At 35.8% G+C, this 57,671-nt stretch carries 50 protein-coding genes and 1 pseudogene (1 of these 51 running past the window's edge); 4 read left to right on the forward strand and 47 right to left on the reverse strand.

Features of this window, described 5'->3' with window-relative positions:
* Positions 1-591: 591 nt before the first annotated feature.
* The 8 genes from EVI01_RS04725 to dnaE all read right to left on the reverse strand — a co-directional run bounded on the left by EVI01_RS04725 (position 592) and on the right by dnaE (position 12,218).
* Positions 592-2,091: a HAMP domain-containing sensor histidine kinase gene (locus tag EVI01_RS04725; RefSeq protein ID WP_010751342.1), complete on the reverse strand. Its 1,500-nt coding sequence runs from the start codon at positions 2,089-2,091 to the stop codon at positions 592-594.
* A complete protein-coding gene (locus tag EVI01_RS04730; RefSeq protein ID WP_005875038.1) occupies positions 2,088-2,774 on the reverse strand; it encodes a response regulator transcription factor in 687 nt (228 codons plus the stop codon). Before EVI01_RS04730 ends, EVI01_RS04725 begins: the two co-directional genes overlap by 4 nt.
* Before the next feature lie 187 nt (positions 2,775-2,961).
* The gene (gnd, locus tag EVI01_RS04735) at positions 2,962-4,383 is read right to left on the reverse strand and encodes an NADP-dependent phosphogluconate dehydrogenase (protein ID WP_010751343.1); all 1,422 of its coding nucleotides are present in this window, start codon (positions 4,381-4,383) and stop codon (positions 2,962-2,964) included.
* A gap of 220 nt (positions 4,384-4,603) precedes the next feature.
* The gene (gene rpmF / locus EVI01_RS04740) at positions 4,604-4,783 is read right to left on the reverse strand and encodes a 50S ribosomal protein L32 (protein ID WP_010751344.1); all 180 of its coding nucleotides are present in this window, start codon (positions 4,781-4,783) and stop codon (positions 4,604-4,606) included.
* A 56-nt stretch (positions 4,784-4,839) separates the two neighbouring features.
* Positions 4,840-5,406, reverse strand: a complete 567-nt coding sequence (locus EVI01_RS04745) for a YceD family protein (protein ID WP_010751345.1) — start codon at positions 5,404-5,406, stop codon at positions 4,840-4,842.
* A 462-nt stretch (positions 5,407-5,868) separates the two neighbouring features.
* Positions 5,869-7,653, reverse strand: coding sequence for a pyruvate kinase (gene pyk, locus EVI01_RS04750; RefSeq protein ID WP_010751346.1), 1,785 nt, complete (start codon positions 7,651-7,653; stop codon positions 5,869-5,871).
* Between the two features lie 120 nt (positions 7,654-7,773).
* Positions 7,774-8,736, reverse strand: coding sequence for a 6-phosphofructokinase (pfkA, locus tag EVI01_RS04755; protein WP_010751347.1), 963 nt, complete (start codon positions 8,734-8,736; stop codon positions 7,774-7,776).
* A 167-nt stretch (positions 8,737-8,903) separates the two neighbouring features.
* Entirely contained in the window at positions 8,904-12,218 is a 3,315-nt protein-coding gene (gene dnaE, locus EVI01_RS04760) for a DNA polymerase III subunit alpha (protein WP_010751348.1), read from the reverse strand.
* Positions 12,219-12,440: 222 nt separating this feature from the next.
* On the opposite strand from dnaE, the gene EVI01_RS04765 reads away from it, so the two are divergent.
* A complete protein-coding gene (locus EVI01_RS04765; protein WP_010751349.1) occupies positions 12,441-12,629 on the forward strand; it encodes a YjzD family protein in 189 nt (62 codons plus the stop codon).
* Positions 12,630-12,760: 131 nt separating this feature from the next.
* Here the strand turns inward: EVI01_RS04765 and EVI01_RS04770 are convergent, their stop codons facing one another.
* Complete coding sequence (locus tag EVI01_RS04770; protein ID WP_010751350.1) at positions 12,761-13,957, reverse strand: multidrug efflux MFS transporter; 1,197 nt, start codon at positions 13,955-13,957, stop codon at positions 12,761-12,763.
* Between the two features lie 246 nt (positions 13,958-14,203).
* Positions 14,204-15,640 (reverse strand): NCS2 family permease, encoded by a 1,437-nt coding sequence (locus tag EVI01_RS04775; protein WP_010751351.1) that lies wholly within the window; start codon positions 15,638-15,640, stop codon positions 14,204-14,206.
* A gap of 311 nt (positions 15,641-15,951) precedes the next feature.
* Here EVI01_RS04775 and EVI01_RS04780 point away from each other — a divergent pair, with 311 nt between their 5' ends.
* Complete coding sequence (locus EVI01_RS04780; RefSeq protein ID WP_010751352.1) at positions 15,952-16,761, forward strand: Cof-type HAD-IIB family hydrolase; 810 nt, start codon at positions 15,952-15,954, stop codon at positions 16,759-16,761.
* A gap of 370 nt (positions 16,762-17,131) precedes the next feature.
* Here the strand turns inward: EVI01_RS04780 and EVI01_RS04785 are convergent, their stop codons facing one another.
* The 9 genes from EVI01_RS04785 to EVI01_RS04830 form a co-directional block, all read right to left on the reverse strand.
* Positions 17,132-19,285, reverse strand: coding sequence for a peptidoglycan D,D-transpeptidase FtsI family protein (locus EVI01_RS04785; RefSeq protein ID WP_010751353.1), 2,154 nt, complete (start codon positions 19,283-19,285; stop codon positions 17,132-17,134).
* A gap of 269 nt (positions 19,286-19,554) precedes the next feature.
* A complete protein-coding gene (locus EVI01_RS04790) occupies positions 19,555-20,403 on the reverse strand; it encodes a MurR/RpiR family transcriptional regulator (RefSeq protein WP_010751354.1) in 849 nt (282 codons plus the stop codon).
* A gap of 205 nt (positions 20,404-20,608) precedes the next feature.
* A complete protein-coding gene (thrS, locus tag EVI01_RS04795; RefSeq protein ID WP_010751355.1) occupies positions 20,609-22,543 on the reverse strand; it encodes a threonine--tRNA ligase in 1,935 nt (644 codons plus the stop codon).
* 328 nt (positions 22,544-22,871) lie between these two features.
* A complete protein-coding gene (thmT, locus tag EVI01_RS04805; RefSeq protein ID WP_002287649.1) occupies positions 22,872-23,051 on the reverse strand; it encodes a 2-hydroxymuconate tautomerase in 180 nt (59 codons plus the stop codon).
* 91 nt (positions 23,052-23,142) lie between these two features.
* Positions 23,143-24,936, reverse strand: coding sequence for a heavy metal translocating P-type ATPase (locus tag EVI01_RS04810; protein ID WP_010751356.1), 1,794 nt, complete (start codon positions 24,934-24,936; stop codon positions 23,143-23,145).
* Between the two features lie 327 nt (positions 24,937-25,263).
* On the reverse strand, positions 25,264-25,875 hold the full coding sequence (locus EVI01_RS04815; RefSeq protein ID WP_010751357.1) for a hypothetical protein: 612 nt from the start codon (positions 25,873-25,875) through the stop codon (positions 25,264-25,266).
* Positions 25,872-26,105 carry a hypothetical protein gene (locus tag EVI01_RS04820; protein WP_010751358.1) on the reverse strand — a complete coding sequence of 78 codons (234 nt, stop codon included), beginning with the start codon at positions 26,103-26,105 and terminating at the stop codon, positions 25,872-25,874. The genes EVI01_RS04815 and EVI01_RS04820 overlap by 4 nt, the downstream gene beginning before the upstream one ends.
* Before the next feature lie 2 nt (positions 26,106-26,107).
* Positions 26,108-26,629, reverse strand: coding sequence for a hypothetical protein (locus EVI01_RS04825; protein WP_010751359.1), 522 nt, complete (start codon positions 26,627-26,629; stop codon positions 26,108-26,110).
* Positions 26,610-29,549, reverse strand: coding sequence for a leucine-rich repeat domain-containing protein (locus EVI01_RS04830; protein WP_010751360.1), 2,940 nt, complete (start codon positions 29,547-29,549; stop codon positions 26,610-26,612). The genes EVI01_RS04825 and EVI01_RS04830 overlap by 20 nt, the downstream gene beginning before the upstream one ends.
* A 1,492-nt stretch (positions 29,550-31,041) precedes the next feature.
* Between EVI01_RS04830 and helD the strand changes: the two genes are divergently transcribed.
* On the forward strand, positions 31,042-33,321 hold the full coding sequence (helD, locus tag EVI01_RS04835) for an RNA polymerase recycling motor HelD (protein ID WP_010751361.1): 2,280 nt from the start codon (positions 31,042-31,044) through the stop codon (positions 33,319-33,321).
* 78 nt (positions 33,322-33,399) lie between these two features.
* Here the strand turns inward: helD and EVI01_RS04840 are convergent, their stop codons facing one another.
* The 25 genes from EVI01_RS04840 to fabT all read right to left on the reverse strand — a co-directional run bounded on the left by EVI01_RS04840 (position 33,400) and on the right by fabT (position 54,357).
* Positions 33,400-34,038, reverse strand: coding sequence for a hypothetical protein (locus EVI01_RS04840; protein ID WP_010751362.1), 639 nt, complete (start codon positions 34,036-34,038; stop codon positions 33,400-33,402).
* 491 nt (positions 34,039-34,529) lie between these two features.
* Positions 34,530-35,681, reverse strand: coding sequence for a GH25 family lysozyme (locus EVI01_RS04845; protein ID WP_010751363.1), 1,152 nt, complete (start codon positions 35,679-35,681; stop codon positions 34,530-34,532).
* Between the two features lie 591 nt (positions 35,682-36,272).
* Positions 36,273-36,992 (reverse strand): YebC/PmpR family DNA-binding transcriptional regulator, encoded by a 720-nt coding sequence (locus tag EVI01_RS04850; RefSeq protein ID WP_010751364.1) that lies wholly within the window; start codon positions 36,990-36,992, stop codon positions 36,273-36,275.
* A gap of 125 nt (positions 36,993-37,117) precedes the next feature.
* Positions 37,118-38,269, reverse strand: coding sequence for a nucleotidyltransferase (locus EVI01_RS04855; protein WP_010751365.1), 1,152 nt, complete (start codon positions 38,267-38,269; stop codon positions 37,118-37,120).
* Positions 38,270-38,548: 279 nt separating this feature from the next.
* Positions 38,549-39,289: a class I SAM-dependent DNA methyltransferase gene (locus EVI01_RS04860; protein WP_010751366.1), complete on the reverse strand. Its 741-nt coding sequence runs from the start codon at positions 39,287-39,289 to the stop codon at positions 38,549-38,551.
* A gap of 1 nt (position 39,290) precedes the next feature.
* On the reverse strand, positions 39,291-39,644 hold the full coding sequence (gene rsfS / locus EVI01_RS04865) for a ribosome silencing factor (RefSeq protein ID WP_035007931.1): 354 nt from the start codon (positions 39,642-39,644) through the stop codon (positions 39,291-39,293).
* 26 nt (positions 39,645-39,670) lie between these two features.
* Entirely contained in the window at positions 39,671-40,258 is a 588-nt protein-coding gene (gene yqeK / locus EVI01_RS04870) for a bis(5'-nucleosyl)-tetraphosphatase (symmetrical) YqeK (RefSeq protein WP_010751368.1), read from the reverse strand.
* Positions 40,248-40,898 carry a nicotinate-nucleotide adenylyltransferase gene (locus tag EVI01_RS04875; protein ID WP_025480664.1) on the reverse strand — a complete coding sequence of 217 codons (651 nt, stop codon included), beginning with the start codon at positions 40,896-40,898 and terminating at the stop codon, positions 40,248-40,250. The genes yqeK and EVI01_RS04875 overlap by 11 nt, the downstream gene beginning before the upstream one ends.
* A 9-nt stretch (positions 40,899-40,907) precedes the next feature.
* Positions 40,908-41,219, reverse strand: coding sequence for a ribosome assembly RNA-binding protein YhbY (gene yhbY, locus EVI01_RS04880; RefSeq protein WP_010751370.1), 312 nt, complete (start codon positions 41,217-41,219; stop codon positions 40,908-40,910).
* A 15-nt stretch (positions 41,220-41,234) separates the two neighbouring features.
* Positions 41,235-42,344: a ribosome biogenesis GTPase YqeH gene (yqeH, locus tag EVI01_RS04885; protein WP_010751371.1), complete on the reverse strand. Its 1,110-nt coding sequence runs from the start codon at positions 42,342-42,344 to the stop codon at positions 41,235-41,237.
* Positions 42,341-42,868 (reverse strand): YqeG family HAD IIIA-type phosphatase, encoded by a 528-nt coding sequence (locus EVI01_RS04890; protein WP_010751372.1) that lies wholly within the window; start codon positions 42,866-42,868, stop codon positions 42,341-42,343. Before EVI01_RS04890 ends, yqeH begins: the two co-directional genes overlap by 4 nt.
* Before the next feature lie 190 nt (positions 42,869-43,058).
* Entirely contained in the window at positions 43,059-43,793 is a 735-nt protein-coding gene (locus EVI01_RS04895; protein WP_010751373.1) for an amino acid ABC transporter ATP-binding protein, read from the reverse strand.
* 12 nt (positions 43,794-43,805) lie between these two features.
* Entirely contained in the window at positions 43,806-44,495 is a 690-nt protein-coding gene (locus EVI01_RS04900) for an amino acid ABC transporter permease (RefSeq protein ID WP_010751374.1), read from the reverse strand.
* Between the two features lie 12 nt (positions 44,496-44,507).
* Complete coding sequence (locus tag EVI01_RS04905; RefSeq protein WP_010751375.1) at positions 44,508-45,332, reverse strand: transporter substrate-binding domain-containing protein; 825 nt, start codon at positions 45,330-45,332, stop codon at positions 44,508-44,510.
* Between the two features lie 346 nt (positions 45,333-45,678).
* Complete coding sequence (locus EVI01_RS04910; protein WP_010751377.1) at positions 45,679-46,464, reverse strand: acetyl-CoA carboxylase carboxyl transferase subunit alpha; 786 nt, start codon at positions 46,462-46,464, stop codon at positions 45,679-45,681.
* On the reverse strand, positions 46,457-47,326 hold the full coding sequence (gene accD, locus EVI01_RS04915) for an acetyl-CoA carboxylase, carboxyltransferase subunit beta (protein ID WP_010751378.1): 870 nt from the start codon (positions 47,324-47,326) through the stop codon (positions 46,457-46,459). The genes EVI01_RS04910 and accD overlap by 8 nt, the downstream gene beginning before the upstream one ends.
* A complete protein-coding gene (locus tag EVI01_RS04920) occupies positions 47,327-48,706 on the reverse strand; it encodes an acetyl-CoA carboxylase biotin carboxylase subunit (protein ID WP_010751379.1) in 1,380 nt (459 codons plus the stop codon).
* Between the two features lie 7 nt (positions 48,707-48,713).
* Entirely contained in the window at positions 48,714-49,133 is a 420-nt protein-coding gene (gene fabZ, locus EVI01_RS04925) for a 3-hydroxyacyl-ACP dehydratase FabZ (protein WP_010751380.1), read from the reverse strand.
* Between the two features lie 21 nt (positions 49,134-49,154).
* Positions 49,155-49,652 (reverse strand): acetyl-CoA carboxylase biotin carboxyl carrier protein, encoded by a 498-nt coding sequence (accB, locus tag EVI01_RS04930; protein WP_010751381.1) that lies wholly within the window; start codon positions 49,650-49,652, stop codon positions 49,155-49,157.
* 2 nt (positions 49,653-49,654) lie between these two features.
* Entirely contained in the window at positions 49,655-50,890 is a 1,236-nt protein-coding gene (gene fabF, locus EVI01_RS04935) for a beta-ketoacyl-ACP synthase II (RefSeq protein WP_010751382.1), read from the reverse strand.
* A gap of 17 nt (positions 50,891-50,907) precedes the next feature.
* A complete protein-coding gene (gene fabG / locus EVI01_RS04940; RefSeq protein WP_010751383.1) occupies positions 50,908-51,645 on the reverse strand; it encodes a 3-oxoacyl-[acyl-carrier-protein] reductase in 738 nt (245 codons plus the stop codon).
* Positions 51,636-52,571 carry an ACP S-malonyltransferase gene (gene fabD / locus EVI01_RS04945; RefSeq protein WP_010751384.1) on the reverse strand — a complete coding sequence of 312 codons (936 nt, stop codon included), beginning with the start codon at positions 52,569-52,571 and terminating at the stop codon, positions 51,636-51,638. The genes fabG and fabD overlap by 10 nt, the downstream gene beginning before the upstream one ends.
* Positions 52,572-52,670: 99 nt before the next feature.
* A complete protein-coding gene (locus tag EVI01_RS04950) occupies positions 52,671-52,895 on the reverse strand; it encodes an acyl carrier protein (RefSeq protein ID WP_005876288.1) in 225 nt (74 codons plus the stop codon).
* Positions 52,896-52,944: 49 nt separating this feature from the next.
* On the reverse strand, positions 52,945-53,907 hold the full coding sequence (locus EVI01_RS04955) for a beta-ketoacyl-ACP synthase III (protein WP_010751385.1): 963 nt from the start codon (positions 53,905-53,907) through the stop codon (positions 52,945-52,947).
* A gap of 9 nt (positions 53,908-53,916) precedes the next feature.
* Positions 53,917-54,357 (reverse strand): fatty acid biosynthesis transcriptional regulator FabT, encoded by a 441-nt coding sequence (gene fabT, locus EVI01_RS04960; protein ID WP_010751386.1) that lies wholly within the window; start codon positions 54,355-54,357, stop codon positions 53,917-53,919.
* Between the two features lie 323 nt (positions 54,358-54,680).
* Between fabT and EVI01_RS04965 the strand changes: the two are divergent.
* A pseudogene (locus EVI01_RS04965) lies at positions 54,681-55,585 on the forward strand (GIY-YIG nuclease family protein).
* 253 nt (positions 55,586-55,838) lie between these two features.
* Here EVI01_RS04965 and EVI01_RS04970 read toward each other — a convergent pair.
* The 3 genes from EVI01_RS04970 to EVI01_RS04980 all read right to left on the reverse strand — a co-directional run.
* Entirely contained in the window at positions 55,839-56,069 is a 231-nt protein-coding gene (locus tag EVI01_RS04970) for a YkuJ family protein (protein WP_010719680.1), read from the reverse strand.
* Between the two features lie 85 nt (positions 56,070-56,154).
* Positions 56,155-57,042, reverse strand: a complete 888-nt coding sequence (locus tag EVI01_RS04975) for an NAD(P)-dependent oxidoreductase (RefSeq protein ID WP_010751388.1) — start codon at positions 57,040-57,042, stop codon at positions 56,155-56,157.
* Between the two features lie 87 nt (positions 57,043-57,129).
* Positions 57,130-57,671, reverse strand: partial view of a glycosyltransferase family 4 protein gene (locus EVI01_RS04980; protein ID WP_010751389.1) — the end only. It continues 682 nt past the right edge of the window; 542 of the gene's 1,224 nt are visible here — the last part of the coding sequence; the start codon falls outside the window, past its right edge; its stop codon occupies positions 57,130-57,132.

Genomic DNA, 57,671 nt, shown 5'->3' on the forward strand with positions numbered 1-57,671 from the left:
AAAACGCCCTACACATTTGGTTTGTCTTTGCTTTGTTCAGTTTTCAAAGGTCTCATTCTTTTTGTTTCAACAACTCTTATATCTTAACATTCCCTTAAGATTATGTCAAGAACTTTTTTCAAAAGTTTTTTCACCGAGTTGTTTTTCCGTCCTTAGCGACTTGATAAGTTTATCATCTCTCTAGTTATTTGTCAACAACTTTTCCGTTGATATTTCAATGCTTCAAGTGCGATTTCATTCAAGCGACTTCGTTATTATAACATGTTCGTTTTTCAACGTCAACCTGTTTTTTACAAAAGTTTATGTGAATTACAATCACACTTTATTAGAACAAATAATAATATATCAAGGACTCAAGAAAAATGCAATAGTAAAAAACATATTTTTCGCTATTATTTCAAAAGGCGAATATTAATTGATATAATAGCCTTTTTTACGTTTTTTTATTATTTTTATGATGCTTTTTGTTTTATTTATCACTAGATAGTTCGGTTATTTACATCTCGTTTTTCAACTATGCACCAGGAGGTTAAATGCCGATTGGTCTTTTTAAGAAAAAATGGCATAAAAAAACAAGTAAAGTCGTCTTCTTTACTTGTTTTCTTCCTTCACGATGGGAATAAAAATCCTAAAAATGGTTCCTTGTCCCACAACACTCTCTGCATTGATTCGCCCTTTGTAATTTTCAACGAGCTGTTTTGCTATCGATAACCCTAAGCCATTCCCACCTTTAGTTCGTGCTCTTGCTTTGTCTACACGGTAAAAACGATTGAAAATTTTATTGAGGTCTTCTTGTGGAATGCCTTCACCAAAATCTTGAATGGCTATCTCAAATTCACTCAATGTAGAAGAAATAGAGATATGCACTTCTTTTCTATTGGTCGAGTATTTCACCGCATTGTCCAAGATAATAATGATCAGCTGTTCAAAATGATTGCGATAAATCTGCAGTGTCACTTCCTTGGTTAAATCATCATCCAAGGTAATGATGTAATCGGGGTACAGTATTTTAAAATTATTATATACTTGATAAGTGACTTCTTTAGCCAGTGTCGTTTCATTTGTATAATGCATATCTACTTGTTCTGCTCTAGATAAATCAAGCATTTCTTGTACTAAACTTTTCATTCGACTAATTTCTTGCATGCTAGCGGTCAGTGATTCTTCTAATATTTCTGGATCGTCTTTTCCCCAGCGATTCAATAAACTCAGATGACCTTCGATAATAGCTACAGGTGTCCTTAATTCATGTGAGACATCTTCAACAAATTGCTCTTGTTGTTCAATATAAAGGCGCATCCGATCAAGCATCTCATTAAATATTTCTGCAAGGTCTGCCAACTCATCATCTGTATCGATTTTCGGCATATGGATATCTGATTGTGGATCTTTACGAATGGTATCCATTGTGTCTCTTAGTACTTTTAATGGCTTCAAGAAATAAGAAGATAAAAAGAAACCTAGGATACTACTTAAAATCAGTGAAACAACTTCTAATACAATTAATGTCAGTAATAATTTATTCCGAATATCATAAAAAGAGGATAATTCATAGAAGCTTTGTGCATAGCCTATTTTTTCTCTTGTCTCTTTTGAATAAATCGGTTGAACAGAAAGAAAACCTGTTTTCCCATCTAAAGTAACGATCGTCGGAACTTTTCTAGCTGTTTGAATTAAGGAACGGTCTGTCTCATGTGTTTTAAATATCAATTTTTCATCTAGGTTATAAACGTATAAATCCATTGATGATTGGCCTAATTCAGAAATAAAAGAATCTATTTTCATCAAGTTACCTTCAATGATGGAGGTATCACTTATGCTAGTATTATTTTTGGCATTGGTCAAATTTCGATACGTATTGACTAGTGTCAATTCTTCATTTGAATTAGCTAAACGAGAAGCGACTTTAGAAATCGTTCGTTCGTCATTGTTTCTTTCTTTTGCGACAATTAAATTGATGGATGACTTATACGTAATGACTGCAAAAATAGTAAAAACTACGAATATAAAGAAAGAACTTGCAAAGGCCCACTTGATTGTCAAGGAGGGACCTTTAAGTTCTCTTTTTTCAGATTTTTTCGGTTTTATCACGAGCGCATCACGTACCCTGTTCCACGGACTGTCTGGATATAGCTTTCTTCTCCTGGAACATCAATTTTATTGCGAAGGTAACGAATGTACACATCTACAACGTTTGTTTCAACTTCTGTTTCATATCCCCATACTTTATTTAGTAAAACGTCACGTGCTAATACTACATTGACATTTTCCATCAAAGTAAGTAACAATTCGTATTCACGTTTTGTTAATTCGATCACTTCACTTCCACGCCGTACCACGCGGTTTTCTTTTTCGATTGTTAAATCACGATAAGTAATCGTTGTTTGTTTTGCAACGTTCTTGTCGCCTTCAATGTCAATTCGACGTAACAAGGCGCGTAAACGAGCTAATAATTCTTCAATAGCAAAGGGCTTAACGATGTAGTCATCTGCTCCATGATCTAATCCTGAAACACGATCGATCACTGAATCTCTTGCAGTCATCATAATAATTGGTGTATTTTTCACTTGACGTACACGTCTGCATACTTCTAAACCATTTAATTCTGGTAGCATCAAGTCTAGTAAAATAGCATCCCATTCATTGTTTAATGCTGCATCTAATCCGGTACGACCATTATAATGGACTTCAGCGTTATAACCTTCGTGCTTTAATTCCAACTCGACAAAGCGAGCTAAGTTTTTTTCATCTTCAATGATTAGAATATTACTCATCAATCTTTTTCCTTTCTGTCTACGGGCTTTTTAAACTCTATCATTATACCGATAATCTGCTTAAAAATCTATAACCATTTTATCATGGATAACTATTTTTAAAAAGAGCTGAAGTCTTCTTGCATCAGTTGACCCCAGCTCTTTTGTCATCTTTTCATTTTAATCGTTATCTTATTAATCTGAACATTTATTCTTCATGGTACCATGAATAATGGAAAATACCTTCTTTGTCAACACGTTCATACGTATGCGCACCGAAATAATCGCGTTGCGCTTGGATAATGTTTGCCGGCAAACGTTTTGCTCTATACGAATCGAAATAAGCAATAGCAGAAGAAAATGTTGGAACGGGCACACCCGCTTGTACAGCTAAAGCTACTACATCTCTTACTGCTTGTTGGTACTTATTCGTGATATCAACAAAATAGTCATCCAACAAAAGATTTTCAATATCAGGATTTTTATCGTAAGCATCCGTAATCTTTTGTAAGAAACGAGCACGGATGATACAGCCAGCACGCCAAATTTTTGCAATTTCTCCAAAAGGTAGTGCCCAATCATACTCTTTTGAAGCAACACGTAATTGAGCGAATCCTTGTGCATAACTCATAATTTTGCTGAAGTACAATGCTTCACGGATTTTTTCAATTAGTTCTTTTTTATCTCCAGTAAAAGTGAAGTCATTTGTATGAGACAAGATTTTGCTTGCTTGTACCCGTTCTTCTTTATAAGCAGAAATGTAGCGAGCAAATACAGATTCAGTGATCAAAGGAAGAGGCACACCTAAGTCTAACGCACTTTGACTGGTCCATTTTCCAGTTCCTTTGTTACCAGCGGCATCCATGATAACATCCACAATTGGTTGTCCAGTGCCTTCATCATCTTTTCTTGTCAAAATATCTGCAGTAATTTCAATTAAATAACTGTCTAATTCCCCTTGATTCCATTCATTAAAGATCTCTGCCATTTCTTCAACTGACAAACCTAAAATATTTTTCATCAAGTCATAAGATTCAGCAATTAATTGCATATCACCGTATTCAATTCCATTATGCACCATTTTTACATAATGTCCAGCTCCATTTGGCCCAATATATGCTACACATGGGGCGCCGTCTTCTGCTTTAGCAGAGATTTGTTCTAAGATTGGCGCAACCAACTCATATGCTTCTTTTTGACCACCAGGCATAATAGATGGCCCTTTTAATGCGCCTTCTTCCCCACCAGACACACCAGTGCCGATAAAGTTGATACCAGAGTTAGCCAGCTCTTCATTACGACGAATCGTATCTTTGAAGAATGTGTTTCCACCGTCAATCAAAATATCTCCTTTATCTAAATGAGGAAGTAATTCTTGGATGGTTGCATCCGTAGCAGGACCAGCCTTGACCATCAAAAGGATGCGACGTGGTTTTTCGATTGAATCCACAAACTCTTCGATGGTATAGGTTGCTTTGAAATTTTTGTCTGGGTGTTCTTCCACCACATCCGTTGTCTTTGAACCAGTACGGTTGAATAAGGCAACTGAATAGCCTCGGCTTTCAATATTTAGGGCTAAATTTTTACCCATCACGGCCATACCGACAACGCCGATTTGTTGTTTTGACATATGAACTCCTCCTACATTTGGGATGTTCTCCCTAATCTCTCTCATTATAGCTTAACATGGCTTTATTGCAAACCAAAGAAGTACATCTTTTTTTGTTTGCTTCAAAATAGTCCTTCTTATCAACCTATAATATAAGCTAATTAATCAATTTATGTGAAAAAAATAAACCTCAAGGCTCCATGGTTAGCCTTGAGGTTTTACATTTCCTAATTAAAATGTATTAAGCTTCTTTAGACATGACGTCCTTGCCATCGTAGTGACCACAATTTGCACATACGTGATGGCTTTTTTTCATTTCACCACAGTTTGAGCATTCGTTTAGTCCTTTGATTGTCAATTTGTAGTGTGTACGACGTTTTGCTTTTTTAGCTTTTGATGTTCTTCTAGCTGGTACTGCCATTTTGCTACACCTCCTTGTAAAGTCTTGCATCATAAATGATACAATATATTCCAATCTTACGCTTTATCGTCTTCATTTGATGAATCAAAAAGTTCCGATAATTTTGCAAGACGAGGATCTACTTTTGTCTCGGCATCTTCTTTTTTTCTGCGTTCGTATTCTTCTTCAGAAATAACTTCCCAATCTGTTCCTTTTGGTAGCTCAGTAGCTTGTTCTTCTTCCGCTGTTAATACACGCATTGGAATTGCCAATAAAATGTTGTCTTCAATTGACGCTGTCAGATCAAGTTTTGCCTCTTCGATCAACAAAATCTCTTCTGTAGCCAATTGGTCGTCTCTGAGTTGGTACTGTTCTTTTGTCATAAACAGTTCATCTACAGTAAAATCCATTGGTAATTCAACAGGTTCTAGTGAACGAGTAGATGGAACAGTCAGAGTCGTCTGCACAGTGTAATGAACGAGATAGCCTTTTTTATCAACTGAGACTAACCCTTTGACTACAACAGGCATAACATCTAATATCAAATTGTCTCGCTTCATAAGATCCGCTTTAAGATCAAGGGTCTCATGAAAAGTTAACGGTGTCTCTTGGTATTTTCTCAATTCTAGTAAAGACCATTTCATTTTTCATCACTCCTAAGCAACAAAAGCAATTATACAGGGCAAAAACGTCATTGTCAATGAAATTTTCTTGACACCTTCCACTTCATAAAAAAACAATAAGACATTTATTAGCAGATGCCATTTTTATTATACTTTGTATTTTCCAATTTTTTCTTTCATTCAATTATTTTTTCGATTTTACTAGCAAGTTTTCCAACATTACACAAGAAATACTTCTGGTTTACTAGCAGTCTTTCTTTTTTATTTCTGCTTTTAAACTGTCAATCATGTGATTATTTTCCATTCATTTGTTATTGTAACGCAAGGAATGAATTACTATAAAAAACAAGAACCAACTAAAGCGATTCATTAAAACCTTTCATGAGTCCTTTGACATAAAATGAATGTTTCTTTTTTCTATAAAGCAAAAAACGGATAAGACAGATGTCCTACCCGTTTTCTTTATTATTAGCTAAATATGAATTAGATAGCTGTTGTTTCGCCACGGTATACAATACCACGACGTGAATCAACAGTGATTAATTCACCATCAATAATTGTTGAAGTTGCTTCTTTTGCACCAACGATAACAGGAATATCTTGAGCAATCCCTACAACAGCTGCATGTGAAGTTAATCCACCTTCTTCAACGATTACTGCTGCTGCTTTTTCAATTGCAGGCATATATTCTTTATCTGTTGTTGGAACGACTAAAATCATGCCGTCTTTTGCTTTTTTGATTGCCTCTTCAGCTGATGATGCAACAACTGCATTAGCAACCACTGATTTTTGTCCAACACCTTGAGCTTCTAATAATTTTGAACCAATCATTTGAATTTTCATCACGTTTGTTGTTCCGCGTTCACCAACTGGTACACCAGCTGTGATCAAGATCAAATCACCATCTGAAGCAAAGCCTAATTCAACTGCTTTTTGTGCAGCTAATTCAAACATTTCGTCAGTAGTTGATGGTTTGTCAGCAACAGTTGGGTAAACACCCCAGTTAAGCATCAAACCACGTTTTGTACGTTCGTCAAATGTTACAGCCAAGATATCAGCATCTGGACGGTATTTAGAGATCATTTTAGCTGTGTAACCAGACTCAGTGGCAGCAACGATTGTTTTCACGCCTAAGTTTTTAGCAGCACGAGCAACAGATAAACCGATTGTTTCTGTTACATCAGTTTTATCAAATTCATTTAATTGGAAAGTTCCTAATTCTGACAATGCATTTTCAGCTTGTTGGTCGATACGAGCCATTGTTGCAACAGCTTCAACTGGGTAGTCACCATTTGCTGATTCACCTGATAGCATAGTTGCATCTGTTCCATCAAATACAGCATTAGCAACGTCAGATGCTTCTGCACGTGTTGGACGTGGATTTTCTTGCATAGATTCCAACATTTGTGTTGCTGTAATTACTGGGATACCCGCTGCATTACATTTTTTGATGATACGTTTTTGAACCATTGGTACTAATTCAGCTGGAATTTCAACACCCATGTCACCACGAGCGATCATAACACCGTCTGAAACTTTAATAATTTCATCAATGTTATCAATACCTTCTTGTGATTCAATTTTAGGGAAGATTTGAACATGTGTCATGTTTTTCTCTTCTAAAATTTCACGGATATCTAAAACGTCTTGTGCTTTACGAACAAAACTTGCAGCGATAAAGTCAATATCATTGTCCAAGCCAAAACGGATATCATCTGCATCTTTTGGTGTAATACCTGGTAAGCTGATTGAAACACCAGGTGCATTTACACCTTTACGTGACCCTAGCATACCTGCATTTTTCACTTCTACAACTAATTCACGAGTTGCTTCATCTTTTTCAATGATTTGCATATCAATCAAACCATCATCAAATAAAATATGTCCACCTACATGAACATCTTCAAATAATCCTGGGTAAGTAACAGCAATTTTTTCTTTTGAACCCACGTGTTCAGGATCCATTGAGATACGAGTTTTGTCGCCTACTTCAAATTTGATGTAGCCTGCGCGACCAAAATCAGCTTCTGTTGTTCCTTGAACAGTCGTACGAATTTCAGCACCTTTTGTATCTAAAAGAATACCTACATCTTTACCTGTTTTTTTAACCGCTTCACGAACCATTGTCATACGTGATAATTGTTCTTCATGATCACCATGTGAAAAGTTGAAACGGAAGACATTTGCCCCAGATTCAATTAATTGAGAAATAATTTCTACTGAATTACTTGCTGGTCCTAATGTACTAACGATTTTAGTTTTTTTCATTTTACAAAACTCTCCCATTCAATTTTGTTTATTTAAAGCCATTTAAAGCCTAAATACCGAAGATAACAAGCTATATCTGCTTTAGATATAGTTTTTATTTTAAATAACATCCTTCCAATCTTAGAATGAAAGTGAGTTATTCAAATCATAAAGTGATAAATCTGGTTTATGTTTATTGTTTTCTAATGTATCAATGATGTCTGCAGCCACGATTTCATTGTCATGGATACCTACACACAATCCACCTTTTCCAGCTTGAAGTAATTCAACAGCATAAGCACCGAATTTACTTGCCAATACACGGTCACGTGCACTTGGAGCGCCACCACGTACTACGTGTCCTAAGATAGATACACGTGTATGATAATCACCATACTCAGAAAGTTTTTCAGCAAATTCATTTCCGCCCATTACACCTTCTGCTAAAATGATTAAGCAATGTTTTTTCCCACGATCGCGGCCTTCTTGGATTTTTTTAGCAACAGATGCCATATCAAAATCATGTTCAGGAATAATAATTTCATCTGCCCCGCCGGCAACACCTGACCATAATGCGATATCGCCTGCATTACGTCCCATTACTTCAATGACGAAAGTACGTACATGTGAAGTCGCTGTGTCACGGATACGGTCGATTGATTCTAGTACTGTATTGATTGCTGTATCAAAACCAATAGTGAAATCTGTTCCTGGAATGTCATTGTCGATTGTTCCTGGAACCCCAACAGCAGGGAAGCCACGTCTTGTCAATGCCATTGCTCCATGGTAAGAGCCGTCTCCACCGATAACAACTAGACCTTCGATACCGAATTTTTTCAATTGTTCAATACCTTTTAATTGTCCTTCTTCAGTTGCAAATTCTGGGTAGCGTGCAGAATACAAGAATGTACCACCACGTTGGATCTTATCACCTACATCAGCAACGTCTAAACGACGAATGTCACCTGCAACTAAACCAGCAAACCCATAATTGATTCCGTATACTTCTAATCCTTCATAAATTCCTTTACGAACAACAGCGCGAACAGCTGCATTCATCCCCGGTGCATCCCCACCACTGGTCAAAATTCCGATGCGTTTCATAATAATCATTCACCTCATTAAATTACTTTATCCTAAGCAGTACTTAGGTTTATAACCTTCTTTACGTTAACCACGACTAACATTCTAACATTATTTTTCTCAATTGTCTTGATTTACTGATAAAAAAATGAAAAAAAATGAAAGCAAATAGTATTTTTTACCGTAAGTTATTTGAAAACAACATTACCTTCATCTAATAAGCTAGTTAACTGTTTCTTTAAATTTTCACTACCATCTACCCAATAATTTTGTGCTAATACAACTTTACGCTGATTTTTTTCATGATACATCACTACTGGAATATACCCTGTATAGTTTTGAATGATTCCTTGAAGTTGCTGCATCGTTTTAGGGTCGTCAAACTCTTCTTTTATCCGTAAATAGCATGTTTGATCTGGATATTTTTTTTCCATTTCATCTGGATCAGAAAAGTTTTCTCCGATCAATTGTAACTCTTGATTATATTTACTAATTTCGGGTTTTCCTTGAATAAAAATAACTTTATTTATTGTAAATAATTGACGAAATTGACGATAAAATTTAGGAAAAACAGTGATGGCGATTTCGCCACTGCTATCTGTTCCTTCAATAAAGGCCATCCGTTCTCCTTTTTTTGTTCTGATTTCACGGATATCCTTGATCATCACTAAGATACTGGTCATCTGTTTAGGAATGATTTCGGTAATTAATTGAATTTTTTTGGCTAACTTCAATCGTTCGTAACCTTCTGTCGGGTGACCGGATAAGTAAACGCCTAGATATTCTTCTTCCAGTTGTAATTTTTCTTCTAGTGTGTAATCGGCTACCTCTTCTTCTTTTAATGCCATAATTCCTAACAATTCCAAGCTGCCACCACTATAAATAATATTTTGGATTTTACCTTCTAAGTCAAGCATTAGTTGCTTACGGTTCGGTGTTAATTCATCGAATACACCAACAGCTACTAAAGATTGTAGCAATTCTAATTTCAACCAACGTTTATCTAAGCGAATCAAAAACTGATCAACTGATTGATAGGCTCCATTTTCTTTTCTTTCTTTTAAAATATCCTCAATAAAGTCTTTTCTAACTCCTTTTATTGCCGTTAAACCAAAACGAATTTCTGTCTTATTAATCAATTCAAATCCATAATAACTCTGGTTGATCGAAGGTGCTGATAATTTTAATTTTTTCTTGCGGGCTTCTGCGATATATTCTTTTAATTTTGTCGTGTTATGACGAACGGCATTCATCAAACTGACAAAAAATGCCCCAGGATGATGTTCTTTGAGGTACCCCATTTGGAATCCGACAAAAGAATAAGCAAATGCATGGGAACGATTAAAACCATAATTAGCAAAACGCTCAATGTAATCATAAACTTCAATTGCTTTTTCTTTTGAATACCCTTGTTTTAACGCCCCATTTACAAAATGTTCTCGTTCTTTATCAATCACTTCTTTTTTCTTCTTACTGATTGCTCTTCTCAATATATCAGATTGTCCCAGAGAAAAACCTGCCATAGTCGCAGCAATCTGCATGATTTGTTCTTGATAAACGATAACACCATACGTATTTTTTAAAATGGGTCTTAAAGAATCATCCGGATAGTGGATTTTTTCTTTTCCTTTTTTACGAGAAATAAACGTATCAATATTTTGCATAGGACCAGGACGATATAACGCGTTCACTGCCGCAATATCTTCAATTGTCTCTGGTCCTAATCGTCTTAGCACATTCCGAATACCCGCCGATTCAAATTGAAAGACGCCAGTCGTATCTCCTTGCTGAAAAAGTAGTAGTGTTTTAGGATCGTTCAATGGAATTTTCTTTAATTGAATCTCTTTTCTTTCTACTTTCTTGATGGCTTTCAATGCATAATCAATAATCGAAAGGTTTCGCAAACCTAAAAAGTCCATTTTTAAAAGACCGATCGCTTCGACATCATTCATTGTATATTGTGTCAAAAAAGCTTCGTCTGATCCTTTCTGCAGTGGAACAAGTTCTAAAAGATTTTTATCGCTGATCACGACTCCTGCCGCATGGGTGGAAACATGTCTTGGCAATCCTTCTAAAATCAAAGCTGTTTTGAATAACAATTGATTTTTTTCATTTGCATTGACTAATTCCACTAGTAGTTTAGATGTGCGATAAGCTTCTTGTAAAGTCATCTTTAATTGGTTTGGAATCGCTTTTGACCATCGATTGGCTTCACTTTGTGACAATCCAAATACACGGGCAACATCTCGCAAAACCATTTTAGCAGCCATTGTTCCAAATGTCGCAATTTGCGCCATATGATATTGTCCATATTTTTCTCTTACATAATCCAATACTTCTTCACGACGATTATCAGGAATATCTAAATCAATATCTGGCATCGTGTAACGCTCCGGATTTAAAAAACGTTCGAATAACAAATGATATTGCAAAGGATCAACATCTGTGATCTCTAGAAGGTACGCTACCAATGATCCCGCAGCTGATCCACGACCTGCCCCTGTAACAATTTTTTTGCGGTGAGCAAAAGCCATCACATCCCATACAATTAAGAAGTAATCATCAAACCCCATTTGGTGAATGATTGATAATTCATAAGTAAGACGTTCTTGGTATTCAGGTGTGATTTTTGCTACTCGTTCTTTCAGTTTTGAATGACACAATTCATCAAGATAAGGTCCTGCCTTTTTTTGATCTGGAATTGGATAATGCGGCAATAATTTTTGATGAAATTGAAATTCAAAAGAAATAGATTGGGCTAAATGTTGGGCACCTTTTAATGCCTGATTAAGTTTTGCTTCATTAAATTTATGAATCATTGCTTGTTCCGAAAGCAAAAAATTGGTAGTTTCTTCTGTTTGCTGTTGATTGATTTCTTCTAATGAAAGTTGACTGCCCTCTCTAAGATGCCTCATCGTATCAAGTGCAAATAGTTCTTCTTTTCTTAAGGCCTCAACAGGATGCAAAGCACACAGAGAATACCTATTTTCTGTTAAGAAAGTTTGCCATCCATCGGGCTGTTCAAAAATTGTTTCAGTCACACCAACATAAAAATCTTGGGATGCCACTTTTCTTTTTAAAGACTCCCAATGGTTTGTAAAAGAATCTTTATGTTCAAATTCATCAACCACAGAATGATGAGGCGGAATGACGAATATCAAATGGTCTGTTTCATCAAACTCGGTGAGCGATAGCTTTTCTTGGAGCATTTTTTTGCTAGACAACTTCATTAATTGTTGGTAACCAATGCCATCTTTTGCGTACACCAACAAATCAAAGAGTTGAGTTTCATATGTATACGTAAGCAGGAGACCAACAATGGGCTTTATTCCTTCTTTGATACATATTTGATAAAATTCCGGTACGCCATACAACACATCTCGGTCGGTGATGCCTAAGACGGTGTAGCCTAAGTTTTTCGCTTCTTGCACATACTCTTGAATTTTGATTGTACTTTGCAATAACGAATAAGAAGTTTTTGTATAAAGTTGTGGGAAAAACATGTCCATTCCACCTTTTATATAATTAGACAACTGTTCAATTAAATTGATTGCTTTGTATAAATATCAACTACTATTCATTTGCAAAAATTCGCTTCTATTTATATTATATTTCTTTATTTTACCACAATGAACTGTTAATGCATAAAACTTGTTTTTTATAGCCAGCTTTCTTTACATTCACAAAAAATCTGGTAAACTAATCTTAGAAAAGAGGTGTTCTTTATGCGATATATCGTAACATTATTTTGGTCATTTGTTTTAGGGCAAGTTGTAGGTTACATTGGTGGTGCACTGACTAGCGGTGCGTATGATTTTACTTTAACAACAATTATTTCCTTGGTTGCAGGCGTTATTGTCATTTTACTTGGTGCATTAGCATCTCCTAAAAAAGAAGCCTCATCACATTCATAAAAAACCAAGCGAGGGAGAGATTCGTCTCACCCTCTTTTTTTGTGCCTTTTGATAAAAATCGACCCTTTCGACAAAATCAAACGTTTGACAAAAAATTCGCTATTATTTCGTCTTTGAACAGCTTTAGCCATTTATAATCGTTGTTGAAGTACTTTTCTGAAGTTAAATAATGACAAGAGGATATTTGATAAAACAAATAAACTGGTCGCGATAAATACTGCTCGATAATTAAACGCATGAGCAACCGTTGAACCTACCATTGGTCCAAATACTTGTCCAAAGTTACTACACATTTGGTTATAACTATAAATTCGGCTAACTCCTTCTGGTGGTGTGATTTTACTAATAAGTGTGTTGATAGATGGCATTAATGCGCCAGTTGAAAAACCAAGAATAAATCGCAAGATCCCTAATTCTAGTGGGGTAGTCACAAACGCCATTGGAAAATAACAGCAAAAAGATAAGATCAAACCTGCCAATAAAACTTTTTGATTGCCAATTTTGTCGCCTAATTTCCCTAATTTTGGTGAGGAAAAAACCGCTGATACACCTGATACAGACACAATCAAACCACTAACGAATAAAATATTTCCTGCATTCCCACTTAATTGTCTAATATACAATGTTAAAATGGGACTAATTGTTGTAATACCAATTTGAAGAATTAAAGTAGTAATAAATAAACCAATCAAGATTGATAAATGTTTCATTTTTGAAAAAATTTCTTTCGTACTGATCATATCATTTTTTTCTACGGGATGAAAATCTTCTTTTACTAAAAAGATCGTCAAAAGAGTTGTTATAAGTAGCAATGCCCCAGTAATCAAAAACACTTTTTCCATGCCAAACCATTGAGCAAGAGCTCCCCCCATGGATGGACCAATTAAACTACCAGCAATCGCACCAGTTGACAATGTTCCTAAAGCCCAACCGCTTTTTTCTTTAGGTGCTTGTGAAGCAATCATGGCAGTCGCATTCGGTATGTAGCCAGATAAAATACCGTTTAAAAAACGCATAACAAGTAACCAATACGCATTGGGCACAAAAGCCAAAGAACCCATTGTTAGTGTCATGCCAGCTGCCGCTCGGATCATCATCAGTTTGCGACCTTTGCGATCCGCTAAATTTCCCCAGATAGGAGCCACAATGGCAGAAGCAAACGCTGTCACAGAAATGGCTAATCCTGAAAATAATTCCACTTGGTCACGTGGAGTACCTAATTGCTCAACATAAACAGGGATAAATGGCATGACTAAACTAAAACTAGCACCCGTGAAAAAACAGCCAATCCAAGCAACAAATAGGTTTTTCTTCCATTGTATCTTCATTGATCATCCTCCTCTCTTTTTGCCTTTTTTAGAATACCCTCTTTTTGAAATAGTAGGCAATTAGTGTCAAGAAACGAAGAAATTTTGTTCTATGTACTAGTAGCAACGCTTCTTTCAAGGGCCTATTTCAATTTTATCAATGAATCGCTTTTGTGACAAAAAAACACCCTCAACGATCAACATCGAAGAGAGTGAAAAACATTATATAGGATAGGAAATGACTGCTAGCCTTTTTTTATCTAAAATTTATATTGTTGCTAAAATGATGAAGTTAAGAATAAACAAAATAACGACAATCCATAGTGGAATAGACACTTCTTTTACTTTACCTTTGATTACTTTTACGATTGTGTAGAAAATGAACCCTGCAGCAATCCCGTAAGAAATACTATAACATAAACCCATAAAGATTGAAGCAAAGAATGCTGGTAACGCTTCTTCTAAATCAAGCCAATTGATATCAGCAAATGAAGCCATCATCATAACCCCAACTAAAATTAACGCTGGAGCAGTTGCTTGGTTAGGAACAATTGAAATAAGCGGTGAAAAGAAACTACTTAAAGCAAAAAGAATAGCGACTACAACAGAAGTCAAGCCTGTACGACCACCAGCACCAATTCCAGCAGCTGATTCCACATAAGTTGTCGTATTTGATGTACCAAAGACAGCCCCTACTGAAGTAGCGATTGCATCAGCAAAAAGTGCTTTATCCATTTTTGTTTTGAATCCTTTACCATCTTCTAATGCTTCTTCGTCTTCTTTTGAGAAAATACCTGTACGGCGTCCTGTTCCAATGAACGTTCCAATTGTGTCAAATGTATCAGATAAACTAAAAGCAATGATCGTCATGATCACTTGTGGAATTTTTGAAGAGTCACTAAACAATGATTGCATACCATCTGCACCAAAAGCTGCACCAAAAGTTGTACCTAATTCTTTAAAGGAGCTACCTAACGAATTCGCTTGCCAATCAATCATACTTAAATCAACAACGCCCATTAAGATACCTAAGATAGTTGTGACTACAATACCAATCAACATCGCTCCACAAACATTTTTAACAACCAAGATTGCTGTAAGGATCAACCCGATCACAGCAAGTAAGATCGGTGCATTGTTAAAGTTTGCCAAAGCAGGAACAATGCCTCCATTAACTGTTACATTTGTTGCTTTACCACTTTCTACGACCGAACTAGTAATCGCTGCTTGGTCAGCAGAAAAAGATAAAAATCCAGCATTTTTAATCCCTACATAGGCCACAAAAATACCAATACCGCCACCAATAGCATGTTGTAAACTTTCAGGAATCGAATGAATAATCAGCTTTCTTATTTTTGTAACGGTAATAAAAATATTTACCATCCCACAAATAAAAACCATCGCTAACGCTTGTTGCCAAGAATAACCTAAACCAAAAACGACAGTAAAAGTAAAGAAAGCATTTAGTCCCATACCAGGCGCTTGAGCGTAAGGAACATTCGCAAATAACCCCATCACTAAAGTCCCGATAATTGAAGCAATAATCGTAGCTAAGAACACCGCTTGAAACGGCATACCAGATGCAGATAAGATGGTTGGATTCACAAATAAGATATAACTCATTGCAAAGAAAGTTGTGACCCCCGCCATTATTTCTGTTGGTACATTTGTATTATTTTTCTTTAATTGGAAAAATTTTTCCATAAAAAAATTCCACTCCCTGATTTTTTTCTGACGTAAAGCGCCACAATTAAAAGAAATAAGTCAAACATCAGCGTTTGTGTCGAACAAATGTAAATTATAATCACACTTCATTCGTTTTTCAACAAAAAAAACAAAAAAATGAAGCAAAAAACAGTTAATGTTCGTGTTTTGCTCGAAAATTGTAAAAAAAACCCAAAAATGCGTTTTCTTTTTTGTTGTAAAATTTATTTGCTCTTCTCACTTTGCTTCTTGTTTATTAAAAAAAATATGCTAGACTGAAACAAATACCAGCTTTGAAAGGAATGAAATTTTTGAATAGAAAGCTAATTGCCATTGATTTAGATGGAACAACTTTAAATCAAGATTCAATGATTACATTGAAAACAGAAGAAACTTTAAAAAAGGCCATGGATGCTGGTCATCATGTTAGTATTGCTACCGGACGTCCATTTAGAATGAGTCATCATTACTATCAACAATTGGGGTTAACTACACCGATGGTCAACTTCAATGGCGCCTTAGTCCACATTCCAAATCAATATTGGGCTTATGAAAAAGAAACATTGATTGACAAACAAATTGTCTTTGATATTTTGGCTCAAAAACGTCAGCTAAATCTAGATTTTATTGCTGCTGAAAATCGTGAAACTTATTTTATTGATAGTTTTGATTTTTTTGATGAGAAAATATTTGCTGCCACCAAACCTAGTCCTCAAAATTTATTATCTCCTCAAAATCTAACAACAAACCCTACCTCTTTACTTGTACGAACTGAAAAAAGATATGCTGAACAAGTTTCCAATGAGTTAACTCGACAATTTGGTAATCTTGTTGATGTTCGTACTTGGGGGGGCCCGATGGCTATTTTAGAAATTGTCTCTAAAGGAATTGAAAAAGCAAAAGGTGTTCATCGTATTGCTAATTATTTGAATATTGATCAAAAAGATGTGATCGCTTTTGGTGATGAGCATAATGACTTGGAGTTATTAGAATATGCTGGTTGGGGTGTTGCAATGAAAAATGGTACTGAACAGTTAAAAGGTGTGGCCAATGATGTCACTGAACTGACTAACCAAGAAGACGGTCTAGCTACTTATTTAGAAGATTTACTTGTATTATAATCATAAAAAAGGTTCGTCATGAAAACAATAATTTGTTTCATGATGAACCTTTTTTATGTCAGAGTATATGAAATTTTTTTTCGTTTTAACTCTACTTCTTGAAGCAGAACATCCTTAAAATAACCTCTATTAAACGGTATTTTAACGATTGCTTCTTCGGAATTAAGCCAGAAAACTCAAAAATATGAAAAGCTATTTTCAATTTTTCTGTCTTAATTCTTGAAGCAGGGCATCCTTAAAATGACCTCTATTTAAACGGTATTTTAATGATTGCTTCTTCGGAATTAAGAAAAACCATTCAAAAATATGAAAAGCTATTTTCGAATGATTTCCCTTAATTCTTGAAGCAGAGCATCCTTAAAATGACCTCTTATTTTGCCATAAACATATCGTAATAGGTATCCATTATTTCTTTGGCAATGGTTAGATTCATATGATCTTTTTCGTCTACCAGGTTAGGCAAAACGACGCTGATGGCAATTTCTGGGTTATCCGTGGGGCCGTATGCCACAATATTACTATTAACTGTGGTGATATCTGGATGTCCTTCTGCGATGGTTTCAGCAGTCCCCGTTTTAGCAGATAGATCCATTTTTGCACTAGCTAATGGTTTCGCAGTGGTATAAGCATCTGTTCCATGAACCACTTGATGGAATCCTTCACGCAGAATTGACATATCTTCTGCTGAAATATCGACAGTATTTTCTACTTTCGTTTCCATTTCTTTTTTCACTTCTCCGAGATTTCCATTTTCATCGTTGCCATAAATAGCTTTAACTAAACGCGGTTGAATTCTTTTCCCGCCGTTAGCGACTGTTGAAGCGTATTGCGCTAATTGAATAGGTGTATAGGTGTCAAACTGTCCAAATGCTAAATCAGTAAAGTTACCAGGTGTATACCATTGTGCGCCATTATCCGTATTAAATTTCTTCATAAAATCAACAGACCGAGAAATCCCAGGTGATTCATTTGGTAAATCAATCCCTGTTTTTGTCCCAAGACCGAATTGATTAAATGCCTTACGTAATTCTTCGTAAGCTTTGGACTCTTCGTCAAGCGATGGAAGCCCCATATTTGGTGTATACTCTAAACCTAACATTTTTAAAGCAACTTTGATCATATAAGTATTAGATGAGAGTTCCAATGCTTTTACTGCATTGATCGCTAATTGACCACTGCGATTGAATACGGAACTTTTTTCTGATGACCCTTGTAGTTTGATTGGTTCATCCACTAAAACTTGATTACCCGAAATGACATTGGTTTGCCAACCCGCAGTTAATGTTCCTGCTTTGACGACAGAACCTGGTGTAAAGGCACTAGTAATGGTACCCAAAGCATTTTCTGTCAATTCTTTTGAACCTTCTTCGTGACTAAAACCAGTCATTGCTAATATTTCACCCGTTTGTGGATTCATTGCTACTGCATAGGCACCTGGTGAATAAGTGGCTTTCCCACTGTCAATTAATTTTTGGTAATTTGTTTTTAAAATGTTTTCTACTTTTGCTTGGAAATCAGCGTTTAGTGATAACATTAAATTAGACCCTTTTTCCCCAGCAAAGATCTCTTTTTGATTTGTTACATTACCATTACTGTCTAATGTCACTTCGTATTGTGTTTTGCTTCCCTGTAAGACATCTTCATATTGTTTTTCAAGGTAACTCTGCCCTACTCGATCATTACGAGAATAACCTTTTGCTAAGTATTCATCCACTTGTTCTGCAGGTAGCCCTTGTTTTTCTGTCGTGACACTCCCTAAAATACTCTTTATTGAATCTGCAGCAGTATACTGACGATTCCAGTCAGTTCCTGTGGACACCCCTGGTAACTCGGAGGCATGTTCTGCTACTACTGCTAGTTCTTGATCGGTTACTCCTGTATTTTTGATAAATACGGTATTTAATTTATAAGCGCTATTCATTTTTTTGAAAATCGTTGCAATTTTTAATTGTTCTTCATTGAAGTTGATTTCTTCATCAGTCACTTTATCTACTGTGGCTTTGTATTGTTCACTTGTATCAAGTTTCTGTTCTTTAGCTGAAAGACGTTCAGTTGCTTCTTTTAGATGTTTGGGATCAGCTAGCCAAAAGTCTTTTTTATCACGTGCCGTCAAATTCTCATCCACTGGCATATCAATCAATTGATTCAATTTTGTAGCTACTTTAAGCAAATCCTCTGCCGTCATTTGTGTGCCCCTTGTAAAGGTGATTGCTTGATTTGCTTGGTTCGTTACTAAGGCTTTCCCGGTTGAATCATAAATCATCCCCCGAGGAGAACTTGTTTGTATGGTCAATGTCGAAGAAGATTTTACTTTTGCTTCCATTTCCTCTCCATTAATGATTTGTAGATAGCCTAATCGTGCAATCAATGCGACGAACAATGTAAATATAATGAAAAAAAGAAAATTTAAGCGAAAAGGCACGTGAGAACGCCGAAAAGGTTTGTTTTTTGGTTCTTGGGTTCCTTTTTTCAATTTATCCATCCATGAATTATTCAATATTTTTTTCATAAAATTTTTCATCATTCCTATCTATTTTCCCTACTTGCATTTGTATTTTATTGTACCTAAATTTCTTAAATTTAAAAAGAAAAAACAGAATCAGTAATAAATTCTTTAACTAATTTCAAAACAAAATGCACCTATTGTTTCACAAATCAAAATTGTGTCACAAAAACGAATGATTTAAAACGTTAAAAAATAAAGCTTTTTATTTAATTCTGTGAATTTAGTCCGTGAAACACAACAGATGATATTTTTACTGTGGAAAACTAATGCTTGTTATTTCATGGTATTCAAACTTTGGAACCGAAATATTTCTTGATCGCTTGCCTTGTTTCTCCTACTTTTTCCTTCAATCGTTCATTTTTTGCCATATATAAATAAAAAATAATATCAACAGTGACAAATTGGGCAAGTAAAGAGTTAGTGGCTGCACTACGATTTGTAATTTCTTTTGGTCGAGACGTTTGTATGACTACATCAGCAAGTCTACTCAGCGGATTATGCCCAAACTGTGTCAAGGCAATCACTTCAATCCCTAATTCTTTCGCAATTTCACCAATAGCGAGGACATCTGCGCTGTTTCCAGAGTTGGAAATTAACCAGAGTGTTTTTTTCGTTTCATTACTTACTAATTGTGGTAACAAAATATGGATGTCTTTTTCAAAGATAATCGGTTTTCCCACTCGTGACCATTTTTGTAAAATATCTTCTACTACTAGAGAAGAAGCCCCTACTCCATATAAAAAAACTGTCTCTGCTTTTTCTAAACTTTCGACAATTTCTTGAATTTTTTCTTCCTTTAAAATTTCGACAGTTTCTCTAATGGCTACTTGGGCATTATTTCCTAAAATATGCTTAATCGAATAAAAGGATTCATTCGGATGTATATCGCTAAAGCCTTCTACGATCCCTGTTTGAAGCTCGGTGGAAATGTTTATTTTAAAGTCAGTCAAACTCTGAAATCCAATTTTTTTTGAAAAACGGACAACTGTTGGTGCACTTAATCCAGCAGCTTCTGCTAATTCATTTGCCGTCATAGTTGGGATTTTTTCGACATTTTTGATAATATAATCAGCTAGCTTTTTTTCGGCAGAAGAATACTCTTCCATCATACTTTCAATATGACTAATAACGCTCATTTGCCTCACTCCCCTTTATCTACCAGTCTATGTCAGTATAACATATCCTACTAGTCGAAAAAGCGTAGAAAGAAATTTTTTGCTTTTCATAAAAACGACAAACCGTGGGACAGATCACTTTATTACGCCACATAAATAAAAAAGCAGAGAAGACAAATTTGTCTGTCTCTGCTTTTTACTCAAACCTTTTTTATAGTACTTTATCTTATCGACTATAATTTTGAACTTCTGATACAATTGCATCAACAAAAATATTTAAATCTTCCACTGCTGTTTCTTTGCTACCGTATCTGCGGATATTGACCGTTGCATCGTCTACCTCTTTATCCCCAACCACTAATTGATAAGGAATTTTTTGTGTTTGAGAGGCACGAATTTTATAACCCATTTTTTCATTACGATCATCTACTTCTACACGTAAACCTTTCATTTGTAAACGTTCTTTAATTTCATAAGCGTAATCGCTATGGGCATCAACAGAAACAGGAATGATCGTAGCCTGGATCGGTGCTAACCAAGTTGGGAATGCACCTTTGTAAACTTCTGTTAAGTAAGCAACAAACCGTTCCATTGTTGATACAATTCCTCGGTGGATAACGACAGGCCGATGAGTATTTTCGCCATCTTCTCCTACATATGTTAAATCAAAACGTTCTGGTAGTAAGAAGTCTAATTGAATAGTTGACAAAGTTTCTTCTGTTCCAAGAGCTGTCTTTACTTGTACGTCTAGTTTTGGACCGTAAAACGCTGCTTCTCCTTCTGCTTCGAAGTACTCAAGTTCTAATTCATCCATTGCTGCTTTAAGCATTACTTGTGCTTTTTCCCACATCGCATCATCGTCAAAATATTTATCGGTATTATTCGGGTCGCGATAGCTTAAACGGAAACGATAGTCTGTAATATTAAAGTCTGCGTAAACTGCCACCATTAGTTCAAGCGTACGTTTGAACTCATCTTTAATCTGATCAGGACGTACAAAAGTATGACCATCATTCAATGTCATTTCACGTACACGTTGTAATCCAGACAATGCGCCTGATTTTTCGTAACGGTGCATCATCCCAAGTTCTGCAATTCGAATCGGTAATTCACGATAAGAATGGATCGCATTTTTATAAACCATCATATGGTGTGGGCAATTCATTGGACGAAGAACTAACATTTCGCCATCTCCCATATCCATAGGAGGGAACATATCCTCTTGATAGTGATCCCAGTGTCCAGAAGTTTTATATAATTCTACATCTCCCATAATCGGTGTGTAGACGTGTTGATACCCTAAGCTAATTTCTTTATCAACGATATAGCGTTCAATTGTTCGACGAATCGTTGCACCTTTAGGCAACCAGAAAGGCAAGCCAGAACCAACTTGCGGAGACACCATGAATAGTTCAAGTTCTTTACCTAGTTTGCGATGGTCTCTTTCTTTTGCTTCTTCACGTAGACGGATAAATTCTTTCAACTCTTTTTTATCAAAAAATGCAGTACCATAAACACGTTGCATCATTCGATTATTGGAGTTACCGCGCCAGTATGCACCAGCTACTGACAATAACTTAAAGATTTGAATACGTCCAGTAGAAGGGACATGCGGTCCACGGCATAAATCAATAAATTCACCTTGTTGGTAGGCAGTAATGACTTCATCTTCTGGTAACTCACTAATTAACTCTACTTTATAAGGATCTTCGGCAAAAATTTCTAGCGCTTCTTGCTTAGAAAGCACGCGTCGTTCAATAGGTAGGTTTTCTTTCACGATCTTCATCATCTCTGCTTCAATTGCAGGCAAGTCTTCTGCGCTAACTTGATTTTCTCCATTATCGGTATCGTAATAAAAACCTGAGTCAATGGCAGGTCCTACCCCAAAATGAATAGATGGGTATAAACGACGCATTGCTTGAGCCATCAAATGAGCTGCAGAATGGCGTACTAAAAATAAAGCATCTTCATGATCAGGGGTCACGATTTCAAGTGTGGCATCTTCTTCGATTCCACGGTTCAAGTCAATTAGCTGTCCGTTAATTTTACCTGCTAAAGCTTTTTTTGCTAAACTTTTCGAAATACTCTCGGCAATTTCAGCGGTTGTGCTGCCAGCCTCAAATTCTTTGATTGCACCATCTGGGAAAGTAATTTTTATCATAATCAGTATCCTCCTTTTTCTTTTTTGATTGAATGAGCTGACACCAACAAAAAAATCCTAGCATCTCTATCAAGAGATACTAGGACGAAAGAATCGTGGTTCCACCTAATTTCGAACGTTTACACGTTCCTTGAGCGTTGTAACGGTACGACCGCCTTTGCTTCAACAAAGGTTTCGAAAGTGGTCATCCTTTGGTTTTCTTCTGGAAAAGTTTCAGCCTAGCTTTTCCTCTCTGAACGAAGACTCTCAAATTCAGTTGTCTTTCTCATCAATCAACTATATTTTTATTTAACCACTAATGAAAAGAAAAATCAAGTGTAGAAAAAACTTATTTTTTCCATTCACCATTTACTCCGTAAGTCCCTTTTTTCATTTCATTGATAATGACATGAATATGTTCTTTGGGTGCTTGTGTATTCTTATGAACAGCTTCAGTAATATCTTTCATCATATTTTCTAATTGTTCAGGGCTACGTCCTTCGACTAATTCTACATGTACAAATGGCATGGTCTCGTCTCCTTTTTTATCGCTTATAAAAAACATGCTTTATATCTTTGATCATACCGCAAAAAAGGAAAAGAGAAAAGAAGTTTTCTTATTATCCACGTGTATGCTCATTTTTTGCTCTGAGTGCACTTAAAATCGAAACGGTATCAACCACTTCTTGAAGGATGGCACCAAAAAGAGCAGGAATGGCACCAGTACTTGCTACCAACATTAAAAACACACAGATAAAAATGCCGATCAAGACGGATTGTTTAGCTACTTTCATCGTATCTCTAGAAACAATGATCGCAGTCGTAACTTTCGTTAGGTCATCTTTTAATATCACGGCATCAGCACTTTCACTAGCTGCTGTAGACCCATGGGCGCCCATAGCAATGCCGACATCTGCAATAGCCAGAGCTGGTGCATCATTGACTCCATCTCCTACCATTGTAACCGGACGATTATTCTTTGGAATATTTTCAAGAATGTCTAGCTTATCTTGCGGCAAACACCGTGCATGAACAGAAGTTAATCCCACTTCATTTGCGATTGATTCAGCAATTGATTCTGAGTCTCCAGTAATCATCATTAAATCAGATACCCCATTTTTTTTCAATTGCTGAATTGTTTCTTTCGCCTCAGGACGGAGAGTATCTGAAAATAAAATTGTACCAGAAAAATGATCATCCATTGCGATATAAATGGCCGTTTGTGCCGTTTTACTTTCTGTCGCACCAACGAAGGAAGCTCTTCCTACTTTAATACAATGACCATTTACTTGAGCTTTTATTCCTTGACCAGTTATTTCTTTCAACTCAGTTACTGGGAGTAATTTTTCTTTGTCCACCTCTTTTAACAACGATCGAGCCAAAATATGACTTGATTCTTGTTCTGCACTTGCGGCATAGAGTAACAAATTTTCTTCCGTCATTTCTCCTTCTGGATGAATACTTGTTACTTCAAGAACGCCTCTGGTGATTGTGCCGGTTTTATCAAAAGCTACTGTCTTTGTCCGAGCTAATTTTTCAAGAGCTGTCCCCGTTTTTATTACGATACCATTTTTACTTGAACGGCTCATGCCTGCGACTAATGCAATAGGTGCAGCTAAAATCAAAGGACAAGGAGAAGCAACAACGAGTACTTCTGCAAAGCGCACAGGATCTTTCGTGAACCACCACGAAATGCCCCCAATCAAGTAGGCAATCAATGTGAATGGTACTGCATAACGATCAGCTAATCGAACGAAATGGGCGGGTTTTTCTTTTGATTCTTCGACTAATTTTATAATCAATTGATACTGGCTATCAGCTGCTCTTTTTTCAACAACCATTTGAATCGAAGCCTCTCCATTTATCGAACCAGACATTAACTCATCTCCTGGCTTTTTTAAAATGAGCGTTGATTCACCCGTTAAGGAAGATTCATCAAATTGAGATTCTCCTTTGATCATTTTCCCATCCACTGGAACTAATTCCCCTGGTTTGACAACAAGAAGATCGTTGATTTCAACCTCGTCAACTGCAATATCTTTGAGCCGATCATTTTCTAATTTATGTGCTGTACGGGGAGTATTATCTAGTAAAGATTGTAACTCTCGACTTGCTCTTTTATTCGCATAGTCTTCTAAACTATCGCCACCGGTTAACATGATTAAAATCATCAAACTAGCCCAATATTCTTTAACCGCAAGCGTCGCAATAATGGCAGTAATCGCTAAGATATCAACACCATATTTTCCAGAACGCAACGTTTTGATCATCTCAATGAACATAAAGAAAGCCAAAATCCCACCTGTCACAGCAATAATAATAAAGGCAAATGTGGGTTCATTGAAAATAAATTCACTGATTAACGCAACAATTCCTATAATAACTGTCACTGTAAATTTTTTTAAATGTGTCATCATGATTCACTCCTCTACAAATTAAGAATACCTACTTGTAACAAGAATGAAAACTATTTACCCTTAAATGAAAATAGCTCTCACTCTCATCTATTTGCGAGTGAATGGTTGCGAAATGAAAAGCAACCGACTAAATATAATTTGTTTATTCATTCCCACGTTTGAAGTCACAAAATATAAAACCAGACTCGTTATCAGTCTGGTTTTATATTTATGTATTCTCTTGTCATTTTGTAAGTAGTATCGGAAACTTACTACAAACTAAAAATACTCTTTTTCTATCTTCTTGCGACTCGTTCAATAGAGACTGTATTTTTTTCAAAATGATTAGTCCGCTACTCGTTCAAAGTGAAACATCAAATCGTAAGTTTGGTCGATTCCTTGTTGTGGTACTTGTGTAAAGTCAAAATCTGTTCCTAGTTTTCCAGTTAATTTAAATGTTTTTTCTTCTTGTTTTTCTGTTGGTTGTCCATTAATAATGCTACCTAGTAATGACATTAATTCTGTACGTGTGTTGATAAATGAATCTTCTGCAGTACGTAAGTTAACCGTTGCATCATCTGAAACAAGATTCAAAACAGTTCCGCTAAATAAGTTATGTTCTGTTCCACGAGAAGCAAAATTTTCAATTGATACTTTTACACCTTCTGCTGAACGATTTTTAATTGTATATGTCGCTGAGTTGACACTGCCCTTACTTGCTTCACTTGCTGCAAATGAAACCGAACTTGGAATATCAACTTTGATCCATTGCTCATCGGGTATCTCTGGGTTTTCTTCTTCCCCTTCTTCAGGGTTTTCTGGATCAAATTCTTTGATCGTACCTGTTACTGGAACTGTTGCGCTTTCTTGTCCTTGAATGGTTTGTGCTCCTGCCAAGACAGATGAGAACATCGTTACTCCTAATACGCTTAAAATTGCTAAAGTCATTTTTTTCATTTTCTTCCCTCTTTCTTCTTTTTCTTCATTAAAATAAATAAAATCATTAAAATACCTAAAAGAACCGGTGTAATCGCCGTATAAGTATTTAATTTAGGTAATAAACTTTGGTTTGTTGTCTGTGCTCTAGTGATTTTCCCGATCACTTCAACACCCACATTCACTGAATCTGTTTCTTCATAACTAACTAGTTGGTTTAATAAAATGAGGTAATTCTCAGTATTCACCATTTTTAGCTCTCCACATAAACATTGACATTCACTGCATTCTCCGAAAGCAATCGCTGACCTGTTTCATCATAAATTTTTACTTGAGCAACTGCTTGGTGTTTCCCTGCTGGCAATTCATTTTCTAGTTTGCCATATTCAATATATTGTTCTGGTTTCAGATACCCAGAATCATAAAGCAATTTTTTTTCTTCTTTTGTATAGACAGCGACTTTCATTAAATGTTTATTACTTTTAGGATTAACAATACCAATCAACCCTGGTGTTTTAGCATCTTTGAAATTCCATTCGGTATTTAGTTCTAAAGAAAACGAAGCACCATCTGCTTCTTTTTGTAATTCTTCTGCTAGTTCTTTCTTTGTTTTATTTTTTTTATATACACCATTTTTGACATCACTACCAATTACAATCGTTTGTGTATCACTTGATTGCATATGTTGGATATAAAAGTAAGCACCACATAAAATAAACAAGCCAGATAGAAATAGGACCACGTATTGTTTTTTCTTACCCCGTTGTTTCTTCAATCGAATCCTCACTTTCTCTAAAAGTAAATTGGAAAGAATAGGCAAATTGTTTTTCTTCCAATACCTCTGCAAAATAATTACCTGTTAACGTAAACTGGAACACACTCCCTGTGGCTAATTGCCCCAGATGATTATTTTGACTAGCTAAGTTGAGTTCTTTGTCTGCCATTTTTGCTTTAAGAGAAATTCCTTCTATCCCTTTTATCACTTCTTCGACTAACGGCAGAGGATTCTCTTTTATTTCTTCCAGTTTTTCAATCGTCACTTCAATCGGAAATTCTGAATGGTTTTTAATCTGATACTCTGTTGAATTGATTTTTTCCGCAGACGCATGATTGCCAAATTTCATCTCGATCGGTATTTCTACTTTAAGTAAATGAGCCACTAATTCTACGGTAAATTCGGCACTGTAATTTGTATCTTCATAATTCTTGTATTGAAAAACCACTTTTTCATTCTTCAAAGAACCATCTTCGTTAAATTCTATGTGCCAGATAATTTGATTATTTTCAATTCGAAAATCCACTTCACTCGTTTTTGGCAAATAAGCTTCACTATTCTTATTTTTCACTATATTCTCAATGCTAATTTCTTCGCTGGCCTTAATTCTCTGAGAAGTAGAGAAGATTTGATCCGCAAAATTCCACCCACGATCATTCATAAAATCTGGTGTAGAACCAGCAGGAATATACCTTAAGTCTTCAATGTCTGACAACGCACTTAAATCCGTTAATTGATTGCCACTCAAATCAACATATTCCAAGGGATTATTCTTTGCAAATGGAACAAGATTTGGCAAGAAATCATTAGTGATATTTGTTGAATTCAAACTTAAATCAATTCTTTTTAACTTTTTGAGTCGACTGGGTACTAAAATATTGAAACTCGTATTTTTCATTTTACGCATTTTTAATACCTCTAATTTCTCTGGTATTTCCGATCCATAAATGGTGTAGTTTGTTTCACTAATGTCTAAATAGGTTAAATTCACAAAAAGGAACGTAGAACTGAGATAAAGCGTGTTGTGGTTTTTCGATAAATCAAGATGCGTTAACTTATTTAAACTTTGTACAAGTGTTCCTGTCAATGTACTACCAATTTCTTGATTAATTAAAACTAGTTTTGTTAAATTGGTTGCATATTGTAAACTTCTAATATCTTTGATTCTTTCCCCGTCTTCTCCTGCATCATACTCTAATGTCTCTAAGCTACTCATCGCGTAGTCGGTGATTTGCAACGTGTCGTCTATTCCCAACGTTCGGCGAATTTGTTGCTCAAGTACAGGATCGGTAATCTCGATCTTTTGTCCATATATGTAATCGACCACAAGCGTTTCCCCCTCTGCTAAAACACGAACCTTTTCAGGTGGTTCACTGATCAGTCCATACCCAGAAATTACAGGAACCGTTGGCAGAGTAAAATCTGTATTAGCTACTCGAATATGTAGAACAGACGGTCTTAATGTCTGGTCTCTGATATTTTTGTAATTGAGTTGCACATAACTTAGCCCATTATCAATTGCTTGATCCACATAATGAATGACTTCTTCCGATGCTTTTCTTTGAAACGTTCCAGTGAAAATTTCATGAACAGGCTTTGATTCTTCAAAATATTCATTTCTTGTATTTAACGTTTCACCAACATACCCATACACATCTTTAAGAATTCCAAAGTCTGTCGTTTTTTCTTCTAATGTTTCCCGATCAATCTCCCTTAAGATGCCTCGTAAAGCTATCTTTTGTAAAAAAGGAGAATTGGGTTTTCTTAATTCAGATATGTATGACACACTAAATGTCAAACTTGCTAGACCGATACCATTAGCATTAGGTAAATCGGTCACTTCTTGTTTTAATTTTATCTGAAAAACATTATCAATATTACTGCCAATTCGGGCTGTTCTATCAGACCCTATGTAGTTGACGTCGCCACCATCTGTTTCTAAACGACTGCCATCATAAGCATAAAATGGCATGTCAAAGTCCCACGTTTCACCATCTTCATTGACTTTGATGGCTTCAAGTTCATTAAAGGGATCAAATGATTGATTTTTCATTTGCCTCGTATCAATTCGCGTACTTATCTGAATCGCTGGTGTAGCAATAATAGGAGTTGAATTGACTGGCACATCATTTATAATATTTTCAGCCATTTTTTTCAATGGTCGAAAATCAGTGACTTTTGAATTGGGCAGATCAAGTCGGCGTAAATTTTCTAAATTACTTAATGGGGACAAATCATCAATGTCATAATCATTATCATTTGTTGTTCCAAATGACAGATAATATAAATTTTCAGCATATTGAAGTCCTTCAAGCGAATCAATGTTTCCAAAAAGCGCACCAGGATGTATAATCCTTGTTACTTTTTTTAATTCACCGATAGTAATTTTATCCGTATCAATAAGTGTAACATCATCTTTAATTCCCTTTAACAATGCTTCAGACATCGTAATGACTGTATCGTCTGGGAGATCAGCTATTTCTGATGTAGAACTGGTTTGCTCTTCTTCTGGTATTTTTTCGATTTCATTGGTTTCTTCTGTTGGTGTTTCATTTGTATCTTCTTCGATGATTTCTATCGTTTCTTCAATAGCATCTGTGCTTTCCTCAATGTATTCATTCTTTTCTTCAATTATAGGGTCCGTGCTTTCCTCGATTTTTTCTTCTTTGATGGATGAAGAATTTTCTATAGTTTCGAGTGAATCATTTTCCTCACTTTGAATAGTTTCTTCAGGTATGCTTGATTCGGTTTCTATTGTTTCACTGTCATCGGTATTTATTTCTATGGCATTCGCTTCTTCTTCCTGTTTTTCTACCAATGTTTGTTCAGATTCTGTTAATTCATTGAATATTTCACTGGCTTGGACGATAGTTGGCGTAATTAATTGAATACAACAAAGATATAAATAAAATTTTTTCAAGCAGTCACTTCCTTTCTTGCTTTCATTGATCCATTTGATTGCTAAAAAAAACCAAAAAATGAAGTGGCTTGATACGGGGATCAAGTCACTAAAAAAAGTCGTTGAGCTATTAGATTTTACTTAATCAAGAAGCCAGTAGAAAAATGTTCGATCTGTTCACGATTAGGTAAATATCTTTTTTTATTATGCATCTATGGAGCGTAGAAAAATTGTTCAATACATCTGATAATCTCTTGTATTTCTACGTACTTTCTCTCTCACTAAACATCATTGTTACCTTTATCAAACTTGATAAGATCCCATTCTTATAAATTGTGATCATCAATGATTGAAACAGTTTTATTTTTCTAAAAAAGAATAATCACTCGTAATTTCTAACAGGTACATTTTTTTGTTACCAATGAACAATACTCTATCTTTAATAATGTATACCTCTCATTTACTTATCAAAAATCACTGTTTTTTTGACGGGAATGAAAGGTTTTCCTTCCTGTATTTTCGCTTTAGCTACAAAAATACTTCACGATCTAACAAACAGCTAAGCTAGTTGCCACTTCTTCTTTCAAACAAAGCACTAATCAAAAAGGAAGGACGAAGCGCTTCTTTAAATGATCATGTCACGATAGGATAGAAAGGACTTCCCCCAAAGTTCTCCTTTTCCATTCATACGATACGAATCAATCGGTTGTTGCTATTGTCTCTGCATGTAAAAGCTAGTCTGGTATGCAAGCTATTCCCCAATTGATTTTTCTCTTACTTTATCCTACTATTTTATGATTGATGTTCCTCACTCTATTGAATCTGTCGTTCATGGTCTAATCATCTTTATGTATATTTGCACGGTTTCCAGATACTATCTATGTTTTTTCGATTCAAAGAACATTCGAAAAATGGTCTCATCTTCACTTTTATGCTGAAAGTTTTCTCGATTATGACAACAATTGATGCTTTAGATAGAAGATGAAGATATTTACAGGTTTCACCTTCTAAAGTTATGTTTACTAATTATGGGTTTAAAATGTACAGATACACTCTTTTCTTTCTCATTATCTCCCCCTTTAATTGTCAGGTTTTATATGAATAAAACCTTTCTAATTAAAATTATGCCATAAAAAAATAGTACAATCAAGAACATTCAAGTTATTTTTTAAACATGAAAAATAATAGCACTATCTTTTCATTACAAAAACAACTTTTTATATAGCGTTTTTATTGAAAAAAACATTATAAATCAGATGATAAAATCTATTACAAAAAATTAAATCACATTGTTTATGTTATTTAAAAATACATTTCCTTATAATTTATGTGAAAGAAAAAGTATTATAATCTTCCTTTTCTGTCTGTCGATAACCTAGGCTGTCGATCGAGAGGTAATAAAATAATTTTTGATATTAAGGACTATTTAAGTCGAAATACAAAGATACCTTTTTCTCGTATTTTGTGCTATACTTTTAATTCGTTATTTACGGCGGAAGGAGTAATAGACGTAATGAATGAAAGACAACAAGAACAACATCACGTGGAAGAAACGATCCATATGATCCAGCTTGAACAAAAACTACTGAATAAAAAACAACAATCACTCTCACAAGAAATGCAGGATTCTACAAAAGATACCGCAAATCATACAATTAGAATCGGTTCAAATGAATCTTTTTATGAATCTGCTGTGGAATACCGCCAACACGAGCAAGAATTGCTCTTAAAATACCATACTTTGGAAGCCCAACAAAAACGTCTACAAACGTTAGAAGTCATGAAAGGTAGCCCTTACTTTGCACGTATTGATTTTAAAGAAGAAGCAGAAAAAGAAACCCTTTATTTAGGTATTTCTTCTTTAAGAAATGTATCAGAAGAAACAATTGTTATTGATTGGCGTGCACCTATCGCTAATCTTTACTATGAAGGCGAAATCGGTCCTGCTTTTTATGAAAAGGAGACTGAAAAAATCAATGTTGAACTTTTATTAAAACGTCAGTTCAAAATTCTAGAAGGAAAAATAGTTTCGATGGTTGATACTTCTGAAATTATCAATGATGATTTTTTATTGGAGATTTTAGATGATGCGTCAAGTGCGCATATGAAAAACATTGTTTCTACGATCCAAAAAGCGCAAAATGAGATTATCCGAGATACAAAAAGCAAAGTAATGTTAATTGAAGGCATCGCTGGTAGTGGCAAAACTTCTGCCTTATTGCAACGGATTGCTTTTTTACTTTATCACAATCGTAAATGGTTGGCATCTGAAAATGTTTTACTCTTTTCCCCCAACCATCTTTTTTCTGACTATATTTCTACTGTTTTACCATCGTTAGGCGAAAGCGGCGTTCCTACACAAACGTTTAAAAACTACTTAGAGCAATTACTGCCTGAATTTTCTTTATTAGAAGAAGAACAACAAGAAATTGGCTTTTTAACTGGAGAAAAAGACCCCATCCAAACGTTCAAGAACAGTTTACAGCTGATTGCTCATGTGGATGCTTATATTGATAACATTACAAGCTTTGGTCCCTTATTTAGAGAGATGAAAATTAATGGTCGGACCATTCTATCAAAAGATGCTATTCGCAAATGGTACCAAGAAACGAATGAACTCTTACCGTTACATCAAAGGCTTTCTCTTTTGCAAACCAAACTATTAAAAAAATTAGGCGGACTACAAAAAGATGAAACACGTCAAAAATGGGTAAAAGAGTTAGCTGAAGAACAACTACAGGAATTATATGCAACTGATCCTAATTTGGAATATACAGAACAAAAGGAACAGTCTTTACGTAAAAAATTAGCTAATCAAATTGTTAAAAAAAGATTTCGTCGAATCAATCGCGGCATCAACAACTATCAATTTGTTAATATGACAAAACAATACCTTCATTTTTTACAAACAGTCCCAGCTGCACTACTATCTAAAAATGGAATTAATGACACTCTTTGGAAAAATCATTTGGGATTCCTAAAAGAAAAACTTCGTGAACGAAAATTACGTCAAGAAGATGCTGTTTTATTTTTCTTATTAATGCGACGGATTTATCCCATCACAGTGATGCAAAAAGCACGCTATATTTTTGTGGATGAGATGCAAGATTTCTCACCTGCACAAGTCGCCTTATTACGAGCGATTTATCCAAAAGCAAACTTAACTTTCTGTGGAGACTTAAATCAAAATGTCTTTGGTAATGAAACAATCACTGATTCTTTGGAGCAGTTATTCAAAGAAGAAGCAGTTACTCACTTTCAATTAACCACAAGCTATCGTTCAACAAAAGAAATCACTGACTTTGCCAATCACTTTTTAACTAAAGAAAATCAAGTAGAAACGACAGCTCGAAAAGGAGATCTTCCTTTAATCATCAAAGGAACTTCTCTAAAAAGTAGATTAGATTGGTTAAGCTCATCCCTTGAAATGAGCCAAGAAAAAACACGTTATTGGCGTACAGCAATCATTGCAAAAACACAAACAGAATGTGAAGAATTGTATGCCCAACTGCCAGATCACTTAAAGGAACGTATCCAGCTGATTTCAGATGAAACAGATTTTATGAAACGCCAAATTGTTCTTTTGCCGGCATTCTTAGCCAAAGGACTTGAATTTGATCGTGTTTTCTTGTGGAATATCAATGACATGAATTTTTCTTCCAAACAAGATAAATTGGTTCTTTACACGATGTGTACGCGAGCAATGCATGAACTTGCCTTAATTACTTCTGAAACAAAAAGCCACTTACTCGATACAATTGATCCTACCTTTTATAAAAAAAATACTTTATAAAACGACACTAAGCCTGAGTATCACAAAACAAACGTATGTTTTGTGATACTCAGGCTTAGTGATTTATTGTTCCATCCTTTACACAAATAATTCCGTGTCTGGGTATTTTAATTTTACTAATGAAAGGATCATCCGCAATTCTTCCATGTTTTCAGGATATTCAGGATCAAATATCTTACTATGGCGCCCGATCCCACCGTTGTCAATCAATCGATAAATTCGATTCCACTCAATAAATTGTTCAATGGATTGGAAATTACTGATTGGATAACCCCCACTATCAAGTATTTCTGATACACGAAAAGCTAAATAAGCACTATCAATTACCTTTGCTTTTTTAGGATCGTACTTTTTATTCTTTTCAATTAAAATTTTTTCTGGTTGATGTTTTAAGCTCCATTCTAATAAGCGAAAGAAAGCTTCCATGCGATAATTTTCTTCAAATAATCGAAAAGCTGAGTCTGAACGACGAAAAAGCAGAGGAATCAAATAATTTTTTTTGTAAATCAACATGGGCGCGCGATCAACCATACATTCAAGATAACGATTGAGGTAACCAGTTCCGACATAGTTGCCTAAACGATAACCTTCTACACCAAAATGTGCATATTTTTGTGCTAATTTGGAACAATCTGTGACATTAACAGCTAATTCTTCTATCTTTTGGTAACCGCTTAAAATACGCTCAAAAGGCTCTAAACTAATTTTTGCTTCCATAATTTTCCCCGCCTATATCCACATTACTCTATATCATTTTTCCAATAATACCTCTCTTTCAATAATAACATAGGAACAATTAGAATAGAAAAAAAATCTATTAAAAAACTGTTTTTTCAGTTGTTCATGAGATAAGAAACAATCACATTTAATTTAAAATTATTGTTATTAAATTGTCACTTAGTAAATGATCATCATATAATCAATAAAATTGATGCGAAAAATGAGGAAGTACATTCATTCTATTTAGTGGTGGATGGGACCTCAAATATTTTTAGAGTTTTCTTGTGAACATTTTGCTGACTGAGCGCCATTGATGTAATTTTTATTGAAATGAAATTACTTGTTTTCAATTTAGTTTTTATAGCTGTTTGCATACATTTATTCTCTCTAGAAATAATAGAAACATCGTAACTTTTATTTTTAAAGATTTCTGAAAAGTACAGAGTGGTTAACAAAAACACTCGAAAATCTTTTATCTTTAAATCTGGTCATTTATTTAATAATGTTTCTTTCACAATGAGACTTTCTAATAATTTTCTATTAGCAGAAGAAGTACCTGGTTTTCCTGATACTTCAAACACTTCAATTTTTTGTCCTTTTTTTCCAGAAAAATGTCGTCTTATTCGCTGACTATTGTCGTTCATACTCTCTCTAAAAGAGTAATAGTTTTTTCCTTGATATGTTTCCATAAAATATTTTCCATCAACATAAACGATAAAGCGCTTGTTTCCATTAAAATCTTCCGTGGCTAAATTTAAATAAACATACGGCGTAGCATTTCGGACTCCGTATGACAATAGTTGGGGCTTTGTTTCATTGACAAAGCGCCCTAAATAATCTGTACTGATATCAAATACTCGTTCACTAAATTCAGGAAAGTATAAATCGCTTGCCCATTGCCAAGCAGCTTTATCTGTGTGTAATAAATGATCATCAGATGGATTATATGGCCATTGAGCAACCCAACAATTTTCTTTTCCTAATCTTTGAGTATCTAACTTTCCATCCGTAAACCATGAGGCATTGGAATAGTGTATAACATTCGGATAACCTACTTGTTGAAACACTTCTTGAAAAGTAAGCGCATTGTCTGTTACTTTATCTAGATTCATCTTTGGGTTTTCACTGTCATTTACAATGACTGTATCAAATGGTAAATTTAACTCGTTCATATAGGCCAATAAAAAGTTGGCTTCGTCTTTAGTATCTTCTCCCTCATTGAACCAAGCATAATGATAAACACTCACCTTTAAACCAGCCTTTTTCGCATGTTTAATTTGTTCAGGTGCAAGCGGATTTCGATAAGAATCACCTTCTGTTAGTTTCACAACAACGCCTCTGACACCATATTTTTTCATCGTTTGATACTCTTCTACTGTTGGAACGCCATTATGTGAAGAGACATCAATAAAGTCTTTGGCTGGACGATTTGCTTCTGCTGCCGAAATGCCATTATTTGCTTCTAATGAACGTTTTTGTAACAGATTTCTTTTTTTAATTGAGTCACCTAACGTATGTTGGTTATTCTCCGTAATCGTTTCTTTTGTCATTTCAGCACTTACATGATGATTCGTGACGAACAGACAAAATAATAATCCTACTATACAATAAAAATAAACTGATACACTTCCTTTTTTCATTCAATCACTCCTTTTGTGCTATTGATCATACTTCATTATCCTAGCTTTAACCGGAAATTTAACCAGTGTTATCGCTAGTTTATACAACCACCTTTATGTATACCAGAACTGGCTAAATCTCCTCTCTATGTCGTTTGATTGTCATAAGCATTTCTATCGTTTGCCATAGCCTCATTTATCCTTCTTTTTAAAAGGTCAATGGGTGATAGCTAATTGTTGTTCTTAATGTCGTATGATGTCTCACATTATAAATAAATAACAACAGTAATTACTAAAAATATCCTAAAAGAACGTTTTGAGTTCATTTATGTCACTTTATTTATTCAAAAGTAGTTTTTAGCAGAAGCAAATCATATCTAGACATCCCTGTTGCAATAATTTGTAAGAAAGCCAAGAAGAAACTTTGATGAGGAATTATTTCTTATTGACGTGATCTATTCATTTCTCAGATAGACGAAGAAAATAGTCCTTGTTCTGCCGTTTTCTGCGTGACTATAGTTTACTCACATACAAAAAATAGCATTCATCCCCCATTTGCTAGAGCGGGGGATGAATGCTTGAATAAAGTTGACTATTCAATCAAATGAATGACTAGTCTTCTAAAGCCACATTATGGAAAACATGCTGAACGTCTTCAAGGTCTTCCAATGCATCAATCATTTTTTCAAATGTTTCTTGGTCTTCTGGTGAAAGCGTTACTTCATTTTGAGGAATCATTTGGATTTCAGCAATTGAAAAATCAGTGATTCCTTTTTCTTTTAATGCTTCTTGGATACTGTGGAAATCAGCGACTTCACCGTAAACAATGATTTGTCCATCTTCTTCCATGACATCGCGGACATCAATCTCTTTATCCATTAAGTATTCAAGAATTTCATCTGCATCTTCTCCAGCAAAACCGAAAATGGCAGTATTATCGAACATATAAGAAACTGCTCCAGAAACGCCCATATTTCCGCCATTTTTACCAAAAGCTGCACGTACATCAGCGGCTGTACGGTTCACATTGTTTGTTAACGTGTCAACAATAACCATTGAACCATTTGGTCCAAAGCCTTCATAACGTAATTCAGAGTATGTCTCATCCCCTGCACCTTTTGCTTTTTCAATCGCACGATCAATAATATGTTTAGGTACGTTGTAAGTTTTAGCGCGTTCAATGACGAAACGTAGTTTTTGGTTAGCGTGTGGGTCTGGATCACCTGATTTTGCTGCTGCATAAATTTCGATTCCGAATTTAGCATAAACTCGGCTATTATTTGCATCTTTTGCTGTTTTTTTAGCTACGATGTTTGCCCATTTACGTCCCATATTCTCACTTCGCTTTCTAATTTAATTGTTCTTTTCTGATTGTGGTTAAGTACAAAAACGTCCTGTTCCATTATACTTGTGAATGTGGATTCTGTGAAGTATTTTTTCGACACTTTTGCTTTTCATCAGTAGGAATAAGGTTTTCTGCCAAAATTCTGTTCAGGTATCTTTCCACCTAGTTGATAAATTTGATCACTTCGTACCATTAGATGGGCTATTTTTGCTTCTTTTTTGCCGATTTTTGAAAACAAAGGCAACTCTTTTTTTTCTTTTAAAAAGGATTGACCTGCTTTAGTAAATCCTAGTACATGGATGTATCTTTGAGTTTGTTGATCCAATAATTCTTCTTTTTGAATATTCAATAATACATAACATGCTAAGCGCTGGATTCTAGTCCAAGTATACCTTTTAGACTTAACTAAGGTCACAAATTCATGAAATGAAGCGGCTGATTTTGCTGCTGCCTGCATTCTAATTTCAAGACCTTCTGACATTTGGTAGATGTTTTTTAACTGTTCCAAATTAGAAGACAATAATTGATAGCGGAGAAAAGGCCAATAGTTCTCCCAAGTTTGCATTGGTTCTTCGCTTAATAACTTGGCCGTCGTTTCTGGCACAAAATCGTCTATTAAACGTTCTTCTCCTAATGCTTTGCGAATAGCAGTCGCACTAGCAATCGATTGATCCGTTAACGTTTCCTCATGATAGCCAGCGCTTTTCCTAGCAATTGGTACTAATTTCATCGGTTCTTGATAACTGGCATTTTCTTTTGCATAGCTTAGTCCTAAGATATGATTGGGCGAAGAAAAATCAAAAGTGAGTTCTGGATAAAGGTTTGTAAAAACATTCATCATTTTTTGAGGATAACTCATCGCTTGATCCGACAATTGTTGAAGTTCTTGTTGGATCTTATGTTGGTTTTGTCGCACAAATATGCCAAAATCTTCATAGGCAAAAACTATTTTTTCTTCTGTTCCAAAACATAAATAGTTGCAATTGAGCATTTGTAAAAGCTGAACTGCTCCTTTAGCGAAGTAATCAGCGGATTGCACAGACCACTCTACTGGTAGTTCAACAACAAGATCTACGCCGTTATGAAGCGCAGATTTTGCTCTGGACCACTTGTCTAAAATTGCTGGTTCACCACGTTGCAAAAAATTACCACTCATAACTGCTACCATAAGATCTGCACCAGTTTGTTTCCTAGCCATCTCGGCGTGATAACGATGGCCATTGTGAAAAGGATTATATTCTACAATAATGCCACAAACGTTCATCGCTTTTCCTCCACTTATCTAAGTTTTATTGCACCAACTCTCTTGAGCCATCGTATGTCTGTTGAGTGATTAAGCTCATTTAATGGTCGGTTCAGCTCGTCAAAAAAATTGTTTTACTGAGATACTTCAAGTTTTTTTATCCTGATAGTTTAAAAAGAAATCTTTTTCTATACGGCATCATGCCTATAAAGTAAGCCCGAAAAATCAAAAACAAAAAGCTGTTTTCGAATTTTCGAGCTTAATTTTTGAAACAAAGCAACTCATTTTGCATGGATGTTTTCATTCCTTATAGGCCACAAAGAAAAGCCGTTTTGTCTCTTCGTTTGGTTGCTCATCCGTAAAATCAGCAAAGGTTTCCACTCTAGCAAAACCACTATTTTCTAACATTCTAAAGTAGTTATCTAAAGAGTACGTCTGCTCTTGATGAAGTTCATCTTCACGAATGAATTTGCCAGGTTCTTGTGGATCTTCCACAAAAAAAGTTAAGAAATGTTCGATGCTATGCTTTTCTTTTCCTGGATAGCTATCCCATAAAAAGGCAAAGTTTTCAGTTTGATAATGATAACTATATTCTGGAAAAACAGTCTCAATTTGATAAATGGAATGGACATCAAACAAAAAGCATCCATTTTCTTCTAACGCTTGATACACTTCATCAAATACTTGTTGCACCTCTTGTTCGTTCTTCATGTAACATAAAGAATCAGAAAAACAAGTGATCGCTTGATATTGACCAATTTCAGATAAATCAAGCATATTTCCTTCAACAAATTGAATCGCTGTTTGTTCTTCAAACGCACGTTGACTAGCAACCATCAGCATCTCTTCTGAAAGATCCAGCCCAGTTACATTGTATCCGTCTTTAGCAAAAGCCACTGCCAAAGCACCTGTCCCACAAGCGAGTTCTAAAATGTTCTTAGTACCACTTGGCAAATGACGTTTGGAAAAGTCCAACCATTGCTGGTATAACGTCTCATCCATCACTTCATCGTAGACAAAGGCAAAAGTTTCATAAGCCATATTAATCTAACCATTCATCTAGGTCGACAAGTGGTGCATCAGACCATAATTTTTCTAAGTTATAAAAACTTCTTTCAGGGGCGTGAAAAACATGGACGATCACATCGCCTAAATCAATCAAAATCCATTTTCCGCCTTCTTTTCCCTCGATACGTTTTACTTCAAACTTGTTTTCTTCTTCTTTTTCAATGATCTCTTCGGTAATGGCATGAAGTTGTCTTTCACTATTTGCCGAACAAATCATAAAATAGTCAGCTAATAAAGAAACTTTTCTTACATCTAAAGCGACAATGTCTTCTGCACGTTTAGAATCGGCAGCTTTTACTGCGATTTTTAGTTGTTCTTTGCTATTGATGGTCAATTCCTCCTAATGAGTAGCCATTACTTTTTAGCTACCCAATGATTATATGTTTCAATTGATTTTGGATTAATCTGTTGTTCTTGTTCAATTAAATGTGCCAATGTACGTTTTGTCTCAAACGCTACAGCCTCGTCTAAGTCAAGTAAAGCAATCTCTCTTGCATCTTGAACACCGGGAAACGAGCGATTTGGTTCAATGTAATCAGCTACGTAAATAATTTTATCTAATAAAGACATCTGAGCCGCTCCTGTCGTATGAACACGGATGGCTTGAAGGATTTCTTCATCAGTGATGCCAAGTTCTCTTTCTACAAATGAGGCACCTATCAATCCATGCCAGATTGCATTTCCATACTGGAGTAACGCTGGATCGTATCCCTCTCGTTTGATGACTAAAATAAATTCCTCATCAGGACGTTCTTTGGCATAATCGTGAGTTAAAGCAGCGATACTAGCTTTTTCTGTGGAACAGCCATATTTTGCTGCAAGAGCAATGGCTGTTTCCTCCACACCAAGAACATGTTGAAAACGCCGTTCACTCATTCTCATCTGAACTTTTTGCATTAAGGTTTCTCTTGAATAGGCCGTGTATTCTTCACTATAGTTCATTTTGATATAGCCCTTCTTTCTGGATATATTCAATGACTTTATCTGGAACGAGATAACGCACAGAACAGCCTTGTTGAATTTTCTGACGGATTTTCGTTGAACTGATATCAATGGTCGGAACGTCTACCCAAATAACCGGATACGGCGTTTCTATTTGATAGCCTGTTCGACGAATACCAACAAAATGAACCATGGTTACTAATTCGTCAATTTTATACCATTTCGGCAGATATTCCACCATATCCCCACCGATAATAAAATAATAATCAGTATCAGGATTATTTTGTATCAAGGCTTTCATCGTATCATAAGTATAGCTTTTGCCTTTTCGAGATAACTCGATCGTTTCTATTTTTAAAAAAGGATTATCAGCTATCGCAAGTTCAAGCATGTTTAAGCGATGAGATGCAGCAATCGTCGGTTTTTCATCCACATGAGGCGGTTGATAAGAGGGCATCAAGTAGACCTCGTCTAATCCTAAGTTTTTACCCGCCTGTTCTGCCATAACTAAATGTGCCAAGTGGATAGGATTAAAGGTACCACCTAAAATACCAACTTGCTTACGTTTCTCAAAAATTTGAGGCATTTCTTGTGGGAATACTTGAGATTCGACAAAAGCTTTTGCTTGCGATTTCATAATCGTCACTCCTTAAATAGCTTTGACTTCTTTTGAAAGACGTTGATATTTCTCCTTTGAAGAAGGCTTATAGAGTACAAGGACTCGTCCAATAATTTGAACGACCTCACATGCCACGGTTTCTTCTAAAACTTCAGCAACCTCTTGAGGGATTTCGTCCGTATTTTGTAATAAAGAGACTTTGATCAATTCGCGTTTTTCCAACGCTTCTTCAATTTGCACCATCATTGCTGAGTTGATGCCACCTTTACCAATTTGAAAAATTGGTTGTAAATGGTGTGCCTTACTCCGTAAAAATCTTTTTTGTTTTCCTCTTAAACTCATATTGTTCCTTCTTCCTTAAATCAATGCTTTTCTTTTCATTACATTCACACCTTTTGGCGCCCACCCAGCAACCACTGCTGGTTGTGTCACCGTGATCCAACCTAATCCAGCAAATACGATATCGGTTTTTTCTTTCACAGAAAATTCAAAACGAACAAGTTCTGGAAAATCAGTGACTTCATCTGGACGAGGCGGCTGTAATAAGCCCCCAACATGTTTTTCATAAAAATTATCTGCTTTTTCCAACTTTGTGCGGTGAAGGTTAAGATCATTGGAAACATAAGCAATAAAAGAACCACGTTGACCACTCACAAAGTCAAAGCGTGCTAATCCGCCTAAAAAAAGTGTTTGTCCTTCATTTAGTTGGTAAACTTTCGGTTTGATTTCTTTAGTTGGTGCAATCATGCGTAAATCTTTTTTTCCTAAGTAATGAGCCATTTGGTAACGATGAATAATCCCTGGTGTGTCAATCAAAAAATGGCCATCATCAAGAGGAATCTCAATTTTATCTAAGGTCGTACCTGGAAACTGGGAAGTTGTAATAACATCTTTTACTCCGGCCGTATTCTTAATAATTTGATTAATCAATGTTGATTTTCCAACATTTGTGACACCGACAATATAAACGTCACGACCTTCGCGATACTCTTCGATTTTTTTAAGAAGAGTTTCCATTTCATTGGCTTTTTTTGCACTTGTTAATAACACTTCAACGGGTCTTAGTCCAGCTTCATGCGCACGTTCTTTCATCCATTGAATCATTTTTGGCTTTTTCAAAGATTTAGGTAAAATATCTACTTTGTTTCCTACTAAAAGCACTGGATTATTTCCAACAAAACGGTGCAACCCAGGGATCAACGAACCGTTAAAGTCAAAAATGTCCACTACATTCACTATCAAGGCATCCTTTTGTCCTAATTCATTTAGCAAACGTAAAAAGTCATCGTCTGTCAAAGAAACATCTTGAATCTCATTATAGTGTCTCAACCGAAAACAACGTTGGCAATAAACTTCGCCTGTTTCTAATCCTTTTTCTAATGCTGCTTTTGGTGTATATCCTAATTCATTTGGATGTTCGGTTTGAATCACTGCTCCACAACCGATACACTGTAATTCTTCATTCATTTTATTCCACCTCGCCAGCCCATATCAGGATTATGTGCTAATAAATAGGCCATGATTTTACGTTCCCAAAAACGATTGAATCGTGTTTTCCAACTATCTGTTTCAATGATTGGTTTTACTAAAATACTTCTAATACCCGCACGATTTGCTCCGCGGATATCTGTCATGATCTGATCACCGATCATCACTACTTCATCATTTGAAAGATTTAACTGTTTCTTGGCACGATTGATCCCTATTGCTAATGGTTTCAACGCTCGAGCAACATACAGTAATTCAAATTTATCAATGGCTCGTGCTACTCGTTCAGAGCTATTGTTTGATACAACAACCACTGGGATACCTGCATTTCTCATTTCTAAAATCCAATCTAGTAACTCTTCAGTCCCATCAGGATTGTTCCAAGCGATCAAGGTGTTGTCTAAGTCTGTTAGAACTGCTTTAATCCCTAATTTTTTTAATTGTGCAGGGGTAATTTTGTAGATGGCGTCTACCATCCATGTCGGTTTATAATTTGAAAACATTTTGTCTCCTCATCTGCAAAAAATGAAGGAGCACGAAATGTACTCCTCAGCCCCATATTATACTGCATTCTATTAAAAAAAACTACCTCTACATCCGATTCCTTTTTTTGAATAAACAAATTTTAACAAAAAAATGACGAGTGAACTTCTGTTGCTTTGCCAGAAGTTCACTCGTTGAAACGATTATTTTTTATAAAATTTTCGATAAAAAATCGGCAGTACGTGGGTGTTTTGTTTGCTCAAAAATTTCAGTAGGCGTTCCTTCTTCCACAATAATGCCACCATCCATGAAAAGAAGTCGATTGCTCACTTCTTTTGCAAAACCCATTTCATGCGTTACAATAACCATCGTCATTCCTTCTTTAGCTAATTGCAACATGATTTCTAACACTTCGCCCACCATTTCAGGATCCAAGGCGGAAGTAGGTTCATCAAATAGCATGACATCGGGTTGCATCGCTAATGATCGAGCAATAGCAACACGTTGTTGTTGCCCACCAGATAGTGACTGCGGATAAGCATCTGCCTTATCTGATAATCCTACTTTTTTCAGTAAATCTCTAGCAACCATTTCTGCTTCTTTTTTAGATACTTTTTTTACTTTTACTGGTGATAACATAATATTTTCTAATACGGTCATATTAGGAAACAAATTAAATTGTTGAAAAACCATTCCTACTTTTTCTCTTGTTTTAAAGATATCATTTTGCTTATCTGTAATGACCGTACCTTCAAATTTGACTTCACCTGAAGTTGGAACTTCTAATAAGTTCATACATCTTAACAAAGTACTTTTTCCTGAACCCGATGGACCTAATAGCACGACGACTTCGCCAGAATAAATTTTTGTATTGATATCTTTCAAGACTTCATTTTCACCAAATTTTTTACTTAAATGTTTTATTTCAATCAATGCTTTATTCATTTTATTCGCTCCCTATCCCTGATATCCTTTCCCTAGTTTTTTCTCCCATAGATTCAACAAACGTGAAGTAGCAAATGTCATCACAAAATAGATGGCTGCTGCTACAAAGTAGGGCTCTAATGGAATGTATGAGTTGGAAATCACGATTTGAGCTGCTCCCATTAATTCATTGATACCAATGGCAGTTAAAAGGGAAGAATCTTTGATCAACGTAATAAACTCGTTTCCTAAAGGAGGTAAAATGTTTCTTAGTGCTTGTGGCAAAATCACATAGCGCATCGTTTGTGCTGGACGCAAACCTAAAGAATAAGAGGCTTCTGTTTGTCCATAATTCACCGCTAAAATTCCTCCACGAATAATTTCAGCTACGTATGCCCCAGAATTCAAAGACAACACAACCATTCCTGGGAGCAAGCGTCCAAGATCAACAGTTAAAACACCTACTTCAACACTTTGTGAAGGAAAAAAACGTTGGAGTAATAAAAAACCAATCATAATTTGCAAAAGCATCGGTGTTCCTCGCAATACCTCAATGTAAATATTTGCGAAAACATTCATTGGTTTATTTTTAGCTAGTTTCAGCAAGGCCATCACTAAACCAATGCAAGTGCCGAAAATAATCGTACTAATTGAAATCATCATTGTAATTCCTGTACCGGATAAAAAGTAAGGAAAATATTTATCTAAAAAGGAAAAATCCACGCTTCTTTACCTCTATTCTGTCGCTGCTTTTTCAGCTAATTCATTGTTTTTTTGAATAAATTCTTCAATTTTCCCTTCATCAGTCAACTTTTTGATGATGCGGTTCAATTCTTTTTGTAACTTGCTTTCTCCTTTAGGCAAGGCAATAGCGAAAGCTTCATCTGCTGATGGTTCAAGAGCAATATCCGCAATCATCAGCTCTGGATTTTGAGCAACATATGACTCGGCAATTGTTTTTTCAACAACCATTGCATCCAGCGAACCTTGCTTGACTTCAACGATCATATTTAGCAGTTTATCAATCGTAACAATTTTTGCCTCTTTGATTTGTTCTTTGACAATATCTTCTTGAATAGATCCTTTTTGAGCACCTACGTTTTTGTTTTTTAGCGAACTGGTACTAGTATAAGTGTCCTTATTCTTTTTATTGATAATCACTACTTGCGGGGGATTATAATAATTATCTGTAAAATCGAATTGTTTTTTTCTTTCATCTGTTGCTGAAATAGCTGAAATAGCTATATCAGCTTTTCCTTCTTTTAAAGAAGCTAAAACTGTATTGAAACTCATATCAGAAACTTCTACTTTGACACCTAATTCTTTTGCAATCGCCGTGACTAAATCAATATCTGAACCTACGATTTTATCTTTCCCGTCAATCATCGTATGAAACTCAAACGGTGCATAATCAGCTGATGTGGCTACTTTTAACACACCACTTTCTTTAATGGCTGCTAATTTATCCGTTGTTTTGTCCGTTGCATTCCCACTACTTCCACATGCGCTTAAAGTGACTAAAGCCATAAGTGTAGCAATGACTCCTAAAAATTTTTTCATTCTGTTTCCTCCTGCTATGAAACTTTTTTGATAAGTGAGGTTATTATAGCATGAAATTTTCAAAAAAAAAGCATTTTTTGTATATTTATTTAAAAAAATGTATTTTAAATACAGTAAAATGTATATATTGCCTATTTAAGAATAATTATTTTAGAGTTATTATTAATAAAATGAAAAAAGACAAGGCAAAAGTAACAATCACTTTTGCCTTGTCTATAAAATTCGTGTAAATGATATTTCAAGTATCAGTTCCTTGAAATAAACCTAAAAATGCTAAAATATGAAAAGCTATTTTTCTCTGTCCGTTCTTATTGCTTGATGCAGACCAGCCTTTTCACGACCTCTATTAAAATTTACGGAATCTTTGGTAGCGTCGTTCGATCAAGTCTTTGGTTGAATATTGACATAATTCCGTCAGTTTTTCAATTAAAGCTTTTTGCATCATGCGACTCACTTTTTCTTTGCTTAATGGTTGACCATTAAAAGTTTCAGGAATGACACGGTCAATCACGTCTAATTCTAAAAGTTCAGCCGCTGCTACTTTCATCAGCTCAGCTGCCTCAGCTGCGCGACTGCCATCTTTCCAGAGGATCGATGCAAAACCTTCTGGAGATAAGACAGCATAAATTGTCTGCTCTAACATCCATACTTCATCTGCTAAACCAAGAGCTAATGCACCACCACTACCACCTTCGCCAATAATAATTGCTAGAATTGGAACTTTCAGATCAGACATTTCTAAAAGATTGCGCGCAATTGCTTCGCCTTCTCCACGTTCTTCTGCTCCAATCCCACAGTAAGCGCCTGCCGTGTTAATCAATGTGATAATTGGCCGATTGAATTTTTCTGCCTGTTTCATCAATCTTAAGGCTTTACGATAGCCTTCAGGATGAGGAGAACCAAAATTTCTACGAATATTTTCTTGTAGATCTCGTCCTTTTTGTATGCCAATTATAGTTACTGGCTTGCCATCTAATTTAGCGATACCGCCTACGACTGCTTCATCATCGCCAAATAACCGATCGCCATGAAATTCTTGAAATCCTTCAAAGATATCTTCAAAAAAGTCCAGACTCGTCCAACGATCTTTATCACGAGCTAGTTGGACGATCTCATGCGCTGCTTTATCCATGATTGATCCAACCTTTCTGCGTGTGCATTTCTAGTAAATGATGAATGGTTTCTTTTAGCTCTTTTCTAGGAACGATTTTATCGACAAATCCATGTGCCAGTAAAAACTCAGCTTTTTGAAAATCTTCTGGCAACTCTTGCTTAATGGTTTGTTCGATAACTCTTCTACCAGCAAAACCAATCAAACTTTGCGGTTCAGCAAGAATAACATCGCCTTCCATCGCAAAACTAGCAGTAACGCCACCTGTCGTTGGATCCGTTAAAATGGTTAAATAAAATAAGCCAGCATTACTGTGACGTTTAACCGCTGCAGATATCTTAGCCATTTGCATCAAAGAAAAAATTCCTTCTTGCATTCTAGCTCCTCCTGAGGCGGTAAATAAAACAACTGGTAACCCTGCTTGTTCCGCTCGCTCAAAAAGTCGTGTAATCTTTTCACCGACAACCGTTCCCATGCTTCCCATAATAAAATTAGAGTCCATAACTCCTACCGCAAACGACAGTCCAGCAATTGTCGCTTTCCCAGTCAATACGGCTTCATGTAAACCAGTTTTTTCTTGCATGATTTGAATTTTCTTCTCATAATCAGGAAAGTTTAACGGGTCTTTTGTCGTTAGATCTGTATCCCATTCTTCTAAACTTTTTTCGTCAATGATCAATGCTAAGCGTTGCCACGCACCAATACGAAAATTATAACCGCAATGAGGGCAAACTTTTTCATCGCCAATATCTTTGGTGTAAATGATATGTTTACAGTTTGGGCATTTTGCCCACATGTTATCTGGAATAGACGGCGCATTCGTTGGATGTTCTTCTCTGTTTGGATTGATTCGAATGTATTTTTTCTTTTTGAATAAAGCCATCTACTCTTCTCCTATCTCCGCTTCTGGTGTCCAGTGTGGTAAAAATTCTTCTTGTAAAAATGCAGTGCTATAATCTCCAGCAATAACTGCTGGATGACTAATCAAATCCATCTGAAATTCAGCATTTGTGATGACCCCATCGGTCACAATCTCACTTAACGCTCGCTGCATTTTCATTAACGCTTCAAAACGCGTATCTGCGTGAACGATCACCTTGGCGATCATTGAGTCGTAATAAGGTGGAATGGTATAGCCAGAATAAACCGCACTGTCTACTCGAAGACCCATCCCTCCGGCTGGTAATAGCAAGTTTTTAATTGTTCCTGGGGATGGTGCAAAATGAAAAGCTGGATTTTCAGCATTGATTCGACATTCAATGGCATGTCCAGAAAACACTACATCCTCTTGCTTGATTTCTAATGGCAACCCCGCAGCAATTTCAATTTGTTTTTTGACTAAATCAATGTTGGTAACCATTTCTGTGACAGGATGTTCGACTTGAATCCGAGTATTCATTTCCATAAAATAAAATTCGCCTGCTTCATCCATCAAAAATTCAATGGTTCCAGCATTTTCATAATGAACTGCTTTGGCCGCTCGAACAGCTGCGGCTCCTAATTGTTCTCTTTTACCTTTTGAAATAACAACTGAAGGCGACTCTTCTAACACTTTTTGATTGTTTCGTTGAAGCGAGCAATCACGTTCCCCAAGATGAAGAACATGCCCGTAATGATCACCTAAAATTTGTACTTCAATATGTCTAGCTGGATAAATGATTTTTTCTAAATACATTTCATCATTTCCAAAAGCTGCGGCAGCTTCTTGTTGTGCAGAAGAAAAATGCTGTGGCAGTTCTTCTTTTGACAAGACTTTACGAATACCTTTTCCACCACCACCTGCGGCAGCTTTAAGCATGACCGGATAACCAATCTTATCCGCTACTTCTAGGGCTTCTGTAACTGTTGACAATACCCCGTCACTTCCTGGGATAACAGGAACATTAGCTTCTTGCATCAAGCGACGGGCATTGATTTTATTTCCCATCGCATCAATTGTTCGACTTTTCGGACCAATAAACGCGATATTGCATTCTTCACACATCGAAGCAAAGCGGCTATTTTCTGACAAAAAGCCAAACCCAGGATGGATCGCTTCTGCTTGAGTCACGATGGCAGCACTCAAGACTTCTTGCACATTCAAATAAGAGTCTGTTGCTTTAGCAGGTCCAATGCAGATGGCTTCATCCGCTAATTGAGTGTGCAATGCATCTGCATCTGCTTGTGAGTATACAGCTACCGTCTGGATCCCAAGCTCACGGCAAGCGCGAATAATTCGTACGGCGATTTCACCACGATTAGCTATCAAAACTTTTGAAAACATAACTCACCTATCCAATCATAAAAGTTAATTCAGCTTCAGCAACTTTTTTGCCGTCCACTTTTGCAATTCCTTTTCCAATGCCAGCAGAAGATTTGATTTTAGTAATTTCTACTTCAAGATACAAAGTATCTCCTGGTGTTACTTTTTGGCGAAATTTTGCTTTATCTAAACCACCAAAGTAAGCTGTTTTACCTTTGAATTGTTCTAAAGAAAGTAAAGCTACTGCACCTGCTTGAGCCATTGCCTCGACAATCAAAACACCTGGCATAACAGGTTCTTCTGGAAAGTGACCTTGAAAAAATGGCTCATTGATTGTTACATTTTTTTTAGCAATAATTCGTTCGCCTTCGACCATTTCTTCTACTCGATCAATCAGCAATAGCGGATAACGGTGTGGAATAATGGCTTTGATTTCTTGTATGTTCATACGTTCCCTCTTCCCTTTTACTTAACTTGGTTGAATCCTAAACAACGGTTGTCCATATTCAACAACAGCTTCATTTTCAACACGAATGTCAACGATCTTACCATCAACTTCACTGGTAATTTCATTCATTAACTTCATCGCTTCAATAATACAAATGACTTCACCTTTTGCTACATTGTCACCGACTGATTTAAATTGTGGTTTATCTGGAGCTGGTTGTAAATAGACGATCCCTACAATCGGTGACGTTACTTCCAAACCATCAAAAGTTTTTTGTGTGTCCTTTGCTACTTCAGGTTTTGTTTCATCCATTGTCGTTTGTTGTGGCTGTCTTTTGGGAACCATTTCAGTTTCTTGATAACTTTCTGTAATAACTGGTGTAGGACTTACTGTACTCATTCCACGACTAGCTTCATTTTTATTCATATATAATTCAAAGTGACCTTCTCTTAAATCAAACTCAGTTAAAGAAGATTGGTCAAATTGACTGACTAATTCCTTGATTTCATTGATATTCAAGTTTATTCCTCCCAGCGTTTCATACACAAGACCGCATTATGACCACCAAAGCCTAACGAATTACTCATCGCATAAGTAATTTGTGCCGGTTTGCTTTCATTAATCACTACATTTAAATCAATTTCTGGATCTTGTTTTTGAACATTGATGTTTGGTGGAATAAATTGATGCTCAAGAGCCATTAAAGTGGCCAAAGCCTCAATACCACCAGCTGCCCCTAATAGATGGCCAGTCATTGATTTTGTACTACTCACATAAGTATCTTTGAATGATTCACCTAGAGCAATTTGAATGGCTTTTGCTTCTGCTTGATCGTTAGCCGGTGTACTTGTTCCATGTGCATTGATATAACCAACTTCTTTTGGTTCAATACCGGCTTCTGCCATAGCTAATTTCATGGCTTTTGAAGCACCTGATCCATCAGGTGTAGGAGCAGTCATATGGTAGGCATCACAGTTAGAGCCATAGCCAACGATTTCACCATAGATTTTAGCCCCACGAGCTTTAGCATGTTCTAAAGACTCAATAACTAAAACACCAGCACCTTCCCCCATAACGAAGCCGTTACGGTCTTCATCAAATGGAATAGACCCACGATTTGGCTCTTGTGCGGTAGATAATGCAGTTAACGCAGCAAAACCAGCAATCCCCATTTCACAAATGGTTGCTTCCGTTCCGCCAGCAAGAATGACATCTGAATAACCATGCTTGATGTTACGGAATGCTTCACCAATAGCATTAGTTCCACTGGCACAAGCCGTAACAATTGCTGTACAAATCCCTTTTGCTCCAACTCTTAATGCAATGTTTCCAGCAGCCATGTTGGCAATTGCCATTGGCACAAACATTGGCGAAACACGTTTTGGACCTTTTTCATGCATTCGAATGACTTGGTTTTCAATCGTTGGCAAACCACCGATACCTGATCCGACAATCACACCAAAACGATCTTGATCCAGTTCATTTTTATTTAATCCACTCATTCCCATCGCTTCTAGCGCTGCATAAATGCCATAAATGGAAAACATATCCATTCGTTTGCTGTCTTTTTTCACAAAATATTTATCATATGGGAAATCTTTCACTTCACCAGCAAGTGTGATACCAGTTTCTGTGGCATCAAATTTTGTAATAGGAGCAATTCCATTTGTTCCTTTTTGTAAACTATCTAAAAAGCTTTCAGCATCATTACCAATTGGCGAAGTGACACCGTAGCCAGTAATTACTACTCGATTCATTAATTGATTTCCTCCTTTTATCCGTGCATCACTAGTCCGCCATCAACATTGATGACCTGACCTGTAATATAAGGACTTTTCGCTAAGAAAATGGCTGCATTCGCTACATCTTCCACACTACCAAAACGTTGGAGCGGAATTTGTTTCACTACTTGTTCTTTAACTTTATCGGATAAAACTTCTGTCATATCAGTGGCAATAAAACCTGGAGCGATTGCATTGCAGGTCACCCCTCTTGCTGCTGCTTCACGAGCTACTGATTTTGTAAATCCAACGACACCTGCTTTACTTGCCGCATAATTAGCTTGCCCCACGTTGCCGATCAATCCAGAAACACTTGATAAATTGATGATTGTTCCCATACGTTTTTTCAACATTTTCTTTAAGACATGTTGTGTCATATTAAATGTACCTGTTAAATTGATATCTAAACAAGATTTAAAATCTTCGGCTGACATACGCATAAGTAACTTGTCATTCGTCACCCCAGCATTATTGATTAATATGTCAATTGAACCAAGTTGTTTTTCTGCCTCATCAATCATCAAGCCAGCTTTTTCGTAATCTGAAATGTCTCCTGAAACACCAATACAATTTACACCTTGCGCTTTGATTTCATCAATTTTTTCTACAGGAATTTCTTTTCGACCATTCAAAACGATATTTGCTCCTGCTTTTGCAAAGGCCATCGCCACAGCTGCTCCGATTCCTCTCGTACTACCTGTAATAAATACATTTTTTCCTGTTAGCTCCATAACATACCTCCGATACTTGATATTGTTTCTTCAAAAGTTTGTTGATTTTCTACTCTTAACACGGGGATTGTTTTGTCGATTTTTTTCATAAAACCACTTAGTACCTTACCAGGACCTACTTCAATCACATGTTCAATCCCAAGTTCTTTCAACTGTTGAATACTTTCATAAAAATGAACCGGCTTCATCACTTGTTGTTCAAGTAGAGTCGGTATTTGGTCTTTTTTCATTATTTCAGTAGTGGTATTACTGATAACTGGGATTTTAGGTTCATTAAAAGCAATCGTTTTTAGTTCGACAGCTAACTTTTTAGCTGCTGGCGCTAAAATTGCTGTATGGAAAGGACCACTTACATTTAGTGGAATCATTCGTTTTATCCCTTTTTCTTGTAAAATTCGTACTGCTTCATCGACTGCTTTTTCTTCACCACCAATAACAATTTGTTGTGGGGTGTTGTAGTTGGCCGGTGAAACGATACCATATGCTTGGGCTTCTAAACAACTTTCTTCGATCACTTCTACTGGTGCATTCATAATTGCTACCATTTTGCCACTTCCAACTGGAGCAGCTTCGGTCATATAAGCGCCTCGTTTTGCCACTAACACTACTGCTTCACCAAATGTCAAAGCTTCACTTGCAACTAAAGCAGAATATTCTCCTAAACTTAAACCTAATGCAGCTTGAGGCATGATTCCTCGTTCTTTTAATAAACGATAAAAAGCAATACTTACGGTTAAAATCGCTGGCTGAGTATAAATGGTTTGATTCAATCGTTCATTTTCTGAAAAGCATAGTTCAGCCATATCATAGCCTAAAAGATCACTTGCTTCCTCAAACGTTTCTTTTACAGTGGTTTCATGGTATAAATCTTGTCCCATTCCTTGGTATTGAGCGCCTTGACCACTAAATAAAAATGCTGTTTTCATCTGTTTTTCTCCAATGTTCTTAGGATAACGGTTCATTAAAAAAGACCAAGACATCCCTATTTAAGGAAAATGTCCCAGCCCCCAACCTAATCTTAATGATTATGCAGTTTGTTTTTCGACATACGTTACTAAATCTTGAACTGTTTTGATGCCGTCTTCTGTTTCGATTTTTACGTCAAATTCATCTTCGATTTCATTGATAATTTGGAATAAATCTAAGCTATCAGCTTCCAAGTCTTCTTGGATGTTTGTTGTTAATTTGATTTCTTCTGTTTCTTTTCCTAATTCTTCTGCAATAATTTCTTGAATTTTTTCGAATACCATAATTTATATTCCTCCGATATTGTTTACAATTTTATGTTTTTTTATCAGTTTACAGTTCCATGAGGATGCTTCCCCATGTTAATCCTCCACCGTAACCTGTAAATACTACTTTTTGTTTTTGACCTAACTTGATTTTTCCACTAGCTACCGCTTCATCTAAAAGAATTGGAATACTTGCAGCAGAAGTATTTCCATATTTATCCATATTTGTTAAAAATTTTTCTTGTGGTATCTTTACTTTTCGTGCAATTTTCTCAATGATTCTAAGATTTGCTTGATGCAAAAGTAGATAATCAATTGGCACGTTCTGGGTTATGTCTTTAATATTTTTCGCAACGTCTCTTACCGCAAAATCAAAAATATCTCTTCCGATCATTTTCAGATAAAAAGAACTTTCTAAATTTTTCGAGTAGACAGGCGAGTGATTGGAATGGTAACCAGCTGTTAATGCTGTACCTCGTGTTCCATCTGCTGCTAGATGTTCCGCTATTAATTTTTGTTTTGGACCAGCTTCCAATAATATGCCACCAGCACCATCACCAAATAATACAGCGGTTGATCGGTCAGACCAATCAATCATCTTAGATAGTGTTTCGCCACCAATAACGAGTCCTTTACTTGAACCGCAACGGATCATTTTCTCAGCTAAACTTAAAGCATAAACAAATCCAGAGCAGGCTGCACTTATATCAAATGCGAATGCTTTTGTTGCCCCTAGTTTGCCTTGAACTTGAACAGCTACAGATGGTGTTGCAAAATCTGGAGACATTGTTGCCACAATAATAAAATCGAGTTCTACAGGATCAATGTTCCTTTTTTTGATCAATTGTTCTGCTACTAAATAGCAAAGATCAGAAGTTTCTTGGTCTGTGACGCAACGTCTTTGTTTGATACCTGTTCGAGATGAAATCCATTCATCTGAAGTGTCCATCATTTTAGAAAGATCATCGTTGGTAATGATTTTTTCGGGAAGGACACTAGCTGTTGCTGTGATCGTTCCAAATTGTTCCATTAAAAATCCTCACTTGTAATCTCGCAAAAAATCATGCAAGTTTTTCAATGCAGCCAGTAAAGCTTGTTGTTCATTTGTAGCCATACTATCCAAAATATTTTTGACCATTTCTCGATGAAAATGTTGGTGGACACGATATAAAAGTTTACCTTTTTTCGTTAAACCTAATTTCACCACGCGTCGATCATCTTCACTCCGGATACGTTCAACATAGCCTTTTCTTACTAACTTATTGATAGCAGTGGTCAAGGTTCCAACAGTAATCGACAGTTCTTTGGCTACTTCTGAAGTCGTTTTTTTCTTGTACATACCGATTGCCTCGATCGTATGCATCTCTGTGATTGACAAATCTTTGAATTGAGATTTTTTTAATTCAGATTCCTCGATTGTCAAAATATCATTGAACACACTAACAAGATAATCATTTACTGTTTTTAAATCTGGTTCCATGTTCCACCGTCCACTAATTAGTTTGATTATCAAATCATTTGATGTTCAAACTATATCTTAACTTTTTTCAAAATGCAACCTTAAAACTTCATTTTTTTTAGTTATGATATTTTTCTAAGAAAAGCCTCATTTTAAAACCCTATAAAATCAGCTTTTATCACATTAAAATTAAAAAATTAAGTGAAATAAATATTTTGATTATCAAACTATTTACTTCTGAACTTTCATAATCGAAACAGTTGTTCCATTCATCTAAATTTGGTATAGTATTTTTTGATAAAAAAGGAGAAAAAGCATTGAAAGAAAAAGTCAAACAACTTCCTATGCTCCCAGGTGTCTATTTAATGAAAGATCATACTGGAACCGTTATATATGTAGGAAAAGCAAAAAAGTTAAAAAATCGAGTGAGCAGTTATTTTCATCATAGTAATCAGCACACAAAAAAAGTACGACGCTTAATTCATCACATCGAAGATTTTGATTACGTTGTAGTAGATACCGAACTAGATGCTTTGTTATTAGAATGTAAATTAATTCAGTATTATCGTCCCTTTTACAACCACCAAATGAATTATTTCAGTAATTATAATTATTTACATATTTCAAATGATGGTTTTTCTCTCTCTGATACACCACTTAGTAAGACTTATGGGCCCTTTCGTCTTTATAAAAAAATGCCTATTATCCTTCGAATCTTAGAAGAAACTTATCAGATGCCTTGGCTTTCTGATATTAGTCTTTTGGCGTTGCAAACTCAATTACCAGAGATGGCGCAGCTTACATTGGAACAAAAGAAAAAAGAAATTCAAGGGCTTTTGCAAGGACGAAACAAGAAATTAGTGTCTTACTTAAAAAAAGACAAAACCATTTTATTCAAAATTTAAATTTTGAAAAAGCAGCACTGATCCAACAAGACATCGAACTATCCACTGCTTTCATCAGAAGAATTAAAGAACAGAAAATTTTTTTAAGAACACCGCGAATCACTTTCTCTGTCCCATTAGCAACAGATGAGACGAAGCGAAAACATTATTTGATTTGTTATGGACAACTTGCGGAGACTAGCATTACTTCTCAAGGTGTATCTCCTCAATTTTATTATGAAAAAAAGGAGGAAAAATTGTCTTTAAAGCGACAATTATTGAAAGAAGAAATTGATCCTGTCTTGATTTTGATGAGTTATCACAAAAAGATTAAAGCTCAAATCGAGACTCATGTAGTAGAATAATAAATCAAAAAAAGACTTGATTGTCCAAAATGATTATTCCTTCAAGTCTTCGTTTGACTATTATTTTTCAAAGATCCATAATATTTTTACAAACTCACCAAGGAAAGTCTTAGTTTTTTAAAAACAATACTTGTTTTTCTATACTTTCCCTTCTATAGAAATATCAAAAAATCTCGAAAACAACTTTACTTGTTTTCGAGATTTTCAGTTTCATTCTAAAAGCAGTCTGTGCAGTTTACGATCTTTTTTATACTTATTGGATCAAGTCGTAAATTTCCATTGCAACGATATCGATATTATCAAATTCATACTGCTGATGTGAATCTGTTTCAGTTAATTCAAATGTTTCTGTCGCTTTATCATAAGTGACTGTACATTTTTCAACGCCCTCTTTTTCAAAACGACGAACTTGCAGTTCATTATCTGCTGATTCGACCATTGCCTCCAGTCGTTTAATGATTGCAACTAATTGTGAATGTGCCATCGGAGGTCCTCCTTTTCTTATTTCTGTTATATTGTAACAAAAGCACAGCCGACTTGCATTGATTTTCTCCAAAAAAACTAGTTTTTTAAGATTTTTTTTCTGGGTTCTTCCCAGCAGGCCACCAAAGCTTAATCAAAGCTTGGGTTCCATCATTTTCAAATCCTTGATCAGCTAGTTGTTCATATAGTTTTAGTGCTTGTGCCGTTGCTGGTAAATTTAGCGACATTTTATTGGCTTCATCTAAAGCAATTTTTAAATCTTTAATAAAGTGCTTAACAAAAAATCCAGGTGTATAGTCTTCTCTTAAAATACGTGGAGAGTAATTACTCAATGACCAGTTTGCTGCGCTACCGCCAGACAAGGTTGCAATCACTTTTTCCATATCAAGATTCGCTTTAGATGCATAAGCTAGCATTTCGGTCATTCCAGTCATTGTTCCGGCAATCATGATTTGATTTGCCATTTTAGCATGTTGTCCTTTACCGGCTGTCCCATGTAAAGTAAAGGTTGAGCCAAATACTCGAAATAAAGGTAACACTTTCTCATACGTATTTTTTTCTCCTCCGACCATAATCGTTAAGGTCGCATTTTTAGCTCCAAGATCGCCCCCAGAAACTGGTGCATCCAGCGCTTTTGCACCTTTTTCTTTTGCGGTTTTCGCTATTTTTTCTGCGAGCGTTGGTGTACTTGTTGTTAAATCGATCAAAATACGATCTTTCACATCTGCCGCAAAGATGCCTGCATCCCCATAATAAATTTCTTCTACATCTTGGGGATAACCAACCATTGAAAAAATCACTTCACTATCTTTTGCCACTTCTTTAGGTGTATCTGCCCATCGAGCGCCATTTTTTATCAGCTCATCTGTTTTTGATTTTGTTCGATTATAGACGGTGACTTCATGACCGGCATTCATTAAGTGAAAAGCGATGGCACTACCCATGACGCCTGTCCCAATAAATCCTAATTTCATCTTTTAGACCTCCTGAAAATAAAAAAATCTTTGTCTCTATTTAGTATACGCTAGAAACAAAGATTTTTTATAAATAATTACTTAAAATTATCGTTTAAATGAATTTAATTTAATTTTTATTTTTTCAATAGAAGCTTCTTCTTCTTTTCTTTTCAGTTCTTTCGCATGATAAACAATCATGTCTTCATAAAATTCAAGCATTGCCTCACCGAAGTGCGTAGAAGAAATATCATATAATTTTGATTGCAATACTTCAGGGTCATGAGAAACTCCGCTTTTTATATAATCAATAAGTGCTGGTGCGAAATCATTATCTGTTTTAAATGTCTTTCCTAAAGAGGGATGATCAAATAAACGGTTTAAATAAGCATTTCCTTCAATCACACACGGTGTACCTGCTGCCATCGCTTCTGTATAAGTCAATCCTTGTGTCTCTGAGGTTGACGCACTGACAAAGTAATCGGCTGCTTTATAATATAAGGCAACATCATCATTATCTATTTCACCTGTAAATTGAATAAATTCACTTAGATTCAATTCAATAATCAACTCTTGTAATTCTTCCAAATACGGTCCTTTTCCAACAATAACCATTCGGGCATTCGGATATGTTTTTAAGACTTGAGGGA

It is taken from the genome of Enterococcus villorum (assembly GCF_007990225.1).
GTDB classification, from domain to species: Bacteria; Bacillota; Bacilli; order Lactobacillales; family Enterococcaceae; genus Enterococcus_B; species Enterococcus_B villorum.

Excerpts from the sequence above, each read along its gene's own strand:
- fabG (WP_010751383.1), bottom strand. The coding sequence starts at position 51,645 with ATGGAGCTAACAGGAAAAAATGTATTTATTACAGGTAGTACGAGAGGA.
- EVI01_RS04845 (WP_010751363.1), bottom strand. The coding sequence starts at position 35,681 with ATGAAAAAAGGAAGTGTATCAGTTTATTTTTATTGTATAGTAGGATTA.
- fabZ (WP_010751380.1), bottom strand. The coding sequence starts at position 49,133 with ATGAACATACAAGAAATCAAAGCCATTATTCCACACCGTTATCCGCTA.
- dnaE (WP_010751348.1), bottom strand. The coding sequence starts at position 12,218 with ATGTTTTTCCCACAACTTTATACAAAAACTTCTTATTCGTTATTGCAA.
- EVI01_RS04860 (WP_010751366.1), bottom strand. The coding sequence starts at position 39,289 with ATGGCTTATGAAACTTTTGCCTTTGTCTACGATGAAGTGATGGATGAG.
- fabT (WP_010751386.1), bottom strand. The coding sequence starts at position 54,357 with ATGGAACCAGATTTAAAAACAGTAAATGATTATCTTGTTAGTGTGTTC.
- EVI01_RS04920 (WP_010751379.1), bottom strand. The coding sequence starts at position 48,706 with ATGTTTTCAAAAGTTTTGATAGCTAATCGTGGTGAAATCGCCGTACGA.
- EVI01_RS04895 (WP_010751373.1), bottom strand. The coding sequence starts at position 43,793 with ATGAATAAAGCATTGATTGAAATAAAACATTTAAGTAAAAAATTTGGT.
- fabD (WP_010751384.1), bottom strand. The coding sequence starts at position 52,571 with ATGAAAACAGCATTTTTATTTAGTGGTCAAGGCGCTCAATACCAAGGA.
- helD (WP_010751361.1), top strand. The coding sequence starts at position 31,042 with ATGAATGAAAGACAACAAGAACAACATCACGTGGAAGAAACGATCCAT.
- EVI01_RS04905 (WP_010751375.1), bottom strand. The coding sequence starts at position 45,332 with ATGAAAAAATTTTTAGGAGTCATTGCTACACTTATGGCTTTAGTCACT.
- fabF (WP_010751382.1), bottom strand. The coding sequence starts at position 50,890 with ATGAATCGAGTAGTAATTACTGGCTACGGTGTCACTTCGCCAATTGGT.
- EVI01_RS04950 (WP_005876288.1), bottom strand. The coding sequence starts at position 52,895 with ATGGTATTCGAAAAAATTCAAGAAATTATTGCAGAAGAATTAGGAAAA.
- gnd (WP_010751343.1), bottom strand. The coding sequence starts at position 4,383 with ATGTCAAAACAACAAATCGGCGTTGTCGGTATGGCCGTGATGGGTAAA.
- EVI01_RS04745 (WP_010751345.1), bottom strand. The coding sequence starts at position 5,406 with ATGAAATGGTCTTTACTAGAATTGAGAAAATACCAAGAGACACCGTTA.
- EVI01_RS04730 (WP_005875038.1), bottom strand. The coding sequence starts at position 2,774 with ATGAGTAATATTCTAATCATTGAAGATGAAAAAAACTTAGCTCGCTTT.
- EVI01_RS04815 (WP_010751357.1), bottom strand. The coding sequence starts at position 25,875 with ATGAAAAAAATGACTTTAGCAATTTTAAGCGTATTAGGAGTAACGATG.
- EVI01_RS04955 (WP_010751385.1), bottom strand. The coding sequence starts at position 53,907 with ATGGAACAATTTGGAACGATCACAGCAACAGCTAGTGTCCTTCCCGAA.
- EVI01_RS04850 (WP_010751364.1), bottom strand. The coding sequence starts at position 36,992 with ATGGGACGTAAATGGGCAAACATCGTAGCTAAAAAAACAGCAAAAGAT.
- EVI01_RS04785 (WP_010751353.1), bottom strand. The coding sequence starts at position 19,285 with ATGATGAAAAATTTTATGAAAAAAATATTGAATAATTCATGGATGGAT.
- pfkA (WP_010751347.1), bottom strand. The coding sequence starts at position 8,736 with ATGAAACGCATCGGAATTTTGACCAGTGGTGGGGATGCACCGGGGATG.
- EVI01_RS04970 (WP_010719680.1), bottom strand. The coding sequence starts at position 56,069 with ATGGCACATTCACAATTAGTTGCAATCATTAAACGACTGGAGGCAATG.
- EVI01_RS04810 (WP_010751356.1), bottom strand. The coding sequence starts at position 24,936 with ATGACACATTTAAAAAAATTTACAGTGACAGTTATTATAGGAATTGTT.
- EVI01_RS04840 (WP_010751362.1), bottom strand. The coding sequence starts at position 34,038 with ATGGAAGCAAAAATTAGTTTAGAGCCTTTTGAGCGTATTTTAAGCGGT.
- thrS (WP_010751355.1), bottom strand. The coding sequence starts at position 22,543 with ATGATAAAAATTACTTTCCCAGATGGTGCAATCAAAGAATTTGAGGCT.
- EVI01_RS04775 (WP_010751351.1), bottom strand. The coding sequence starts at position 15,640 with ATGGAAAAATTTTTCCAATTAAAGAAAAATAATACAAATGTACCAACA.
- EVI01_RS04790 (WP_010751354.1), bottom strand. The coding sequence starts at position 20,403 with ATGAGCGTTATTAGTCATATTGAAAGTATGATGGAAGAGTATTCTTCT.
- EVI01_RS04820 (WP_010751358.1), bottom strand. The coding sequence starts at position 26,105 with ATGGTGAATACTGAGAATTACCTCATTTTATTAAACCAACTAGTTAGT.
- EVI01_RS04765 (WP_010751349.1), top strand. The coding sequence starts at position 12,441 with ATGCGATATATCGTAACATTATTTTGGTCATTTGTTTTAGGGCAAGTT.
- yhbY (WP_010751370.1), bottom strand. The coding sequence starts at position 41,219 with ATGAGTTTAAGAGGAAAACAAAAAAGATTTTTACGGAGTAAGGCACAC.
- accD (WP_010751378.1), bottom strand. The coding sequence starts at position 47,326 with ATGGCTTTATTCAAAAAGAAAAAATACATTCGAATCAATCCAAACAGA.
- pyk (WP_010751346.1), bottom strand. The coding sequence starts at position 7,653 with ATGAAAAAAACTAAAATCGTTAGTACATTAGGACCAGCAAGTAATTCA.
- EVI01_RS04890 (WP_010751372.1), bottom strand. The coding sequence starts at position 42,868 with ATGTTTTCAAATTATAAACCGACATGGATGGTAGACGCCATCTACAAA.
- EVI01_RS04910 (WP_010751377.1), bottom strand. The coding sequence starts at position 46,464 with ATGGATAAAGCAGCGCATGAGATCGTCCAACTAGCTCGTGATAAAGAT.
- yqeK (WP_010751368.1), bottom strand. The coding sequence starts at position 40,258 with ATGAACTATAGTGAAGAATACACGGCCTATTCAAGAGAAACCTTAATG.
- EVI01_RS04855 (WP_010751365.1), bottom strand. The coding sequence starts at position 38,269 with ATGAACGTTTGTGGCATTATTGTAGAATATAATCCTTTTCACAATGGC.
- EVI01_RS04770 (WP_010751350.1), bottom strand. The coding sequence starts at position 13,957 with ATGAAGATACAATGGAAGAAAAACCTATTTGTTGCTTGGATTGGCTGT.
- thmT (WP_002287649.1), bottom strand. The coding sequence starts at position 23,051 with ATGCCATTTGTACATGTAGAATTAGTCGAAGGACGTAGCCCTGAACAA.
- yqeH (WP_010751371.1), bottom strand. The coding sequence starts at position 42,344 with ATGAATGAAGAATTACAGTGTATCGGTTGTGGAGCAGTGATTCAAACC.
- rpmF (WP_010751344.1), bottom strand. The coding sequence starts at position 4,783 with ATGGCAGTACCAGCTAGAAGAACATCAAAAGCTAAAAAAGCAAAACGT.
- EVI01_RS04975 (WP_010751388.1), bottom strand. The coding sequence starts at position 57,042 with ATGAAATTAGGATTTATTGGGACAGGCGTCATGGGTAGTGCCATCGCT.